A 46897-nucleotide genomic window follows, 5' to 3' on the forward strand; every position below is an offset into this window, starting at 1 on the left:
GCGTATTTCAGATCCGCGCTTGTATTACATTTCCTTTGGTAATTCTACGCAAGCAGCACAGGATCGTTTAGGTGCACAAATTCGAGATGCGCTTAATGCGGCAGTTAACGTACGTACCGTTAGAGCTGTTATCTCTTTTGACCGCGATGTCGTGATGCAGGAAATTCTTGCCAATATTTCAACACGCGCTGCTCCCTTAGGGATCGAGGTGGTGGATGTTCGTTTAAAACGAATCGAGTTCTCTTCGGAGGTTTCAGACTCAGTTTACTCTCGCATGCAAGCTGAGCGTAAGCAAGAGGCGAATAGTCTACGGGCAAGCGGTGCGGCAGAAAGTGAGAGAATTCGCGCGGAAGCAGACCGTCAGGTATCAGAAATTTTAGCGCAAGCGCAAGCTGAGGCAGAAGCCGTGCGCGGTGCGGGTGACGCTGCTGCAACTAAAATCTATGCCGATGTTTATTCAGAAAATCCGGAGTTCTTTAGTTTCTTTAATAGTTTAAATGCCTATCGTTCTTCTTTTGCGGACAAAGAAGACACCATTGTGGTGTCACCGGACTCTAGTTTCTTCAAATACTTTGGTAATCCAGCCGGGGAGCTAGCGGAGTAATTATGAGTGCTAGTACTTGGTTATTGCCAGAGTTTATTTCAGATATATTGCCTGCCGAAGCGCGTGGCTTAGAAGAGTTGCGTCGAAAGTTGTTGGATCTATACCAACAAAGTGGTTTTGAGTTGGTGGCCCCACCGTTAGTGGAGTTTACTGAGTCGTTATTTGCCGGTCAGCGTGCAGATTTGCCTAAAAAAACGGTTAAGGTGATCGATCAATTGAGTGGCCGTACGATGGGCATACGTCCCGATATTACGCCACAAGTGTCGCGCATTGATGCGCATCTCTTAAACCGTGCCGGTGTAACTCGGCTGTGTTATTGTGGTGTGGCTTTCCATTCGGTACCTAATGACTTAATTGGTGATCGAGAGTTAGTCCAGATCGGAGCCGAGATCTTTGGCTATGCCGGTTCAGAGGCAGATTTGCAAATAATCAGCTTAGCCTATCAGACATTGGAAACTGCGGGCGTGCATGGTGCTAAGTTGGACTTGAATCATCCAGGTATTATGCGTGCTTTAGTGGCTGCGCATCCTGTGCTGGAATCAGAAGTGGACAAGCTTAATGCGTTGGTTCGCGAAAAGGCAATTACCAGTTTAAAGGCCTTTTTAGCAGAGTTGGATGGCGTGCCACCAGAAATTCAACAGGCATTGTTGGTTTTACCTAACTTATATGGTGGTGCCGATACACTTGAAGTGGCACGTTCAGTGTTACCGAAGTTGCCTGAAATTCAGAAAGCGTTGGATGAATTAGAAGCTATTGTTAAGCGCTTTCCTTCGGCTAGCGTGGATCTTGCTGATATTAGCGGTTATGACTACCACTCTGGTATCAGTTTTGCGCTTTATGCTGAGGGATGGCATAATGCGCTAGTGCGTGGTGGTCGTTATGATAGGGTAGCCCAAGCCTATGGTCGAGAGCGTCCAGCTACCGGCTTTAGCTTGAATTTACGACGCTTGGTTCAAGGTCTGGAGTCGCCGGCACCTAATGAAGCGATTAAGACTAGCTGGTCTGATGATGAAGAGCATTTAGATAAGATTCAGCAGTTACGCCAACAAGGTCATATTGTAGTTCAAGTGTTCCCTGATACTGAGCAGATTAATGAAGAGTATATTTTCACTCGTGAGCTAGTGATTGAGAATGATCAATGGGTACTAAAAAGTATAGCGCCTTTGGAATAATTAATTTTCTACAAGTGAATTTAATAAGATAGACCAGAACTGTTGAAGTTTTTTTTTTATCTAAAATATGAGCAAAAACGTTGTAGTGATTGGCACCCAGTGGGGTGATGAGGGAAAGGGCAAGATTGTTGATTGGCTAGCTGAGTCAGTTCATGGTGTTGTACGTTTCCAGGGTGGTCATAATGCTGGCCATACATTGTGGATCAATGGCGTAAAAACTGTACTGCGCCTAATCCCATCGGGTATTATGCACCCCCACACCATTTGTTATATAGGTAATGGGGTGGTGCTGTCTCCTGAAGCGTTAATGTCTGAAATTGCTGAGCTTGAAAAAGCCGGTATCGATGTTCGCTCTCGCTTGAAAATCTCTGAAGCTTGTCCTTTGATTTTGCCTTACCATATTGCTGTCGATCAGGCTCGTGAAGCTAAGCAGGGTAATAAGAAAATTGGCACCACTGGTCGTGGTATTGGGCCTGCTTATGAGGATAAAGTAGCACGACGTGCGGTTCGAGTTCAGGATTTATTTATGCCTGAGGTTTTCGAAGAGAAGTTACGCGCTGCAGTAGACTATCATAATGCGATTTTAGTGGATTATTTAGGTGCTGAGCCTGTGTCTTTTGAAGAGATGAAGGCATTAGGGCTGCAGCTAGCTGAGTTGCTGAAGCCGATGGTCGCCGATGTTTCTTATCTTCTTTACGAAGCTAAGAAAGAGGGCAAGAGATTGCTATTTGAAGGTGCACAAGGTGCATTGTTAGATATTGATCATGGTACCTATCCTTTTGTCACTAGTAGTAATTGTATTGCCGGTCAGGCTTCTGCAGGTGCCGGTGTGGGGCCTCAAGAGTTGCATTATGTGCTTGGTATTACTAAAGCGTATTGCACTCGTGTGGGTTCCGGACCATTTCCATCAGAGTTAGATGATGAAATCGGTTTACACCTCGCCAAGCAGGGTAATGAGTTCGGTGCAGTTACCGGTCGACCTCGACGCTGTGGCTGGTTTGATGCTGCAGCGCTTAAGCGTTCTGTTATTATCAATGGCATTAATGGCCTTTGTGTAACTAAGCTTGATGTGTTGGATGGCTTAGAGGAAGTTGGGCTGTGCGTAGGTTATGAGCTTAATGGCAAGCGTGTTGATGTTTTACCGTATGGTGCGTATCAGGTTGCTGAAGCAAAGCCAATTATTGAAATGTTACCTGGCTGGACTGAAACAACAGCGGGCATTAAAAATTATGACGACTTGCCGGAAAATGCTCGTAATTTAGTGGCTCGTATCGGCGAATTGTGCGAAGTGCCGGTCGCTATGATTTCTACTGGCCCTGAGCGCTCAGAAACTATTATGTTGGATAACCCTTTTGAGTTATAATCTAGTGTTATTTCATTAAGAGGTACTATATGAGCGTCCCACCAAGCACTGATACGGATTTATGGGTAAGTTGGAATGAATACCACCGACTTATTGAGAAGTTAGCACTTAAGGTTTATGAGTCTAAATACCAGTTTGATGCCATAGTTTGTTTAGCGCGTGGTGGGGTGAGGGTAGGCGACGTCATGTCTAGAATTTTTGACGTGCCGCTTGGTATCCTAGCTACTAGCAGTTATAGAGAAGCAGCGGGTACAGTACAGGGGCAGCTGGACATTGCGCAGTTCATTACGATTACCCGCGGAAGCCTAGAGGGTCGTATACTTTTGGTCGATGATATGGTCGATACCGGTTTGACTTTCCAAAAGGTTTACGACCATTTACTCAAAGAGTTTCCTGTCATTGAGGAAATGCGTTCGGCCGTATTATGGCTTAAGGGCCACGCGACAGTAGAACCTGATTATTATTGTCAGTTCTTACCGAATAATCCTTGGATTCATCAACCCTTTGAGGATTATGATAGTCTCAGACCTCATCAGTTAGAATCATGGATTCGCAAGGGGCGAGTCGCTGAGTAAGCATCTTTTGTTGTGAATTTGTCTGTTAGGTGTCGTTTAAAAGCTTTCAAAGCTTTTTAAACGACACTTACAGCCTTTTTTTATTAGCCTTTTATATGGTTTCGATCTATAATATAGAGCTGTTATTTTATTTTTGTTAAACCTTTTTAGTTGATTGTCTATGACACAAGTACGTATTAAAGATAATGAGCCGTTTGAAGTTGCATTACGCCGCTTTAAGCGCGGAGTTGAAAAAACCGGTCTTTTAACCGAGTTGCGCGCTCGCGAATTTTACGAGAAGCCTACTGCTGAGCGTAAGCGTAAAAAAGCTGCTGCTGTTAAGCGCCACTATAAGCGCATCCGTAGCCAGCAATTGCCTCCACGCATGTACTAATTCTATAGTATAAATCTATTCTGAGTTGATTCCTGAAGAATTCATCCAGGAACTACTTGCGCGAGTTGATATTGTTGATGTCATCGGCAAGTATGTCCAGCTAAAAAAAAGCGGTCAAAACCTTCAAGGTCTTTGCCCTTTTCATCAAGAAAAAACGCCATCTTTCACCGTGAGTGCCACCAAGCAATTTTATCATTGCTTTGGTTGTGGGGCTCACGGTACGGCTATCAGTTTTCTTATGGAGCATGTAGGACTGGGTTTTCCGGAGTCTGTTAGGACTCTCGCTGATTCGGTCGGTATGCGTGTGCCCGAAAGTAATTACAGTCCTGAAAATAGGGCTCGCATCAAACAACAAAAGACTCGCTACGACTTATTGCATGAAGCGTTAGAACAGGCTCAGGCTTATTATCTATCGCAGCTTAAACAATACACTCGGGCTCAGGAGTATCTCCTTCAGCGAGGGTTGAATCCCGAGATAGTTGAGCGCTTTGGCTTAGGTTGGACCGGCAGTGAAAGGCAGAATTTGCGTCGTGTATATGAAGATTATGATAATGATCTTCTGATCGATGCAGGATTAGTAGTTCAAAATGAGCGAGGCTTACGCTACGATCGTTTTCGTGAGCGAATTACTTTCCCCATATACAACCAACGTGGCCGTTTGATCGGTTTTGGTGGTCGACTTATTACTAAGGGTGAGCCTAAATATTTAAACTCACCGGAAACTGAACTGTTTCACAAGGGTAGTGAGCTATACGGCTTATGGGAAAATCGTACCGGTATCCGTAAGGCAGCTACTGTATTGGTTGTCGAGGGGTATATGGATGTCGTTTCTTTGGCTCGTTATGGTGTCGACTATGCTGTAGCGACCTTAGGGACGGCTACCACAGCAGAGCATATCGCTAAGCTAATCAAGGCCAGTAATCGGATTGTTTTCAGTTTTGATGGAGACAAGGCAGGACAAAGGGCTGCTTGGCGAGCTCTAAATACATCGCTAGCGTTATTACGCGATGATGTTTCTTTGCGATTTTTGTTTTTACCTAAAGAGCATGATCCGGATTCATTCGTCCAAAATTATGGTGTCAAGAAATTCGAAGAAAAAGTGGCTGAAGCACAGGCTTTGTCTGCTTTTATGCTGGAATCATTAGCCTCTGAATTTAACTTAAAAGAGGCAGAAGGGCGTGCCGCTTGTCTTAAAGAGGCGTTGTCTTTAGTGGTGCAGATTCCCGAATCTGCGATTCGTACGCAAATCGAAAATGAACTGGCTCGTTTGGTTCGTTTTACCACCGATGAGTTTAGAGCAGCATTAGCCCGTTATCTCGATAAAAAAGAGGGAGCTTCTCAACGCTTTGGTGAACATGATAAAACGCTTTTGCACACCTCGCCATCAGAGGAATATAGTAGGACTTATAGCCGATCTGGTACTCACTCTCATGGAGGTGGACGGGCTAGTTATCAGTCGACTGGAGCTTTTCGTAAGAAGAAAAAATCTAATGAACCAATTCGTCAGCCCATGCCTTTGGCGCGACAGTTATTGAGTTTATTAGCAAGTCACCCACAGATTTTAGAAAGGATAGGCGAAAGGCAGCTTGAAATATTGCGCCAACATCCCCATATGGATATCGTGGTTGAGTTTATCTCTTTTGCCTTTACCAACGGAGCGCGTCATATAGGTTCTCTTATACAGCAAGCAGAACAAGGAAGTCCACTTCAGCAGCTGCTCATTTCTTTAGGTAAGGATAGCTCAACAATAGAAACACTCCCTCATCCTGAGGCAGAGTGGAGTGATGCAATTAAAAAAATTGAACTAGAAAATTTAGAGTCAGAGATAAGAACGTTAATTGACTCAGGTATTGAAACTGATAATGAGCGCAAGCGTTACTTGGCGGTGCTTGCACGTTATAATTTCTTAAAAACCTAAGTGGTTCATGCTACAATATTCGGTTATATTTACCGCCGTAAATTAAGTTGACAGGGTACTCATTAAATGGTTAAAAATACTGACACCACAAATAAAGTTGTTGCCAAAAAAGCTGCTGCAACAGCATCCAAGTCTATTGATGAGGCTAATACTAATCAAGAAGTAGTTGCGACAGAAGCGTCAACTAAAGAGGCGGCTGGAGCTACTTCTAAATCAGCTGCCAAAAAAGCGGCAGCTAAAAAAAGCACTGCCAAAAAAGCGGCAGCTAAAAAAAGCACTGCCAAAAAAGCGGCAGCTAAAAAAAGCACTGCCAAAAAAGCGGCAGCTAAAAAAAGTACAGCAAAAAAAGCCGCAGCGACTAAAACAGCTGTAAATGCAAAAAGTACAGAATCGACTGCCGATGACTTCGATGACGACTTCGATGGCGAATTGTCAGATGACTTTGATAACGACTTAGACGGTTTTGAAGACGTTGATCTAGTCGATGATGAGGAGGTTGATGGTGCTGAGGATTTAGAGGGCGATACACGCGTCTCTGCGGGTGCAAAAGGTCGTGCTTCTAAGGCCGCCAAAAAAGCAAAATCCACCAAGGCCGGTGGAGGCTCTCGTTCTACGACCCCAGAGATACTAGAAGAGCGTCGTGCTCGCTTAAGACAGTTAATCAAGCTTGGTAAGGATCGGGGTTATTTAACCTTCAGTGATATCAATGACACCATGTCTGATGACTTGGTTGACACTGACGCGATGGATAGTATCATCGGCACGTTCCATGAGATGGGCATTAAGGTGTACGATCAAGCACCAAGTGCAGAAGACCTACTATTGAGTGATTCCAATCCGATTAGCGATGATGACGATGTCGAAGATGAAGCTGAAGTTGCTTTAACAACAGTAGATTCGGATTTTGGTCGTACGACTGACCCGGTCCGTATGTATATGCGTGAGATGGGGCAAATCAATCTTTTAGACCGTGAGGGTGAAATTGAGATTGCTAAGCGCATCGAAGACGGTTTAAAGCATATGGTCATGGCTATTGCTACCTATCCTTCTACGATTGAAGAGATTTTGTCTTGTTTCCAAAAAGTGCGTGATGGTGAGGCTACCATTGATGATTATGTAGATGGTCTAATTAATGATGATGGCGAAGACTACGCAGGTTCAGGTGTTACTGCTGAAGGCGAAGAGGCACAAACCGGTGCAATGAGCAGTAAGCAGATTGAGAATCTTGAGCGAAAGACCTTGGAAAAATTTACTCTCATCGAGCAGTACTTCAACAACATGAAGGAAGAAGTTGAAGCAGGACGTCGCCGTTCAGATGTTTATCTGAAAAACCAAGCAGATATGCTTGAGGAATTAGTCGGTATTCGCTTTAACGCTAAGATGACAGAGTCTTTGTGTGATAAATTGCGCGAGAAGATGCAAAGTGTGCGTGATTTAGAGCGTTCCATCTTGGCGACCGTTGTCGAACGTGTCGAAATGCCTCGTTCGGAGTTTATTTCCACTTTCCATGGTAATGAAACTAATCTAGAGTGGGTACATGAGCAATTAGCTAAGAAACCGCCTTACGCCGAAGCGCTTGAACGAGCAATTCCTGATATTCAGGATGATCAGAAGAAAATTCTCGAAATCGAAGAAGAAATTCAGATGTCTGTTCAAGAGCTTAAGGAAATTAACCGTCGCATGCTTAATGGCGAGAATAAAGCCAAAAAAGCAAAAAGCGAGATGATTCAGGCAAACTTGCGTTTAGTGATTTCAATTGCGAAGAAATATACTAATCGCGGTTTACAGTTCTTGGATCTGATTCAAGAAGGTAATATAGGCTTGATGAAAGCAGTTGATAAGTTTGAATATCGCCGTGGTTATAAGTTTTCAACGTATGCAACTTGGTGGATTCGTCAGGCGATTACTCGTTCGATTGCGGACCAGGCACGTACAATTCGTATCCCTGTGCATATGATCGAAACAATCAATAAGATGAGCCGTATCACACGTCAGATTCTCCAAGAAACAGGTGCCGAGCCGGATCCGGCAACCATCGCTGCGAAAATGGATATTACTGAGGATAGAGTTCGAAAAATTCTCAAAATTGCCAAAGAGCCGATTTCGATGGAAACTCCAATTGGCGATGATGATGATTCTCACTTAGGTGATTTTATTGAAGATACGACAACTATGTCACCTGAAGAGGCGTCTACTTATAAGTCAATGCAGGAGGTGTTTGACGAGGTGTTAAACTCACTCACAGAGCGTGAGGGTAAGGTCCTTCGTATGCGCTTTGGTATTGGCTTAAGCTCCGATCAAACACTAGAAGAAGTAGGTAAGCAGTTTGATGTGACTCGTGAGCGTATTCGCCAGATTGAAGCTAAAGCGTTACGTAAATTGAGACACCCAAGCCGTGCTGATAAGTTAAAGAGTTTCTTAGATAGTGACAGCTCTAATTCGTAAGTACTTATGAGTTAGTATCGTGTTAAGAACTTAACTGGATAAAATATAAGCCGAGTGAAGAGTTTTCTCTCTACTCGGCTTTTTGATGTTTAAAGCAGAGCATTTGTTAATAGAGTAAAATATGACAAAAAATCATGATGTAGTAATGTCCATTGAGGGAATTAGCAAGTCCTATGACAATGGTTTTACTGCTTTAAAAGAAGTGAATTTAGATATTCATCGAGGTGAGATTTTAGCCTTGCTTGGGCCTAACGGTGCCGGAAAAACTACGCTTATCGGTATTATTACCGGTTTGGTTAATGCCAGTAGCGGCCGTGTGATGATGGACGGTTTAGATGTTATTAAGCACCAACGTCAATTACGTCAGAAAATTGGTTTGGTGCCGCAAGAGTTATTGACTGAGTCGTTTGAAACTGTGCTCAATACCGTCAAGTTTAGCCGCGGTTTATTTGGTCTACCGCCTAATCCGCAATTTGTTGAAAAGTTACTTAAAGATTTGTCATTGTGGGATAAGCGAGATAACAAGATTTTAAGCTTGTCCGGTGGTATGAAGCGTCGCGTGTTAATTGCAAAAGCCTTGGTGCACGAACCCAGTATTTTGTTTTTGGATGAGCCGACTGCCGGGGTTGACGTTGAATTACGTCATGACTTGTGGCGTATGGTGGAGCGACTGGCTAAGGAAGAGGGCCTGACTGTTATATTGACGACACATTATATTGAAGAAGCGGAAGATATGGCAGATCGTATCGCCATTATTAATAGCGGAGAAATTGTGTTAGTTGAAGAAAAAGACAATTTAATGCAGCAATTAGGTAAAAAGTCTTTGCGTATTGAATTGCTTGAACCCCTAGAAGAATTACCCAAAGTATTGCAAAATCATCCGGTAGCACTGGTGGATGATGGGTCAGCCTTGCTATATACCTACGATAAAACAGGTGAAGACGATGAGGGTGGTTATAGTTTATCTGAGTTGCTTGGAATTCTGACTGTTAAAGGCATTAAAATTCGGGATTTAGTTTCTCAAAAAAGCAGTTTAGAAGAAATTTTTGTATCGCTCTTGGCGAATCTTGGCTCAACAACAAAAGAATCTCATGCAAAAGAGTTAAGGGAATAGCTTTATGAATTTTTTGGCAATTAAAGCAATTTATCGTTTTGAGATGGCTCGTGCGCTGCGTACGGTTTGGCAAAGCGTCTTATCACCTGTCATCAGTACTTCTTTGTACTTTATTGTATTTGGTGCTGCAATGGGTTCGCGCATTGGTGAAATTTCTAACGTCAGTTATGGTGCATTTATTGTTCCGGGTTTATTAATGATGTCATTGTTAGGGCAGAGTGTTAGCAATGCGTCATTCGGTATCTATATGCCACGTTGGAATGGTTCTATTTATGAGATCTTGTCAGCACCGGTCAATGCCATAGAGATTATTCTTGGCTATGTGGGTGCCGCGGCTAGTAAAAGTATTATTTTGGCGATCTTAATTTTAATTACGGCCAGAGTGTTTGTTGACTATCAGATCCAGCATCCTGTATGGATGGTTGCTTTCTTATTACTCACCAGTATTAGTTTTAGTATGTTTGGTTTTATTATTGGCCTATGGGCTGATAATTTTGAGAAACTGCAAGTGATTCCACTGATGGTTTTGACGCCACTTACTTTTTTAGGCGGTGCTTTTTATTCGATTGATATGCTGCCCGGAATTTGGAAAAGTATTGCTTTATTAAACCCGGTGGTGTATTTGGTGAGTGGTTTCCGTTGGAGTTTTTATGGCGTGTCTGATGTCAATCACCTAGTTAGTATGGGAATCATTTTAGCGGTGTTGGTAGTATGTGTTGTGCTCATTGCGATTATCTTCAAAACAGGCTATAAGCTAAGACCTTAATGGGTTCCCCCATTTCTTTATAACATCAAAAAGGCGGATATAGAAAAGCTCTATGCCGCCTTTGTCGTACATTTGATTTAGATTTTACTTAATTTCTTCTTCTTTACGTAAGTGAGGGAAGAGTAACACATCACGAATACTGGCGCTATCCGTTAGGAGCATGATCAGGCGATCAATGCCAATACCGCAACCACCTGTTGGCGGCATACCGTATTCCAATGCACGAATGTAGTCGGCATCGTAGAACATGGCTTCTTCATCACCGGCGTCTTTTGCTTCAACTTGTGCTAAGAAGCGTTGTGATTGGTCTTCCGGGTCATTTAACTCAGAGAAACCATTTGCTATCTCACGACCTGTGATAAAGAGTTCAAAGCGCTCAGTGATATCGGGATTGTCATCCGAAGCGCGAGAAAGTGGGGAAACTTCTGCCGGATAATCAATGATAAAGGTTGGGTTCCATAGTTTACTTTCTGCCGTTTCTTCAAAGAGTGCTAATTGTAAAGCGCCTAAGCCGGCACGTGCCAATACGGGACTATCAGCCTCAGCACCGAGGAGTCTTCTTAATTGATCGCGAACGAATGCTTCATCGTGAAGTTGCTCTTCGCTGTATTCCGGTGCATATTTGACAATCGCTTCAACAATGGTCAATCGCTCAAAAGGTTTAGATAAATCCAGCTCTTGACCCTGGTAGTCCAGAGTTTGTGTACCGAGCGTGCGCTGGGCTATTTCACGAATGATTTCTTCAGTGAATGTCATTAGCCAAATATAATCACGATAGGCAGCATAGAACTCCATCATGGTGAACTCAGGATTGTGACGTGGGCTGACTCCCTCGTTGCGGAAATTTCTATTGACCTCATAAACACGATCAAAGCCACCGACAATTAAGCGCTTTAGATACAGTTCTGGCGCAATGCGCAAGTACATATCCATATCCAGTGCATTGTGATGAGTAATAAACGGTTTGGCTGCGGCACCCCCAGGAATAGGATGTAGCATCGGCGTTTCGACTTCCATGAAATTGTTTTCAGTCATGATGTCGCGCAAGGCACTCATGGCTTTGCTGCGAGTTTGGAAGGTTTTTCGCGTTTGCTCGTTCATAATCAAATCAACGTAACGCTGGCGATAACGCATTTCCTGATCTGATAAGCCGTGGAATTTATCAGGAAGAGGGCGCAAAGACTTTGCAATGAGGCGTAAGGAATTTGCGTGAATAGAGAGCTCGCCACGATTGGTTTTAAAAATACGACCTTCTACAGCCAAGATATCGCCGATATCCATGTGTTTGAACTCTTCGTAAATTTCCTCGCCGATATTCTTTTTGTCAAGATAGACTTGAATGCGACCGGTACTGTCTTGCAGTGTCGCAAAACTTGCCTTACCCATCACCCGTTTAAGCATCATACGGCCGGCAATCTTAGCGGGATTTTCTTGAGGATCGAGGCTTTCTTTGTCTAATTCGCCATATTTATTATGTAAATCAGCTGCAAAATCTTCCGGCACAAAATTGTTAGGATAAGCCTGCCTCTTTTCGCGGATTTGAGCTAATTTGCTGCGGCGTTCGGCAATTAAGTGGTTCTCGTCAATAGCACTGTCAGTTTGTTCAACGACGCTATTTTCTTTTTCTGACATAATTAAATTCCTTGTTTTAAACTGGCCTCAATAAAGATATCTAAATCCCCATCCAGTACTTTTTGTGTATTTGAAACCTCGACCCCGGTACGTAGGTCTTTAATGCGACTTTGATCTAGCACGTAGGAGCGGATTTGATTGCCCCAGCCGACATCACTTTTGGCGTCTTCCTGTGCTTGCAGTTCACTTTCACGCTTGCGCATCTCGTATTCATAAAGCTTGGATCGTAGCATAGACATCGCTTCAGCTCTGTTGCGGTGCTGTGATCTGTCATTTTGACACTGCACTACAATACCCGTAGGGTTGTGCGTGATACGAATGGCAGAGTCGGTTTTGTTAACGTGTTGTCCGCCGGCGCCACTGGCGCGGAAAGTATCGACGCGGATATCGGCAGGATTGATTTCAACCTCAATGGAATCGTCAATTTCCGGATACACGTAGATACTGGCAAAGGACGTATGGCGACCTTGAGCTGAGTCAAAGGGGCTTTTACGTACTAAGCGATGAACACCGGACTCGGTTCTCAAAAAGCCATAGGCGTATTCACCTTGGATCTTAAGAGTAGCTGATTTAATTCCCGCCACATCACCAGCGGACTCTTCGAGAATTTCAGCTTTGAAGCCCTTGTCTTCACAGTAGCGCAGGTATTGACGCAACAACATAGAAGCCCAATCTTGGGCTTCAGTACCACCCGCACCTGCTTGTATATCTAGGAAGCAATTAAGAGGATCTGCAGGGTTTGAGAACATACGTCTAAACTCGAAGTCTTCTATCACTTTGCTGTATTGTTGAATGCTTTTTTCTAATGCAATAAAAGCATCGTCATCATTTTCATCAATGATTAGTTCAAGCAGTTCCTGACTGTCGTGTAAGTCATTTTTGAGCTTATCTAGCACTAGAACGACATCATCCAGGCTCTTTTTTTCTTTACTAATTGCCTGTGCTTGTTCGGGGTTGTTCCAGAGGTCAGGATTTTCGAGCTCTAAATTGACGACTTGTAAGCGATGCCACTTACTGTCGTAGTCAAAGATACCCCCTTAGGCGATCTTCACGAGCAATAAGATCGTCAATCTCAGCAGCCAAACTATTTTGTTTTTCGGCTTCCATGAATTATTCCTTTAAATTTAAAATTTGAAAAATGCTTCAAACCCTATATTTTACAGGCTTTTGCCTTCTTTTTGGGGAAAATAAAGACCTCAGCCTCAAGGGGTGGGTGCTGTCGAGATATTGCGGTATGCGCCCCCGACCGTACCAACCATTTCATCGAGTGCACCGCGCGGATTGGGGTGGGCACAAGCGGTTAGAAGAGCTGATGCTGCAATCAGAGCAAATAGAAGCGTTTTATTCATTGGTTTATATAGACTTTGATAAGTCGCCTTGTGTAGGGTCAAAAGCCTCGGCATGTCGTACTAAGAATTGTACATTGACTTGACCATTCCATTCATTGACTTTGAGTTCATAAACAATATGGGCCATATCGGCTAGGGGTTCATTATGATTAAACCAAATGGCATCATAAACAAGCTGATCTTTTTCTAATTGCAATTTAAGATGTTTATCCTTAAGAATGCGCTGTGACCGTACCAAAAATACATCACTAAACGTTGGCGGTGGAAAACCCGCGCCCCACACTTGTTCTTCTAATAAGTTGGCGGTACGAGTGGTCGCCTGACTACTCGGTAGGGAACCGTCAGTTTCAATAATGGAATCAAAATTGCTTTTCCCTGTCATGGTGACGATCGCGTCGTGCAGCGCCTGTTGGAATTTATCTAATCCGTCTTTATGCAGACTTAATCCTGCAGCCATGGCATGGCCGCCAAACTTTAAAATTAAGTCCGGGTGACGTTTTGATACCAAATCTAAGGCGTCACGTAGGTGTACATCCGGAACAGAGCGACCTGAGCCACGAATTTCCCCATCTTCGCCAGGAGCAAAAGCAAAGACCGGACGCCAAAACTTTTCTTTGAGACGTGAGGCGACAATTCCGACCACCCCCTGATGCCAATTGTCTTCATAGACACAAATAGCAGCAAATGACTGTGCGTTTTGCTCTTCTTTGATGGCTAGGAACTCTAGGGCTTGCTCGCTCATCTCATGCTCGATGTGACGACGTTGTTGATTAATCTTGTCAAGCTCCTCAGCTAATTGCATAGCCTCATCTTCATCATCGGTAATTAAACAGCGAATGCCAATACTCATATCGGCCAAACGACCTGCAGCGTTTATTCTGGGACCAATTCTAAAGCCCAAATCGCTGGTGCTGGCTGTTTTGTAATCCGTACCCGACACATGAAAGAGTGCACGGATACCGGGGCGCATGGAGCCTTTACGCATCCGTTCGAGTCCACGAGTAACTAGGATGCGATTGTTCGCGTCAAGCTTCACTACATCGGCTACAGTACCTAAAGCGACTAAATCAGCGAGCGTATCTAAACGTGGCTGGTTATGCTCGTTAAAGTGTCCGCGTTGTTTAAACTCCGCCCTTAAAGCCATGAGTAGATAATAGATAACACCCACACCGGCAAGATTTTTAGATGGGAACGCACAGTCTGCTTTATTTGGATTGACAATAGCCAGCGCATCGGGCAACTCATCACCGGGCAGATGATGATCGGTAATGATCACATCAATACCGTGTTGTTTGGCGTAATCAACACCGGGGACACTCGCAATGCCATTATCAACAGTCACAATTAAGTCTGGACGCTCAGCTGAGCACTGTAGAATAATGTCGATGACCTCGGGTGATAGGCCATAACCGGTTTCAAAGCGATTAGGAACCATAAAATCGACATTGGCACCCATACTTCTAAGACCGCAAATAGCGACAGCACAAGCTGTTGCACCGTCACAGTCATAGTCAGCGACGATTAAAATATGTTTGTTTTGCTCGATGGCATCTGCTAATAAAATAGCGGCTTGTTGGTTTTGATCAAGCTGGGTGGGGTGAATAAGAAGGCCCCATCGGTAATCTGTTTGCGTCGTATTTTTTACACCTCTAGCTGCAAATAAGCGCGCTAATAGAGGGTGAATGCCATTTCGCTCGAGCTGTTGAGATACGTCAGAGTTTGATTGTCGTTGTTTGATTATGACTGATGCCACCATGATTTCCAATCAGTAGAATGTTTAAAACTGTTTAAGGTGCGCTCCCAAAAGCTTAGCGCTTCTAGCTTGATTAGCTGATCGTAGCCTGCTAATAAAAAGCTATTGTTTTTAGAAGGCTTTTGCATGTTGCCACGGAAAAGAATGTTGTCTTCAGGTTCGTTTGAGTCCTCACCGGGCCTTAGGCTTGAAAATGGATTGTTAGCTTTTGCGATGGCTTCAGCGCGAGCTTGGTGATAGCCTGCGCTTTGCACCGTTTGTATATCCTCTTCAAGTTGAGGCAGCAACTGTAGCCAACGCGCCCAATCCTCATTGCGATAGGCATTTTCAAGTGTGCTGATAATGGCATAAGGATAGGTAGGTGTAGCTTGTATCTGCTTAGGGTGAACACCACCATAAATCCAAGGACTATTAATTTCTTTGAGGCCTTGCTTTTTACGTTCAAGATTGACCGGATGCTCGTGCCATAGCATTTGAATCTCATTGAGCAACTGTCGTAAGCCTTTGTTGTGATCTTCTTTGGGCCAATGATCGTGCAGCTCACGGTAGGATAAAAGATTGGACGAGGCAATGCTGCCGGCAAATGATTGTGGTAAGCCTAAGACCCAGTGGTCAGACTTTATCGCAATTAATTTAATTCTTTTTTCGGCAAATAAATATTTGACGGCTTCAAATAATGCTAAGCTTTGCTCTTTAGTTATCTGCAGCTGAGTGCTTGGGAACAAGCGAGTGCTTTGAAAGTCTACATGTATGTTGCAAAGAGCTAAAGTAAAAATACCATGATTATCATCCAGTTTTTCTTTATGATGATCAAGGGCAGGCAGAGCATCAACATAGCGTTGGCCAGCGATGGGGCTAAATTCTTGTTGTTGCACTTGGTAGTATTCTGCAGGCGTACAGCCAATCAGCTCACTATCCAACTGGTGCCGGGTAGCTTTGTGCTGTTGAAGTCGCTTAATAAAGGCTGAGTTTTGAGGAATCTCTTTTGCTAGCGCCTCAGCAACGCGTTTAGGTGGCAGTGCACCGGTAATAATAATTTCCATCGTAATATTGTAATAGTTAACGCAGTATAAAGGTTTAAAGTGTTAAAAACACCTTATGAATTTTGGATTGGTATTCGTTACGCCGGTTTAACTCGTTCACGTGGTAGGGGTAAGCGTCGTGATGGCTTCGTTTCCTTCGTGGCAGGCAGCTCAATGGCCGGTATTGCACTGGGTGTGGCTGCACTTATCGTCGTGATGTCGGTTATGAACGGCTTTCAGGTCCAAGTCCGTGATCGCATGTTATCAGTTATCCCTCATATTCAGGTATTCCAAGCAGACGCTGATGCAGTTAGCGGTCTCCAGCGATGGCAGGAAATGGCTGATTTAGCCCTAGAAAATCCTAATGTTGTGGGGGCTTCTGCCTTTGTTTCTTCTAGCGGTATGTTAAGTCGTGCCGATACACTGCGTGGTGTTGAAATTCGAGGTATTGACCCGGCCAATGAGCATCAGGTGTCGGAGTTACCGGAACAAATGCTTTACGGTGATCTTAACAGTTTACAGAAGGGCAGTTTTAATATTGTCTTAGGGCGCTATTTAGCGAATATGCTTGATGCTTATGTTGGTGATACGGTGATTTTAATGGCTCCACAAGGGTCTGTTAATCCATCCGGTTTTTCACCGAGAATGCGCCAATTTACTGTGTCCGGTATTTTTTCGTCAGATCACTATGAATATGATTCATCCATGGCGTTTGTCAGTGTTGAAGATGCCGCCGTGTTGTTTAGGGATAAGGGCTTAGCCGGTGCTCGTCTAAAAATCAAAGATATGCTGGCTGCCCAAGAAGTGGCACAACAGCTCACTATCTCAATGCCTCCCGGGGTATTGGTTAGGGATTGGACGCAGGATAATAGGACGTGGTTTGCAGCGGTTAAGGCAGAGAAACGAATGATGTTTTTGATTTTAAGCCTCATTGTCGCAGTAGCTGCCTTTAATTTGCTTTCATCCTTGGTGATGGCAGTCAAGGATAAGCGCTCCGATATTGCCATTTTACGTACTTTAGGTGTCAGTCCATTTTCAATTGCCAAAATTTTCTTGGTACAAGGCTCATTGATTGGCATCATTGGTACCTTGTTAGGGGTCGGTTTTGGCTGCTTAATTGCCTATAATATTGATGTGATTATTCCTGCTATTGAAGGGTTATTTGGCATACAGTTTTTAGACCCTAGTATTTATTTTATTAGTCAGCTACCCTCTGTGCCTGTGCCTGAGGATATTGTCATTGTTGCGGTGGTTTCTTTGTGTTTGTCCTTGTTAGCCACGCTCTACCCAAGTATTCGTGCATCACGATTACAGCCAGCGGAGGTATTACGTCATGACTAAGATGGCAAGCAATCAACCAGTCGTCGTTGCTCGAGATGTTACTAAAACTTATCATGACGGGACCGATGAACTGCAGATTCTAAGTGGCGTCAATATTTCTGTTGATTTAGGAGAAATGTTGGCGATTGTTGGTGCATCAGGTTCCGGCAAAAGTACTTTATTGCATATTTTAGGTTTGCTTGACGAAGCGACCTCTGGTGAGGTTTTGATTGATGGTCAATCCAGTCTTAACTTTTCAGAAAAAGAACGTAGTGTTATCCGTAATAGGAAGCTTGGCTTTGTTTATCAGTTTCACCATCTGCTGCCTGAGTTTTCTGCGTTGGATAACGTGGCGATGCCCTTGATTGTCCGTCGCGAACCATGTAAAGACGCGCGCGCACAAGCGGCTGAAGTATTAGAGAAAGTTGGTTTAGCGGAGCGTATGATTCACAATCCCAGTCAACTTTCCGGTGGTGAAAGGCAGCGCGTTGCCTTAGCGCGCGCCTTAGTTACTCAACCTTTATGTCTTTTAGCTGATGAGCCTACGGGAAATCTTGATAGTAAAACAGCCGCTAATATGTTTGAATTATTAGTTGGGATACGACAAGATTTTAATACGGCATTTATCATTGTCACTCATGATCAGAAACTGGCCAATTTAGCTGATCGTCAGCTAATGATGGAGCGTGGTGTGTTATCAACCGCCCAAGGGTGATCGTGGAATTAAGAAATTACGAGGTTTAGCGTCATGCTCATTGATAGTCATTGCCACCTAGATGCCTCTGTCTTTAAAAAGCATCGAACTCAGATTATTCAATCGGCTCAGTCTGCGGGTGTCAGGGCCATTGTGATACCGGCGGTAGATATCAACAACTTTGCCGCGGTCCGTGATGTTGCCCATCAATTTGATGGCGGTTTCTATGCTTTGGGTATTCATCCTATGTATGTGCATAGTAGTGATGTCAAGGATTTAGAGTGCTTAGCCGATGCGATTGAAGAGGCGCTAGTTGATCCGCGTTTTGTGGGCATAGGTGAAATTGGCTTGGATTTCTTTGTTAAAGACATTGCAGAGGGTGCGGCGCGAGAAAAGCAAGAGTATTTCTTTAATGAACAACTAAAGTTAGCTCGTCGCTTTGATTTGCCGGTGATTCTTCACGTGCGTCGAGCGCAAGATATTATTCTGAAGTATTTGCGTCGTTATGATGGGCTAAGTGGTATAGCCCATGCTTTTAATGGTAGTGAGCAGCAGGCCGATCAATTTATTAAGCTTGGCTATTTGCTCGGCATGGGGGGCGCCATGACCTTTGATAGAGCCAAACAAATCCGTCGACATGCCGTTAAGTATGAGCTGCAGCATTATGCCTTAGAAACCGACTCGCCCGATATGGCACCTAGTTGGTTAGATACGGATTCCACCTCCAATACGCCTGATCAGATCGCGAGGATTGCTGAGGTGTTTGCCGAGTTGAGAAAGCAGAGCCTAGCAGAAATTCAAAAACAAACTGGGGAAAATGTACTAAACATCTTCCCCAGAATGCGACAATTAATTGATCACAATACGTGATTAGTACATGTGTAAGCCGCCGTTTATAGCGATATTAGCACCTGTGATATAAGCAGCACTTTCAGAGCATAAATAAGCCACTAATTCACCAATTTCTTCGGGTTTACCTAAGCGACCTACCGGTATTTGAGGAATGATTTGCTCTTCAAGAATTTCTTGTGGCATAGCAGCAACCATTTCAGTCTTGATATAGCCTGGAGAAATCGTATTAACGGTAATGCCCTTAGAGGCAAATTCTAATGCCAAGCTTTTACTAAAACCGTACATACCCGACTTAGCAGAGGAGTAGTTGGCTTGACCAAATTGCCCCTTAGAACCGTTAACTGAAGAGATCGTCACAATACGGCCCCAGCCACTTTCAAGCATATCTTCAATCACTTGCTTAGTGACATTAAATACGGAATCTAAGTTGGTGCGCAAAACATCATCCCATTCCTCTTGAGACATCTTGCGGAAAGAACGATCCTTGGTAATCCCAGCGTTGTTAATCAGCATATCGACTTTAAAACCGTCATCATGGATTTGTTTGATCATTTTCTGACAAGATGCGAAGTCGGCGACGTCAACTGGATACGCCTTAAAATCATAGCCTAGCTCTTTTTGTTCGGCTAACCATTCGTCCGGATTGTCAGCCACATAATAAGTGACTAGTACTTGATGCCCACGATTTGCAAGTGAACGAGCGATTGCTGTGCCTAAACCACCGATGCCACCAGTGATCAAAGCAGTTCTTTCGTTGTCTGGAATCAACGCTTTCTCCTATGATAATAAAGGTTCTGTGTATTTATAGTATAGCAGGAATTTATGAAGACACTATTGCGCGGCATTAGTCGTCTTGTTCTAAACAGGGCATGAATTTGCCGGTGGTAGAATCTCTGAAGTATAAAACGCCACTAGCAATACCAAAGTACGCGCCATGCAGGTATAAGTCGCCGCTATCCACGCGCTCTTTGACACTTGGAAAAGTCAGTAGGTTGTTGAGACTGTGCTCAACAACACCCATTTCAATTTGGCGTAACCAAGAGATGTATTCCTCTGTGGATTCCGGTTTAGGGCCGGCTTTAGCGACTACCGGCTCAATTTGTGACATCCACTTTCCGATAAAGTCACTTTTACTGAGTGGGGCGATCTGATCAGTATAGGCACGAACCCCACCACAGCTGGCATGACCCAGTACGACGATATGGCGAACTTTTAATGCATTGTTACCGTATTCAATGGCAGCGGAAGTCCCATGTAGTGAAGTGGTACTTTCTGATTTCTCACTTTCATCGGGAGGTACTAAATTGGCGATATTTCTAACCACAAATATTTCACCCGGGCCGGCATCAAAAATAATTTCTGGAGCGACACGTGAGTCACCACAACTGATGACCATAATTTCGGGGACTTGGCCGCGTTGACCTAATTGCTTATATAAATAGCGCTCTTTTTCCATACGGCCGTTAAGGAAATTGTTGTAGCCATTGAGTAATCGTTGAGGAAACATACTTATTATTTTCTAAAGTTAATACACCCTTATTTTACACGCCTACTTGCCATTACTCTAAAAAATTTCTTCAGGCATGGACAAAAAGCACATCGTACCGATTTTTTGGAGAAATTTCCTATAACTTAGTCTGATGGTTTATCGGTGAGTTGCGTGATGGGATTCTGGTTTTTTATCTGTCTATCAGGAATAGGTGGGCTTGCTTTTTTGCATACACTACCACAACTACCTGATTTAAATAGTTTATTTGTGTCACAGCTGCTATGCCTGTTTGCTGTGATTGTTTGTTTATATAGAAGCCGTTATGTATCGCTTAGAAAGAAGTTGGCATGTGTTTTTATTGGTCTTTTAGTTTTTTTATTAATGATGAGTTATGGAACATGGCGCGCTCAGGAAAGATTGGCTGATAGATTAAGTTTGCAACATGATGATCGTGTGAGCAGACTCGTTGTAGAAGTGAGTGATTTAGTCGATTACGGAGACGATTACTTGCAGTTTGATGCACGAGTAATACGCTCTAAGCCGAGTACAGGTATCCCATCTAATATACGATTGCGTTGGTCTTTTGGGGCCTTTGCAGGTCCTTATACTAAACCCTTACCGTTAAAAGAACCGATGCCTGAGATTAAACCCGGCGAGATATGGGAGCTGTCGGCTTTATTACGACAGCCTTATGGGGCATTCAATCCGGGACAAGGCGATATTTTATCCTATCGTTTTGTAAATAACCACCGTGCGGTGGGCACAGTAAAAGGCAGCCCCAAGCGTTTGACAGAAAGTGGGCGGTTTGATTGGTCTATTAAAATTGCACAATTAAGGCACCATATTCGCGCCAAACTAAGTCACTATGTGGCAGATAAACGCTATGGCTCGGTCATGATTGCATTAGTGATGGGTGATCAGGCGGCTATTTCTCAGGATGATTGGGTTTTATTCAACCGTAGTGGCTTGACACATTTGGTGTCTATAAGCGGCAGTCACATCACGATGCTGAGTTCTTTAGCCAGTTTGCTGTGCTTTCTGTCCTGGCGCCATTTAAGTGTTGCCCAAAAGTCTTTATCAGAACGTATGGCAGCACAACGCTTAGCCGCATTTGTCGGCATATTGGTGGCTTGGTTCTACTGTAGTATTGCCGGTTGGGGGGTGCCGGCGCAGCGTAGCTTTCTGATGTTGCTAATCTTTTTTATTAATTATGCTTTTGCGCTGCAATGGTCGATACACATGGTGTTGGTAGTAGCCGCTTTATTGGTGTTACTCATTGAACCATGGGCTGTTTTAAGCATCGGATTTTGGCTCTCTTTTGGCGCCATGCTGGTGCTGATTTTGCTTGCAAAGGAAGTGCTAAAAGCCCAGGGCTTGAAGCAGAAGCTGTTGATTGCGATCCGTGGTTGGACAAAAATGCAATTGGCTGTCTTTTTAGGCTTGGCTCCATTGCTGGCCTTGTTGTTTAGTCAAGTGTCTTTGATTTCTCCCATTACCAATGCATATGCCATTTTTTTAATTGGCACGATTATTACCCCGGCCAGTCTACTGTTAGCGGTGACCAGTCAATTTGAGCCGTTGGACTTGGTGAGTGAATCTCTAGCAACAATAACTCATTATTTGTTGTTTTTATGCTTGGAACTAACCGCTAAACTGATTACATGGTCTTATGCTTTATTAGATGTGCCGCGTCTATCGATAGGGATAGCCGTTTTAGCCTTGTTTTCGATATTAAGTTTATTTGTTGCTCGATTCTCACGGTGGACTTCATTATCATTGCTGTGGTTATTACCGATTTTTATGGATGCCGGATTTAAACAAACAGTTCATAGTGGCGAATGGCAAGCTTATATGTTGGATGTCGGTCAGGGTAGTGCCATTTTAATCAAGACTCATAAGCATCATCTGTTGTTTGATGTCGGGCCGCGTACGTCTTATGATAATGAAGCCAGCAATAAAGTGATTATTCCTGTACTTAGAGGGTTAGGTGTAAAGCATTTAGATTATGTAGTTGTGTCTCATAGTGACTTGGACCATGTGGGTGGGTTTTCTGAATTGATCAGTCAGGTGTCGGTCGGTCATGTATATGGTTCGTTTAGTCTGGATCAGTGGTTGGCGAAAGAAGAGATGATTTTTGCTAAGGACTATCGTCCGCTTAATGCTGACTTGCATGCTGAAGTGTGTTTAGCCGGTCATCACTTTGAACTGGATGGTGTCAGCTTCAGCTTTATCTGGCCTGTACAACAAGGGGTTCTACCACTTAAGGCAAAAAGTGCCAATGAAGAGAGCTGTGTTTTATTGGTGCAGGGAGAGCACCATAATCTACTGCTGACAGGAGATATTGATCGTTTGGTAGAAGATAAGCTCATCAAAAGTGGTATATTGCCTAAGATTGATGCTGTTGTCGTGCCGCATCATGGTTCTAAAACATCCTCATCAGTCGCTTTTATAGAGCACATTAAGGCGCAAGTGGCGGTTGCACAAGCGGGGCATTACAATCGCTATAAGCATCCGGATCCTACGGTAGTTGCACGTTGGTCTGCTGGCGATAGAAATTTTTATAATACTATCACTGATGGGGCAGTTACTCTTCGCTCAAGTGCTTTGGGTTTGCAGTCGCGAACTGAGCGCTCCGACAGAAAACGCTATTGGCACTAAAATAGTATAATGATTAGTGCGTATCTTTTGCCGGATATATAAAGAAACATAGGATAAGTCGTTGAAAAATAATAATTTTATACCAGTTGATTTGCATTGCCACTCTACGGTCTCTGACGGCGTTTTACGCCCTGAGGAAGTTGCCAAACGTGCCCATCATAATGGTGTGCGTTTATGGAGCCTAACGGATCATGATGAAACAGGCGGACAAGCTATTGCCAAAAAAACAGCTGAAGAGTTGGGTATGGACTATATTACCGGTGTTGAAATTTCGGTGACATGGCAGGATCGGACTTTACATATGGTAGGATTAAATTTTGACCCTGCCAACAAAACGCTTAACGAGGGTTTGGCCGGCATTCGAGCCAACCGTGATAGTCGCTCTTATAAAATTGCCGAAAAATTTGATGCTTTAGGTATTCCCGGTACTTTTGAAGGGGCGTTGCGTTTTGCGGATAATCCTGAATTAGTCAGTCGTTCGCATTTTGCTCGCTATTTGGTTGATGCAGGTTATTGTCAAACTATGCAGGAAGTCTTTGACCGTTACTTAAATGATCAGGGGCCGGCCAATGTCTCGATGCAATGGGCATCGTTGCCGGATGCAGTCGAGTGGATTAGGGACGCGGGCGGAGTCTCAGTTATTGCCCATCCTGGTCGGTATAAATATACCCGTAGCCAATTTGTTGATCTATGGCGGACTTTTAAGTTACTGGGCGGCGCAGGAATTGAGGTAGTTACCAGCTCGCACAAACCCGATCAATATTACCACTATGCAGATGTGTGCCGACAATATGGTTTTTTTGCCAGTGCAGGCTCGGACTTCCATAGTCCTCAGGAGAGTCGTCTGGATTTAGGCCATTTGCCGGCATTGCCTTCAGGTGTTAGGCCCATTTGGCATCATTTAGGCTATACAAACTACTAGTTCAGTGCTAAATCGTATAAAAATAATTTGGAGTGACCTTGATGAGTAAGGCTTTTGTTAAAGAAGACAGTAATTTTGATGATGACTTAGAGACGGAAGGTTTAGCCATTCCTAGCGGCCATAAAAATTATATTACGCGTTATGGTTATGAGCAGATGCGTGCTGAGTTATCAGATTTAGTCAATAAAGAGCGTCCTGAGATTGTTAGTACCGTTTCGTGGGCTGCGTCTAATGGTGACCGCTCTGAAAATGGCGATTATATTTATGGTAAAAAGCGCTTGCGTGAGATTGACCGCCGTATTCGTTTTCTAACTAAGCGATTGGAGAGCATTGAAGTAGTCGATACACATCTGCAAACTAATCGCAATCAGGTTTTTTTTGGTGCGACTGTCGAGTATGTCAATCAAGAGGATGAAGAGTTTAAGGTGACTATCGTCGGTATTGATGAGGCCGAGCCTTTAGAGGGGCTTATCAGTTGGATATCACCTGTGGCCCGAGCGTTGATGAAGGCAAAAGAGGGTGATGTAGTCTATGTCAATACACCAAGTGGTCAACAGGAGCTGGAAATCCTTTCAGTGAGTTATCCTGAACATTAAGTTATAAGACCATAATTTCACTAAGGAGCGTAATGACTAAATTATCCGGGATTTTATCATTTTGTATCACCTTAACTGTGTCCATAGAGGTGATGGCCTTTGAATTAACGCATAGTGAGGGCATTATCAAGCTTGATGATACGCCTCAAACAATCGTCACTTATGATCTGGCGGTGCTTGATAGCTTAGATTACCTAGGTATTCACGTTTCTGCTATACCGGCCATTCAAGACCGCCCGGCCTTTGAAAAGTACACAGATATTAAGCGGGCAGGTTCTTTGTTTGAACCTGATTATCAAGTTCTTAATGAAATAAAACCGGACATTATTTTTGTGGCTCGTCGAACTGCTTCTAAACAAGCGGAGCTGTCTAAAGTTGCGCCGGTTGCTTATTATGCTATTAATAGCACCCGGTTTTTAGAAAGTTTTAAAAGTAATAACTTACAGCTTGCCAAGGCCTTTGGCAAAGAAGCAGAAGCTCAAGCTAAGTTAGCTATGATCGATGCAGATATCAAAAAGCTACACGAAATCAATCATGATAAGACCGGTGCCTTTCTGATGGTGCTGGGTAATGGTCGTGTTGCTCCTCACGCTGTGGGAGATCTCTTTGGCTTTACTTATGAGCTATTGGGTTTGGCACCCGTCTTAGAAGCGCGTGATCCTAATACACTGCGCCAACCTCGCCCTGAGCCCCGTAGTCCGGAAGCTAAAGCTGCTGCTGAAGTACGAGCAAAGCAAGTATCTGAAATTACCAAAGAAAATCCGGACTGGCTAGTGGTGTTCGATCATCGGCAACTGACAAGTAATGAATTAACTGCAGACACGAAGCTTAAAGAGCATCCGGATTTGGGTCAGCTTGATGCAGTCAAAAATAACCGGATTTTTTATGTCGATCCTGCTGAGTGGTATTTAATTACCGGTGGTCTAAATAATCTCCATACTGTCGTGAAGAAAGCGACAGAAATGATGAAGTAATCCTATTAGTTCTTTTATTTAAAGCGATCTCATTTTTGAGAACGCTTTTTTAATAAAGAAGAGCGAGTGGGATTTGAAAAATACGATATTATTTTAAGCGTAGAACTTGATTTTGTTTCATGTGTTAGGTTTTCATCTTAAAATGGTCAGTTAACTATTTTCTCAATTTGTGGATAGAGCTTGAATGTTAGATTTTATTCGTAGGCACCAAAAATGGATGCTGGTAATCGTCATCCTATTTATCGTACCTTCTTTTGTGTTTTTAGGGGTATTTGATTATCAAAGCATGTTATCTAATGATCCTCCTTTGGCCAAAGTTAAGGAGCAAAAAGTTACGCGAGATCAATTTAATATGGAGTGGCGCGATCGCTTGAACCAATTACGGGCTCAAAGCGGCAATCAATTTGATATTAGCCAAGTGGATATACCGGAAAATCGTCGTGCTTTTCTTAATCAGATGATTAATAGCCGTGTTATACACGAAGAAGTTTTATCTGAAAATTATTCAGCGACTGACCAAATGGTGACCTTGGCGATCGCCTCTGATCCCCAATTCCATGATGAAGGTCGTTTCAGTGTTGAGAAATACAGCCAGTTCTTGCAGCGTGTGGGTATTGATGCTGCTATGTATGAAAGCAGTGTGCGTTATAGTTTAGCTTTGGAGCAAGTGGCTGAACCAGCTAAGCGTGCCCTAACATTACCTAAGCAAATCGAAGGTGCGGTTTTATCTGCACTTTTAGAAGAGCGTACTGTGCGTCTAAGATTGTTTGAGGCGTCAAGTTATTTTGCTGAAAATGAGCCTAGTGAAGAGGAAGCTAAAGCTTGGTATGACGCTAATAAAGAGAGTTTGGAAGTGCCCAGTCATGTTAAGGCGGAGTATGTGATTCTTAATGAAGAGGCTGCGGTTCGAGCAGTACCTATACCGACAGATACTGAGCTACAGCAATATTATGAGTCTAATAAGTCTCGCTACACAAAGATCGAACGACGTTCGATTAATCATATTCAATTAAATCTTCCTGCAAATGCATCTGCGGAAGAATTGGCAGAGCTTGAACAAAAAGCAGAGGACATAAAGCAACAAGCGGCAGCTAATCCCGCACAGTTTGCTGAATTAGCCAGTCAATATTCTGATGACATTGGCTCTAAGCAATTAGGTGGCTCATTAGGCGTTATTAGCAAGGGTGATATTCCTGAATTTGACGATGTGGCATTTACACCGGCTGAACTCGGTGTTTATGGTCCGGTACAAATCGGTAATGCATTGCATATTGTTCAGGTTGACCATATTGATGCCGGTGAGGTTAAGGCGTTTGATGAAGTGCGAGAAGAACTAATTAATGAGGTACGACTGCAGGTTGCGTCTGATCGTTTCGCTGATTTATCGAGTGAGTTAGTACGTTTAGCAAATGATGCAGGCCAACGTCTTGAAGATATTTCTTCGGCGCTAGATTTACCCATTCAAACGGTAGAGGGTGTTACTCAGTCAGGCGTGTTGCATAGCTCTCAGTCCGCCAATGGTGCTGCTGTTTTTACAGCTCATCCACAATTAAGAGAGGCTTTATTTACTAAAGAAGCGATTGAAGAAGGCAGCACATCAGGTGTAATCGAGCTTTCACCGACTGAATTAGTTGTGGTTAAAGTGGCAGAGCATACGCCGGCCTATATTCCTGAATTCAGCGAGGTAGAAGCGGATGCCGTGGCTGCTGTTCGTACAGAAAAAAGTTTAGCTCAAGCCAAAACAACGGCAGAAGAAGTTGAAGCTGGTTTAGTATCAGGTGAAATTACAGGATTAACCGATTTTGAAGAAGCGATAACGGTTAGTCGTTTAATGGGCAATTTGCCACAAAGCCTATTAGATGCCATTATGGCTGCGCCAGTTGATACGTTGCCGAGTTACACTTCTTTCTGGATGCCACAAGGCTATGTGGTTGCCCGCATTGAGTCAGTGAGTGAGCCGGAAGATGGGGTTAAACAAGGCCTAAAGGCACAAATTGAAGAGTTGCTTCTCACTGGTCCTAAGGTGGAAATAGAAAGAGAGCTTCTTAATTCTTTAAGAGCTAATACTGATGTTACGATTTATGATGAAAGTGAGCGAGTCATCAACGATACCGGCATGTAGGACCAGTTAACTTCAGCTATTTCAAAGGGATTGAGCACGATTAAAAGCTCAATCCCTTTTTTGTTAGAGGATTATGATGGCTTAGAGTTAGGAGCGTTAGATGTTAGTGTTGTCAGGCGCTCACAAAGCCTACGTCGCTATTATTGATTTTTAATTCGAGTAATACGGCGTATTGCGCGGATAGTACGGATACTACGGAATACTTTTGCCAGGTGGTCACGGTCTTCAACCTGAATGGTTGCTTGAACCTTGGAGATATTCATGCCACCATCTTTGGTTGTGATATTGATAATATTAGAATCAGCTTCAGCAATTTTAATCATCAGAGCACCGAGTGCGCCTTTTTCATTGTCTAAAGTGATTTCAATACGTGTTGAGAGATGCTTAGAAGGATCCTCATCCCATGCCACTTTGACCCAACGCTCAGGTTCTTTGTCTTTTAGTCTGAGTGCCGTAGGGCAATCGTTGGTGTGTACTACGATACCATAGCCGGGCCGTAGGACAGCAACAATTTGATCGCCCGGGATAGGTGTACAGCAAGTCGCTAATTGAACTGATTGACCTTCTTTTCCTTGAATTAAAATCGTCGAACGGTAGGCTGTTGACATCTCATCTAAAACAGCGGCAGTAGTGGCCAATAGGGGATTGTCAATTAGGAAACGACGAGCAACGACTTGAGCCAAACGAGTTCCCAGTCCAATATCTAAAAATACCTCATCAATATTTTTTGCACCGGCACTGATTGCTAATTTGTACCAGATAGGATTTTCATCGTCGGGGACTTGAATGCCGAGCGCAGCCATTGCTTGATGCAGTAGCTTCTCACCAAACTTAATGGAGTCATTGGAGTTTGATCTGCGCAAGTAGTTGCGAATCTCAGAACGTGCTCGGCCGGTACGAACGAATTCCATCCATGATGTTTTTGGTGAGGCATTTTCATCGGTAATGACTTTAACCGTTTGCCCACTGTGTAGTGGAGTATTAATTGCCACTTCTTCGCCGTTAACTTCGGCGGAAACGATATGGTTACCAATATCCGTATGGATGGCGTAGGCGAAGTCTACTGGCGTGGCACCGCGTGGTAATGACACAATTTTGCCCCGAGGGGTTAGAACAAAAACGGCATCAGGGAAGAGGTCAACTTTGACGTAGTCCAAGAACTCTGCGGAGTCATGCGTCTGGCTTTGTATATCCAATAAGGACTGTAGCCAACGATGAGTTTGCTGCTGAACCTCATTGAGATCAGCGCCTTTAGACTTGTAAATCCAATGCGATACAAGACCTTTTTCTGCCATGTTGTGCATATCGCGTGTGCGTATTTGGAACTCAACCGCACTGCCATGAGGGCCAACGAGTGTGGTGTGTAAAGACTGATAGCCATTAATTTTGGGGATGGCCACATAGTCTTTGAATTTGCCGGGTACCGGACGATAGAGCTGATGCAATACGCCAAGTGTCAAATAGCACTCGGGCAATGTATTGACAATCACCCTAAAACCATGGAGGTCTAACACCTCCGCAAAGGTCTTTTTTTGCTCAACCATTTTGCGGTGGATGCTGTAAAGCGACTTCTCACGGCCACTAATCTCTGCTTCGATTCCTTGAGCTGTCAGAGTAGAAATAACATTGTCGAGAATCTTGGTAAGCACCTCACGACGATTGCCTTTGGCTGCTTTAGTGGCTTTTTGTAAAACGCGGTAGCGGAAAGGGTGGGCCGCAGATAGGCATAGATCATGAAATTCACGAACCAGTGTATTTAATCCCAATCGATCGGCAATGGGAGCATAAATTTCTAAGGTTTCACGCGCTACGCGTCTACCCTTGTCAGGGGTTACGCCCCCTAAAGTGCGCATATTATGAAGCCGATCAGCGAGTTTCACCAAAATAACGCGAACATCTTTAGACATTGCTAGAAGCATTTTGCGAAAGCTCTCAGCTTGCTGCTCGGCTTTGGATGTAAACTGGAGCTTATCTAGCTTGGTTAAACCATCGACTAGCTCAGCCACATCCGTATTAAATAGATCCTCAATTTCTTGCTTACTGACATCCTGATCCTCAATCGTATCGTGGAGGAGTGCCGCAAGTAAGGCATTAACATCAAGCTTCCATTCGGCACAGATTTCACAGACTGCTACCGGATGAGTAATATATGGCAGGCCACTATCGCGCATCTGGCCCGCATGCGCTTCATCAGCAAATTGATAACCACGTATGACAGCATCAATATCTTCGTCTGAAAGATATAGGCTGATTTTTTGCAGTAAATTATCAAGAATGCCGACTTTATGAGGATCTTCTTCGTTTTTTTTGTTTTGCTCAGAGGGGTGCAGCAGTAGATAGTTTTGTGCAGCTACCGGAAGACTCTTGTTTCTAGGCGAGTTTTTATCACGACGTGATAAGGAACCTCGTTTAAAGCGATTTAAAAAGTCTGATGCACCTTTTTTACTCATAAGCAAAATATCCTTTTAAGGGGTGAAAAGCTTGTCTTTAATTAGACAGGTACTTTGCGAAGCATCTCTAAACCGGTTTTTTCTTCAGCGATTTCACGTAAGGCGATAACTGTGGGTTTATCGCGATTAATGTCAACACGAGGCTCATGGCCCTGAGCAATTTCACGTGCGCGATAAGTAGCGGCTAGGGTTAAGTCAAAACGATTTTCGATGTGTTCTAAACAATCTTCAACGGTAATACGAGCCATATAATTATAATTCTCACTAAAATAAGGTTAAAAAGCTATGGGTATTTGAGCTAATAGATTAAGCCTTTAAAATACCGTAGTTATGGAATAGTTTTTCATGTCTTTTTGCTTGACATGCGAAGCGTAGTCGCGAAACGGCAACGATTTGCTGTAACTGCTGCAAGGCGACACTAAAGTCATCATTTATAATAACATATTCGCACTCATCGGCATGCTGGATTTCTTCCCCAGCCGCACGTATGCGACGTTCAATAACTTCTGCGCTATCTTGACCGCGTTTTTGTAAGCGATCTTTGAGGATTTCGATGGAGGGAGGCAAAATAAAAATATCCACCACCTCTGGAAACTGTTCACGTACTTGAGTAGCTCCTTGCCAGTCAATTTCCAACAGAATATCCTGACCGTTATTTACACGCTCTTGGACATAGGCCTTTGGGGTGCCATAGTAATTGTCGTGTACTTTCGCCCATTCAAGCAATTCATTGTTGTTTTTAAGCTTTTCAAACTCTTTGGTTGTCAAAAAGCTGTAATGAACATTATTAGTTTCTCCGGGACGAGGGGCTCTAGTGGTGCAAGAAATAGATAGGCCGATATTGCTATCTTCGCTGAGCAGGGCATTAACTAAACTCGACTTGCCGGCGCCACTGGGAGCCACAACCATAAATACATTGCCTGGATAATTTTTCATGAGATGGGTCTTACAATCAATTAAAATATTTCAAAGTGTACATATTTTAAACTAGATGGATGGGAGCTGCAGGTGCAAACTTGGCAACAGTTAATTGAAACTGAACAAAGCAAAGCATATTTTAAAGACTTATTGAGTCGAGTGGACACTAAAAGAGCAGAAGATGCCGTTATTTATCCATCGGCAGACAATGTTTTTAAAGCATTTGATCTTACTCCGCTAGATAAGGTGAAGGTGGTTATTTTAGGCCAAGATCCTTACCACGGCCCTCATCAAGCTCACGGTTTAGCCTTTTCAGTTAATGAAGGCATCGCTTTTCCTCCATCGTTACAAAATATCTTTAAAGAGCTTGAGACTGATATCGAAGATTTTCAGATTCCAATGCATGGTGACTTAACGTCTTGGGCTGAGCAGGGTGTGTTTTTATTAAATACCGTTTTGACCGTACAAAAAGGCCTGGCTAACTCACATGCAGATTGGGGTTGGGAGCAGTTTACTGATGAAGTGATTGCGACGCTTAACAATCAACGTGAGCATATCGTTTTTATGCTGTGGGGTGCTCATGCGCAAAAAAAAGGTCGTATGATTAATAAAGATAAACAGTTGATTTTGACGGCACCGCACCCATCACCATTGTCTGCTTATCGAGGTTTCTTTGGTTGTGCACATTTCTCTAAAGCCAATCATTACCTTATAGGAAAGGGTTATGCGCCCATTAATTGGCGCCTCTAAAATCCTCTGAAAAATACGCTGTCAAGCGCCTTGCAGCTAGATATCCATAGTTAGTTCTGTTGATTGTTGTTTATGCTGCTCTATTGCAAACTGGAATACCTAATTTCAATTGCAGGAGCAGACAATGTCTCTACACACCGATTCCCCGGTAGTCAATTCAACTACTTCACGCGCCAGTGCGGTAAAAATTAACGATAGCACTCCTAAAAAAAGTCTTTGGCGTCAGAGCGGACAGGCAATGACTGAGTACATTATTATCGTCGCTTTAGTTTCCGTTGCAGCCATTGCTGTCTACCAACTTTTTGGCCAAGTCGTTCGATCTCAAACGGCGGCGATGGCTAAGGAGCTCTCTGGTGAAGACGGTACTGCCCAATCACAAATGGCACAAAGTGCCGCACAATCAGCGGAAGCTCAAACGGCTTCTAAATCATTAAAATCCTATACCGGCAATGCGGATGCAGCTGGTGGTTAATCTGTGCATTGAGCGGACTGTAATGATGATTAATGTGAGCTTCCGGTCTTTGCGTTTTTGTCAGTTAAAGCAGCGAAAGTTGAAGAATCAAAGTGGTCAGGTGCTGATTCTTGGTCTTGCGATGATGATGGCTTTAGTCGTGATTTTACTTAGTTTATTTAATCAAGGGCGTCTTTTAAATGCTAAGGCTAAGCAAAATCATACGGTTGATGCAGCTGCCTATTCAGGTGCTTTAATACAGGCACGTGCGCTGAATATGCAGTCATACATTAATTTGGCCCAAGTAGGCCATCAGGTGGCGATGGCTCATTTAGTGACGTTAGCGTCTTGGGCTAAGTTTTCAGCGACTGAATCGCGTCAGTTCTCTCGCGCTAATCCACCGGCTTATTTAATCGGTATGATGTTTGGTGCCGATCATCAGCGTGCTTATGCTGCATCACGCCGTGCCGCCTCACTTTTATCCATTGCAGAGCGGGGTAATGAGCTTGAACAGCGCTATGCTCGTCATGATGAAATCGTTAATGATGTGCTTTTAGAGGTTGCTTATGCAATTCAGGATAGCTTTGAAGAAACACGAGATGCAGCAATTCATGAGGTCATTAAAGCAAATTATCCGCATCATCAGATAGTTCATTCAGCTGATGCGGATGCTAATTTGTTTACGCAGGCTGAAGGTCAAGTGCAATGGCGCCTACGGGAGTCAAATGCTGAAGGCATGATGACGGCATATAAGCCGGAGGGTAATTATCGTTCACTCTTAAGCTCTGTAACCGGCGTCTATGATTTTTTAAGTCCTCGTCAGCAAATCACTCGAAACTCATGGTCGGTCAGTGCTCGCTGCCCTCATCTTCGACATGAGTTAAGACGTCAGGGCACGACCATTCTCAATCAGCAGGGCAATTGGCAGTCAATTGATACGCAGTCCTTTCATGCCTTACGCTCTAATCGATGGATAGGCTGTTATTACCGCGAATATGCCATGGGCTGGGGGTGGGTTTCGGGGCGTTTCAATAGCATTCCGGATGGTATGCAGTATAGCGATAATCCGCCGGATGATTTTTCTAATCAAGATTTTTGGCGTTGGGTGCAATCAGCTACTCAATGGGATTTGTTAGGCGGTTTGCAAAACCCCCTGGCCAATTCACGAGCCATTATGCAGCGAGTGCAGTGGAGCGGCGGTGGGCTTGTGCCTTATATCGATATTAATCAAGAAGGTCGTGAGTCATTGTCTTTTCAGTTGTTCTTGAGGGGGCCTGAAGTAGAGGGCGAGTTGATGACGGTTAGTGCCAAGGCCGAGAGCTTTTTTGAGCGTTATAAGGCCCGAAGCGATACACGTCATGAAAAAGCGAATTTATGGCATCCCTATTGGTTAGCACGTCTAGTTCAGTCTACGCATAATACAAGTGACGTTGCTGCGGATAGTGCCTTGTCGGTTTTTGAGGATTAAGTCATGAAGCGTAAAGGTTATGGATTAAAAGAGCAGAGTGGGCAATCGGTAGTAGAAGCGTTGGTACTCTTCTTGGTGCTAATCATGATGTTTATGGCGATTCCATGGTTAGGCAGACTGTCAGACATTGGCTTGCAACAAGCTAATGCCAGTCGCTATGCGGCTTTTCAGTTAACCCGTCATCACGAAGGTATTGATGAAAATGACCTTAAGCATCGCTACTTTTTAGATGAAGACCATCAGTGGAAAGACAGGGCAAATAATGATCTGATCACCAGCGATTCAATTTACCTATCACTGAACCGCGAGCAAAAGCTCGGATCACATATGCAAGCTGGCGGTGAGGGCAGTCATCAGCAAACGCTCAGACGTGAGTGGGAAATTGAAGATAAAGGCATAGCGACTATAGCTGTTCATACAAGGCCTCAATACACCCAAGTAGACGATAAAACCGATAGTGCGATGAGCGTGGGCTTATCGTATCTTGAACAACAAGTACTTAATATTCATCGACACACTTCAATTTTAACCGATGCGGCACATAGTGCTTCGGATTTGAGCGCGCATCAACGCAGTGGCTCAAGTGATTTGGCTTGGCGTGAGGCGACTGAAGGCTCTTATGAGAGTGGCAAAAAAGTAGCCGAGATTGCCGTCTCTGTTGATGCGGCATGGGAGCGACCTAATCCAGTCTTTGACTGGTTAAGTCCATGGGAAGGGCAGTTACCAGGACATCACTTGGAAGTAAAGAAGGGGGATTCTCAATGAAGCGGATTCTTTCTACGCTAGTGGTGTTTTTGTTGGGCTCTATGAGCTCACTGAGTACTGGCGTTATGGCCTCAAGTCTCCACTCTTCTGATAATCCTTATGCTGGGGCAGATCAAATTGCAGTGGTAGTAGCGAAGGATTTGGCATTGGACCTGAGTGAAAAGATTTTTCAAGGTGAGATATTTTCTCAGCCAATGAGTGCATGGCAATTTGACTCGGCATATGGCTTTGATAATTTTGTAAAGGATTTATCCAGGCAGAATATTGTGCAGCAATATCATGGGCTTGGCAATTTAATCATGCTGAGCGGCGATTACGAACAGTACAGTGTATTGATGCATGTGGAGCGTGTTGGAACTGATGCCTATCGTGGTTTTTTAAGCGTGATGCATAGTCAAGTGCTAAGTTTTGCGTCGAGTGAAGTAGAGCAACTTCAACAGTATTTACTTAAGCAGCCAGCGACTTTGGAAAAGAGCAGGGTCTCATGGCTACCTTTATCTGCCGTTTTACTACTGGATATAAAAAGTGCGCCCGCTCAATCTCAGCAAATTTATTTAGACCCAATGCCGCTAGAGCTGTTGCAACAGGAAGTATTGAGCAATTTAAAGGATTTGGGTTGGCAAAAAAATATCTTCGAGGATCTGGGCTTGAGTTTATGGACCAAGGGCTCCCAACAATTACGACTTTACTTTAGCCAACAAACAGAGGGCACGGCCTTGTATGTGTTGGCACAGGATTTAACCAAGGAAGTTTATGAAAATACGCATGAATAAAAAAGCGACGATTGTTATTAGTCTGGCGATAGTAGCCGGTTTAATCGCAGCATGGTCAGCTCAGCAATACATTAGCGAGAAAGTCGAAATGCTGGAAGAGCAGGCTAGAGTAGAAACGGTACCACGCGTAGTCGCAGCCTATGATCTGCCGGAGGGGACCAAGATTGATGCCATTCACGTGGCAGTGCGAGAAGTGCCTAAAGAATGGGTAGCCAGCGGTAGTATTCTGCCTGATGAATTTATTCATGTAGAGGGGCAAGTTGTAACGGCCGCTTTAAAAAGAGGTGATCAGCTGTTGTGGGCTAATACGGCACAGCTAAAAAACAAGCCCTTTTCGGACAAAATTAATCCAGGTCGTCGTGCAGTGACTATCCCTGTCGATACTATTAACTCGGTATCGGGGATGCTGGTGCCGGGGGATTTAATTGATCTTTATGTGTCCTTTGAATATCGACGCAAGCAAATTACAGCACCGTTATTACAAGGTGTTTTAGTGATGGCCACTGGCCAGCAAAGTCGAGTCGGTCAAGATCCTAAGGATAGCGCTTCACGTTATTCCACCGTGACTTTAGATACTGCACCAGAGGAAGCTGCGAAATTAGTAGCGGCTCGTCAAGCAGGTACGATTACCGCTTTATTGCGTAATCCCGAGGATGATAAGGTTACTCAAAAAGGTGTTAGAGGTGATCTGGCTAATATGTTGGGTATTGCCACACCTCCTCCGCCAATCAAACGCAAACCTCAAGTAGTCTATGGCAATCAAAATAACAAGAAACTACCTAATTTAGCGGTTAATCCAGCAACAGAAAATACTAATAGAGATGAACGTGGCGTGTTTGAACTGCCCGATCAAGAAGATCTGGTCAGTGCTTGGATAAATACATTGCCTAGCGTGGATATCAATGATGTTCAAACGCTAAGTAATCAGTATTCGGATGAAGAGATTTTATTAATTGAATAAAGGCAGGGATAAGATGACTAAGAGACTACATTTGATGTTTATATATTTTGGGGCCTTGCTCCTACTATTGTTACCGTTTTGTGCAATGGCTCAGCAGAGTATTAATTTAACCGTAGGGCAAATTCATGTACTGCCGGTTGAGCAAATAGCGCGTGTAGCCGTGGGCGATGGTGATGTGATTAATGCGGTCACAGACGATGATAAAGAAGTCGTTATTTTTGCTAGAGCCGCAGGTGATACCAGTATGCAGATATGGGATGTTGAAGGCAATTCCAAAAGCTATCAAATCCGTGTTTCTTCAGCTGTGCAGCATCGCATACAGCATGATATTCGTAATATGCTTAATCGCATTGATAACGTCAAAGCAACAGTCGTTGGTGAGAAGGTCATTGTCGAGGGTGAAAAACTCAGTGATGCTGATAGGGAGCGTGTGCAGCTATTGGCCAAGCACTATCCACAGATTGTCGATATGACAAGCCAGGTGGGGTGGGATCAGATGGTGCTGCTTGATGTGCAAATTCTTGAAATTCCTAGAAACTTTTTACAAGAAATTGGGGTTAGTTGGAATAGTAGCTCTGTGGGCGGTTTCAATGCCGGCGTCGTTTGGGATAGTACTGCTGGCGGTCTATTAACGCGACCGGGCGAACAAGCTTTGGAAGCTGCCTTTGCTCAGCATAATCCGCTTGGTTATTTTGGAATTAACGCACTCTTAAGTTCTAATCTTAAAGCGATGACGAATGAGGGTAAAGCTGTGATGTTGGCCCAACCTCAATTAATGGCGCGTAGTGGCGCGACTGCCGAGTTTTTAGCCGGTGGTGAGGTGCCTTATGCGATTTCCGATGGTAATGGTAATACCCAAACGGTCTTTAAGCCTTATGGGGTCAGTCTTCAAATCACGCCACGCATTGAGAAAAACGGCATTGTGCGTTCGAGTATCAATGTGGAGGTAAGTTCAATTGATGGTTCGATGGTATTGCAAGGTGGTCCTGCATTAAAAATCCGCCGTACTAACACGGAGTTTAATGTCAAATCCGGTCAAACCCTGGTTTTGTCAGGTTTTATCTCGCGTGACCAGATGCAAAATATGGATAAAGTTCCCGGGATGGGGGACGTGCCTATTTTGAGTGCTTTATTTCGCTCAAAAAAATTCCAGAACAATGAAACCGAGTTAGCGATTTTTGTGCGGCCAGTCGTAGTCTCTTCAGACAACGAGGATATGCAAAAACGGGTGATGCGTTCACAGGCCATCGTTGATAGTACCTTTGAGCAGGGTCCTTTACTCAATGTGCCAATCAATGATGGCGCTACCGGGCTTAGTTTTGGGGTTTTTGATGTTCAAAACATCCCGCCGTTTCATGTCCCCAAGTCCGGTTCCAAGCCCAAGAAATTAATTCTTCGCTCTATTAACGTGGGAACAGGGGATGCGTCATGAGTCGTTTATTATTAAATTTGCAGTATGAGGATGGCGCTAATGAGCAAAAATGGTTCGAATTACCTATCACGATTGGCAAGCAGGCTGAAAACAGTCTTGAGCTTAAAAGCTGGCGAGTATCCAAGCATCACGCAAAAATATTTCACAAAGAAGGTAATCTTTACCTTCATGACCTAGGTTCATTGGGTGGTTCAGTTCTTAATTCACAACGTATCTATCATGTACATCCGCTGGATATTAACGATCAGATTGTCATTGGTCCTTGCTTGATACGGGTAGTCGATATCAATAGCATTAGTGATGCTGATGAAGAGAATGATGCGCTAGTAGAGGAATTAGATCAGCCCACAGTTAATTATTCGAGCCTAACAGAGGCTGTAGATGCTATAGACGAGCCTGACAAGAAAGTTGAAAGCTCTGAAAGCGATGATTTGAGTCTTAGTCTCATTAATAAAAAGATTGATGCCACGACACTCATTGCCAAACGCAATCAATTGCATAAATTGTTGCTTGAAGCGCTCGATCTCAAAAGAAATAATATCACCATGATGGATGATTCCTTGCTGCGAGAGGAAGCGAGTCGCTTGCTTAAGAAGATTGTTGAGTCAGATAGCGAGTTTAGTGAGCTTAGCTATGCTGATGAGCTATGCGCGATGGTACTTGATGAGGCAGTTGGTTTAGGGCCTTTGGAAGAACTGTTAAAAGACCCCAGTATCACAGAGATTATGGTGAATCGCTTTGATGAGATTTATATTGAGCGAGCGGGTAAGCTAGAAGCCTATCCAATGAGCTTTAGTAGCAATCAATCGGTGGTGTCAATCATCGATCGCATTGTGGCACCAATTGGTCGACGCATTGATGAAAGTTCACCGATGGTTGATGCACGCCTAAAAGATGGCTCTCGGGTTAATGCCGTTCTGCCACCCATTGCCATTAAGGGGGCGAATATCACGATTCGAAAGTTTCCACTTAAGCGCCCCGATATGAAGGACCTCATAGGGCTCGGTTCCCTAGATAAATACATGGGTGAGTTCTTGGATATATGTGTCAAAAACCGCATGAACATGATTATCTCGGGCGGGACCGGTTCAGGCAAAACGACACTATTAAATATTCTTTCCAATCATATCCCTGAGGGTGAGCGTATTGTCACCATTGAGGATGCGGCTGAACTACGGCTTAATCATCAGCATTTAATTAGTCTTGAATCGCGTCCAGCTAATACGGAGGGACGCGGGCAAATCAGTATCCGTGACTTAGTAAAAAATGCCCTACGTATGCGACCTGACCGTATTGTCGTTGGGGAATGTCGGGGTGGTGAGGCCTTTGACATGATCAGTGCCATGAATACCGGCCACGAGGGAAGTCTCACCACACTTCACGCTAACTCGCCACGTGATGCTATTTCACGGCTTGAAGTGATGATTTTAATGGCGGGTATGGATATGCCATTAGCTGCAATTCGTGAGCATATTGCTTCCAGTATTGATTTTATTGTGCAACAAACCCGATTAAGCGATGGTAGGCGAGTGATTTCATCCATTGTAGAGATTGGTGGTATGGAGAGTGGCATTATCAAGAGTCAAGAAATCTTTAAGTTTCAACGCGGTCCGCAGAGTGGCTTTTACGGTCTAGGCATTATGCCGGAGAAATTCGAGCGGCTTAAAGAGGAGGGCGTGCAAATTGATATCGACCATTTCAATCAACACACGAAGGCCGTTTCTGGTACCGCACAAGTTTTGCATTAGAGCATCTGGAGGAGTGAGTTGTGATTTTTATCAGTTTATTGTGTGCAGCTGTCTCAATCGCTTTAATTTGTTGGTTGCTGTTGCAGGGCTTTAATCAAGCGGTTAAGCGTTATGAGCTTGATTTTAAAGAGCAGATGCGGGTGCAGTTGAGTGATGCCTTTATTTTCTTTGATCCGGTGCAGCTGTGGAGTTTTGCGCTGGCTTTAACTGTGTCGGTATTCTTTGCTTCATGGGTTTTCTTAAAACTATGGTGGTTGTCTTTGATGCTCGGGGGCGTGATGTTTTTTGCACCTAAACTCTTACTGCTTTTATTAAGAAAAAGGCGGCTCCATGCCTTTGATAAACAATTGCCTGACTTTCTCTTGTCTTTGTCGGGGGCGTTGCAAGCGGGTTCTGGTGTGCAAACGGCGATTAAATCTTTAACCGAAGATGCAGAAGCACCCTTAGCTCAAGAGCTTTCTTTGCTGTTACGAGAGCAGAGATTGGGTGTGCCTTTTGATCAGTGTTTGCAGAATTTGTCATTAAGGATGCCGTCCGAGGCGTGTGATTTGTTTGTTTCATCATTGCGTATCAGTGCGCAAACAGGGGGCAACTTATCGGAGGCTATCGAACGCATTGCCTCAACCCTAAGATCGCGCCTACAAATCCAGGGACGAATTAAAGCTTTAACCTCGCAGGGCAAAATGCAGGCGGTGGTGATGTGTTTATTGCCGGTGGCGTTGATGCTGGTCTTGAATAAACTCGATCCGGAAGCGATGCATCATCTATGGCACAGCTACATGGGCTGGGCAGTGTTGGCGCTGATTTTTTTCTTGGAAGGATTAGGGGTTTGGATGATCAGTAAAATCGTGGCAATTGATGTTTGAGGGGGCGCGTTTAGATGTCTTCATACTTTATCTATATCAGTCTCGCAGGCAGTAGCATTTCACTTGCACTGTTAATTTATTTCTTGTTTATGCCCAGTCTTAAATCAGATGTGCAGAGACCTGTGGGTTTGCAAATTCACCGTGCTTGGGGATTGCTATGGCCGTGGATTAATTTATTTGCAGCGTTAGGACGACCATTGATGTCGTGGCGCTACCGCATGGCGGTGGAAAAAGAGATTGTTAAAGCAGGGCGCCTTGACCAGTTAGAGCCGGAGCATGTCTTTGGTTTACAAATAGCCGCGGCAGTGTTGGGGTTTGTTTTTACCGTGGTGATGTTTTGGTGGTTAAAGATTAACCTCAACTGGCTGCTTATGTGTGCCTTATTTAGTGCTGTTTTGAGTTTTTATTTACCACGTCACAAACTGCGACAACAAGCTAAGGAGCGACAGCGTTTGATGCTTAGGCAATTTCCTTTTTTCCTGGACATGATTACTTTGTCTGTTGAGGGAGGGTTAAATTTCCACGGAGCCCTAAGCCAAACCCATCACCTTTTGCCTAAAGGGCCTTTAAATACTGAGATTAGCCATGCCTTGAGTGATATGCGTGCCGGTCTATCCAGACAGGATGCCTTAAAAGAAATGGCTAAGCGTGCGGATTTAGAAGAAATTACCCATTTAATTTCATCCATTGCTCAAAGCCAAAAGCTGGGCGTTAGTCTGGGACCTATTTTACGAGCCCAGTCAGAGCAACGGCGTAGTGAGCGCTTTATGAAGGCGGAGAAACTAGCATTAGAAGCACCGGTAAAGATGCTATTTCCGCTAGTGACATGTATTTTTCCGTGTACCTTTATTGTCATAGCCTTTCCAATTGTCTTGAAACTAATGAATGCGGCTTGGTAGCTGAGGGCACATTAATGAAAATTACCTACTGCTTAAGTCTGCTCGCCAAGTTAAAGGGCTTATTAGGAAAACGCAATCTAGCTGAGCATCATTGCTATGTTTTTGCGCCATGTAAAGCGATACATACCTTTGGGATGCGCTTTGCCATTGATGTGATCTTTTGCGATAAAACAGGTCATCTCTTAAAGTACTATCGACAATTACCACCCAATCGTATAGTCTTTGTATCTAGGGCTTTTTTTACAATTGAGTTGGCATCAAAGGAACTGTTAGACGCAGAGCAGCTTCAGCAGACCATTGCTGCTTGTTTAGCCTTTGATAGTGATAATAAAAACCATATTAACTGGATTTAGAAAGGCCTCAAGATTTCATATTAAACAGAGGAGATGTTATGAGTTATAAGGTGCCCGTTGGAGATATTAACTTTAATCTTAAAGTTATGGGTCTATTAAAAGAAATACAAGAGCTATCGGCTTTTGAAGAAATAACGGATGATTTAGTTGATGCAGTAATTGAAGAAAACTCGCGCTTGGTTGAAGATGTCATTGCCCCATTAAATGTCGTTGGTGATCAAAACCATCCAGTATCTCAGGATGGTACAGTGACCCTTAGTAAAGGTTTTAAAGAGGCTCTTCAGCTTCATTCGGAAGGTGGTTGGCAAGCTCTGCAGCATGATCCGGGATACGGGGGTCAGGGCTTTCCTAAACTCTTGGCAACGGTCTTATCAGAAAATCTTAACGCCGCTAATATGGCCTTTGCCTTATGTCCGGTACTGACAGATGGTTGTATTGAGGCGATTACACAAGCAGGTAGCGAAGAACAAAAGCAACGCTTCATTCCACCCATGGTCGAAGGTCGCTGGACCGGTACAATGAACTTGACTGAGCCACAGGCAGGTTCTGATTTAGCTCTTTTAAAATCCAAAGCGGTGCGCCAAGACGATGGTACTTATCGTATTAGTGGTCAAAAAATCTTCATCACCTGGGGTGAGCATGATGGTGCAGAAAATATCATTCATCTGGTTCTAGCGCGTACTCCTGATGCGCCTGCCGGGGTGAAGGGCATTTCTTTATTTGTGGTGCCAAAGTTCCTGGTCAATGAAGACGGTAGCTTGGGTAAACGCAACGATGTTATTTGTACGTCTCTTGAGCATAAACTCGGCATTCACGGCAGCCCAACCGCAGTGATGGTCTTTGGTGACAATCAGGGTGAGGTAGGTGAAGGCGCCATCGGTTATCTTATCGGTGAGGAAAATGACGGTCTCCGTCATATGTTCGTGATGATGAATGAAGCTCGTTTTGCGATTGGTCTACAAGGTACCTCAATTGCTGAACGTGCCACGCAACAAGCATGGGCTTATGCGCAAGAACGTATTCAGGGGACTGCGGTTGAAGGTGGTAGCCGCGAGTCAGTCAGTATTAATAAGCATCCTGACGTGCGCCGCATGCTGATGACGATGCGAAGTCTCACGGAGGGAAGTCGCGCCATTGCACTCTATGCCGCAAGTCGTGCCGATTTAGCCAATCATCTTGAGGATCCAGAAGAGCGTGCTCGTTACCAGGCCATCTATGAATACCTCGTACCGATTGTTAAGGGCTATAGCACCGAGATGGCTCAGGAAGTCGCTAGCTTGGCTGTGCAAGTCCATGGCGGCATGGGCTATATAGAAGAAACTGGAGTTGCTCAACTGTTCCGCGATGCGCGCATTCTGCCTATTTATGAGGGTACGACGGGTATTCAGGCCAATGATATTATCGGCCGCAAGACGATGCGTGATGAGGGTGCAGTAGCTAAGTATTTTGTAAAAGAAATGCAAGATACGGCTAGTCGTCTACTGGATAGCAAGGACAATGATCTACGTTTTATAGCTCAGAAGTTGGATGTAGCAGTTGAAAGCTATGCGAGGGTAGTGGATTATCTGATTGATTTAGGCGCTAAAAAATCCATGAGTCAAGCCTTTTCGGGTAGCGTGCCATATCTAATGCTTGCCGGCTATACCCATTCAGCTTGGCAATTAGCACGTCAGGCTTTAACTGCTGCTGAGTTAGGTGAAGCAGGGGGTGAAAAACTTGCCACAGCCTTATTTTATGCTGCGCACATTACGCCGCGCGTACTTAGCCTGGCGGATGCGGTGATGGCTAGTGAGCAGTGCGTGAGGAGCTTTGAAGGGATAAGCTTTGATGCGTAGTTGATTGAAGATTTAATAAGGGGCTTTGATAAGCCCCTTTAATGTTTTTGGACGATGTAAAAATTGTGGCATTAATGCAGCAACAATTAATTACATGAAAAATAAGCTTGATAAAAGTACTGTATAACTGTACAGTACTAGATATCGATACAGTAGTTGGTGTCGATTATCAGGTTTAGGGTCCTGATAGGTTTGCTCAGTGATTTAATGTGCAAAGTTTACACTGGGCAAACCCCATAACTAACCCCTACAAGTCAACTAGGTTTAGGAGTGTGTTATGTCAATCCATCGTGCAAATAGTGTAAATCAAAAATCCGCAAAATCACAATCAGAAGATGCTTTTGCCGTTCATCCGAGTTTTACATACCAAGACAATCATAGTTACGTCACGCTTTATAAGCGTCGTCCAAGCTCTTTTTTATCAAAGCTTAAATCAGTCGATATGTCTAAAGTTGGCGATGTTGTGAGCGTGTTGCTCTGGGCTGTGTCTATTCCAGTCGTCTTTAGTTTGGGATCGATCGTTGTTGTGTGATGTCTGCAGAGAGTAAAAAAGTGCTGTATAAAAATTAACCCACCAGAAAACAGTTTTTTGGTGGGTTTCATTTTGCTTATTTCGTCACTGTATCAGTAGAGAAGGCGCCGATAACATCGGGGATGCTGGTATGGTCTTCTAGTTTTTCGAACTGCGCTGATAGTTTTTTAACAAAATTACCAATCGCCACAGCATTCGACTCCGTTAGCAACTTCACCGTTGAGTTTGGGTTAGCGCTGGTTTTAATAATGTCCCTAGCAAAAATAAGTGCAAGGGTATCTGCTTGAGATTTTTTCATAAGTGTTCCTTATGTTGGTTGCTGATTTCTTGTAGATGGGGCTTGTTGGGAGCCTTTCAATGCATGAGCGCATAAGCAAGCGCTGTTTATGGTTTATTGTAGGGCAGGACGTTAGCGGTGAGGGGAGTAACGGTGTTGGGGACGTGGGCAATAGTTGAGATGTATGATGGAGCAATAAGCTACTTAGAGCTTCCTATGAATTAAAAGCGAATAACTCAGATCGTGAGATGTTAATGAGTTTGCTTGAGAATTCCCGTCTAGCTAATAATAAAATGAAAGATCTTATGAAACGGCTATTGAAATACGAGGAAAATCATGACTATTAAACTAACAAAATGGGATATACAGGATCATCTTAAAACGGATGAAGACCGCCAAGCCTATTTTGAGGCAGCAATAGAGGAAGCCGGTGATGACCCTGTATATATTGCCCATGTATTAGGCGATATTGCTAAATCTTATGGAATGACAAAGCTTGCCCAAGAAACAGGTTTGACTCGTGAAGAACTGTATAAATCTTTTGGAGAAAATGGCAATCCTAGTTTCATCACTGTGTATAAAGTTGCTCATGCGCTTGGTTTAAAAATTACATTTCAATATGCGCAATAAACTTAAATTTCATTGCATAAAGTAATGCTCGAATGAATTAGAGATTAGTTTTCATTTTATTTTATTGTGTCTGACGTACGATAATTACGCTAGACAACCTTAATAAACGGCATCTGGTTAAAATTAGGAAGTGACAACTATCCTGCCAGACAGGGATATTATTGGTGTAAATCAAAGGGAAAAACTTGGGGAAAGTCTCTATGCATTACATGTCGTGCGAAAGGGAATAAAGGGCGTTATTTCATTGTATTTTGCATAGCCCACGATAATATTATTGAGGTACTGGACCTGTTACATGACAGTATAGGCTTGGAGAGCCACAAAATTATGATTTGATATTACGAGTTTATTTATTGAGTCATAATTTGATCTGAGAAATAAGTAAAAAATTTAAAAACTTCTCTGAGAGTTTTCTCACTGACGATATTTATATTTTCACCGAAGATTTTAGCAAGGTCACTTTATAAAACACCAGTTTCAAATAAGGTCGCATTACTAAGGGGCATAACTAGGAAACCTATATCACTATTAGGTGTGTCTTCTCCACGAGCTACAGTAGCAGCTCCACTTGGGGTTGACGTTTTATAAATATCTTAACGATTTTTAGTAAAAAATTCTGATGGATATATATAACCACCTCCTTCTCGATTATTTAAATTGACTGATATTATTGTATTCAATCTTGTTTAAATGCTAAGAGGGTAAAGTGCCTGTCTTTGGTGCGTAAGCTCGACATATCTTGTTTAACCTTAAAGCACTTAAATAGTAAGAATCAAAAAGAGTGTGAACTTGGAAAGGAATTAGAAAGATGATAGAAATAAAACATTTGTATCTTGTATCGATACGCGATACAATTATATTATGATAGTGGGATTTCGACACAAAGGTCTCGAAGCTTTCTACCTTACAGGAAGCACTAAGGGCATTCAATCATCCCATGCTGCTAAGTTGGAGCGTATTTTAGGTGCACTGGAAGTTGCTATAAGACCAGAAGATTTAAGTTTTCCGTCCTTCAGACTGCATCCTCTAAGAGGCGAACTTAAAGGTTTTTGGTCAATCACTGTGAATGGCAATTGGCGGGTGATATTTCGCTTTGTTGGTGCTGATGTAGAATTGGTCAATTATTTGGACTACCATTAAGAAAGAGTGAAAAGTATGATGAAAAACCCACCCCATCCAGGCGAATTATTGCGCGAAGATGTAATAGCCGAATTAGGTTTAACCGTAACTGAGGCAGCAGAACGCTTGAGCATGTCTCGAGTTGCACTTTCGCGTGTTCTAAATTGCAAGGCAGGTATTAGTCCCGATCTAGCCATACGCCTTGAGCGTGCTGGCGTTAGTACTGCCCGAGCATGGCTCGCTATGCAGACCAATTACGATTTAGCCCAAGCTATGAAACGTCCTCAGCCATCGGTACAGACTTTATTTGCCGAAGAATCACCTGTTTGATAGCCGCAAGAGGATATTAAATGTTCGTGTGCGCCAATTAACTTAAGCAAACAGCGTTTAGTTAAAAATTAGAAAGAGAGACACTAAGCTGTCAGATAGATAGCACTATACATCTCATAAGATTCATGAAGATTTTACAGGACGGAAGAGGGTTGGAAGCTGTGAATAGCTCTGTACTTCACAGCACATTTTTGTGCTAAGCTACTTTAGTTTAGCTAAGGGTAAGAGGTAGTTGACGACGGTTTCCCAATCTAAAAATGGGTCTTGTCCAACATGTATATGTTCGCCACGGAAAAGTCCGGCGCCATTTTTGGTTCTATCATCGACTAAAAAATTGAACCGCCCCGAGTATATCGGAGAGTGGATTGCTTGAGTCAGGCAACTTTGTCTGACTCAGTAAGACTATCATAGTATCGTCTCTCAAACTCAAAAGGCGACACATAACCAATCGTACTATGAATGCGAGTTTTGTTAAACCAATCGACCCATTCAAGGGTTGCTAATTCAACATCACACGCATCCCGCCACTGCTGTTTTAAATATTCAATCACCTCTGTTTTATAAAGCCCGTTAACCGTTTCAGCCAATGCATTATCGTATGAATCACCGGTTGTACCAACAGATGCA

The 46897-nt window shown here is 43.6% G+C and carries 45 protein-coding genes (1 of these 45 running past the window's edge); 33 read left to right on the forward strand and 12 right to left on the reverse strand.

From position 1 onward, the window contains the following. The 9 genes from hflC to B092_RS0107065 all read left to right on the forward strand — a co-directional run. A protein-coding gene (hflC, locus tag B092_RS0107025) for a protease modulator HflC (RefSeq protein ID WP_018574550.1) crosses the window boundary here: on the forward strand, positions 1–604 show its 3' portion. 278 nt of this gene lie to the left of the window's left edge; only the last 604 of its 882 coding nucleotides appear in the window; its start codon lies beyond the left edge, outside the window; its stop codon occupies positions 602–604. A 2-nt stretch (positions 605–606) separates the two neighbouring features. Beyond that, positions 607–1776 carry an ATP phosphoribosyltransferase regulatory subunit gene (locus tag B092_RS0107030; protein WP_018574551.1) on the forward strand — a complete coding sequence of 390 codons (1170 nt, stop codon included), beginning with the start codon at positions 607–609 and terminating at the stop codon, positions 1774–1776. Positions 1777–1843: 67 nt separating this feature from the next. Next, a complete protein-coding gene (locus tag B092_RS0107035) occupies positions 1844–3139 on the forward strand; it encodes an adenylosuccinate synthase (protein WP_018574552.1) in 1296 nt (431 codons plus the stop codon). 29 nt (positions 3140–3168) lie between these two features. Beyond that, entirely contained in the window at positions 3169–3714 is a 546-nt protein-coding gene (locus B092_RS0107040; protein ID WP_018574553.1) for a phosphoribosyltransferase, read from the forward strand. Positions 3715–3874: 160 nt separating this feature from the next. Further along, entirely contained in the window at positions 3875–4087 is a 213-nt protein-coding gene (gene rpsU, locus B092_RS0107045; RefSeq protein WP_018574554.1) for a 30S ribosomal protein S21, read from the forward strand. A gap of 25 nt (positions 4088–4112) precedes the next feature. Then, the gene (gene dnaG / locus B092_RS0107050; RefSeq protein WP_018574555.1) at positions 4113–6005 is read left to right on the forward strand and encodes a DNA primase; all 1893 of its coding nucleotides are present in this window, start codon (positions 4113–4115) and stop codon (positions 6003–6005) included. Positions 6006–6071: 66 nt separating this feature from the next. Then, the gene (rpoD, locus tag B092_RS0107055; RefSeq protein WP_018574556.1) at positions 6072–8450 is read left to right on the forward strand and encodes an RNA polymerase sigma factor RpoD; all 2379 of its coding nucleotides are present in this window, start codon (positions 6072–6074) and stop codon (positions 8448–8450) included. A 121-nt stretch (positions 8451–8571) separates the two neighbouring features. Beyond that, positions 8572–9564: an ABC transporter ATP-binding protein gene (locus B092_RS0107060; protein WP_018574557.1), complete on the forward strand. Its 993-nt coding sequence runs from the start codon at positions 8572–8574 to the stop codon at positions 9562–9564. Positions 9565–9568: 4 nt separating this feature from the next. Beyond that, positions 9569–10330: an ABC transporter permease gene (locus tag B092_RS0107065; protein ID WP_018574558.1), complete on the forward strand. Its 762-nt coding sequence runs from the start codon at positions 9569–9571 to the stop codon at positions 10328–10330. Between the two features lie 84 nt (positions 10331–10414). On the opposite strand, the gene lysS is transcribed toward B092_RS0107065, so the two are convergent. The 5 genes from lysS to B092_RS0107095 all read right to left on the reverse strand — a co-directional run bounded on the left by lysS (position 10415) and on the right by B092_RS0107095 (position 16107). Further along, a complete protein-coding gene (gene lysS, locus B092_RS0107070) occupies positions 10415–11962 on the reverse strand; it encodes a lysine--tRNA ligase (protein ID WP_018574559.1) in 1548 nt (515 codons plus the stop codon). A gap of 2 nt (positions 11963–11964) precedes the next feature. Beyond that, positions 11965–13069 (reverse strand): peptide chain release factor 2 gene (gene prfB, locus B092_RS0107075; RefSeq protein ID WP_115148497.1). Its coding sequence is split into 2 segments (ribosomal slippage): positions 11965–12987 and positions 12989–13069, totalling 1104 coding nucleotides; the frame shifts between segments, so codons are not numbered across the junction. Between the two features lie 95 nt (positions 13070–13164). Next, positions 13165–13311, reverse strand: a complete 147-nt coding sequence (locus B092_RS15375; RefSeq protein ID WP_018574561.1) for a hypothetical protein — start codon at positions 13309–13311, stop codon at positions 13165–13167. 4 nt (positions 13312–13315) lie between these two features. Then, positions 13316–15067 carry a single-stranded-DNA-specific exonuclease RecJ gene (recJ, locus tag B092_RS0107090; RefSeq protein WP_018574562.1) on the reverse strand — a complete coding sequence of 584 codons (1752 nt, stop codon included), beginning with the start codon at positions 15065–15067 and terminating at the stop codon, positions 13316–13318. Then, positions 15049–16107: a hypothetical protein gene (locus B092_RS0107095; RefSeq protein ID WP_018574563.1), complete on the reverse strand. Its 1059-nt coding sequence runs from the start codon at positions 16105–16107 to the stop codon at positions 15049–15051. The genes recJ and B092_RS0107095 overlap by 19 nt, the downstream gene beginning before the upstream one ends. 39 nt (positions 16108–16146) lie before the next feature. On the opposite strand from B092_RS0107095, the gene B092_RS0107100 reads away from it, so the two are divergent. Genes B092_RS0107100 through B092_RS0107110 form a run of 3 tightly spaced genes read left to right on the forward strand, consistent with a single transcriptional unit; the run spans position 16147 to position 18970 of the window. Further along, complete coding sequence (locus tag B092_RS0107100) at positions 16147–17427, forward strand: lipoprotein-releasing ABC transporter permease subunit (protein ID WP_018574564.1); 1281 nt, start codon at positions 16147–16149, stop codon at positions 17425–17427. After that, positions 17420–18121: an ABC transporter ATP-binding protein gene (locus B092_RS0107105; RefSeq protein WP_018574565.1), complete on the forward strand. Its 702-nt coding sequence runs from the start codon at positions 17420–17422 to the stop codon at positions 18119–18121. Before B092_RS0107100 ends, B092_RS0107105 begins: the two co-directional genes overlap by 8 nt. Positions 18122–18154: 33 nt before the next feature. After that, a complete protein-coding gene (locus tag B092_RS0107110; RefSeq protein WP_018574566.1) occupies positions 18155–18970 on the forward strand; it encodes a TatD family hydrolase in 816 nt (271 codons plus the stop codon). Here B092_RS0107110 and phbB read toward each other — a convergent pair whose 3' ends face one another. Together phbB and B092_RS0107120 are read right to left on the reverse strand one after the other, a co-directional pair. Then, positions 18971–19720 (reverse strand): acetoacetyl-CoA reductase, encoded by a 750-nt coding sequence (gene phbB / locus B092_RS0107115; protein ID WP_018574567.1) that lies wholly within the window; start codon positions 19718–19720, stop codon positions 18971–18973. It lies immediately after the preceding gene. Between the two features lie 76 nt (positions 19721–19796). After that, positions 19797–20459 carry a carbonic anhydrase gene (locus B092_RS0107120; RefSeq protein ID WP_018574568.1) on the reverse strand — a complete coding sequence of 221 codons (663 nt, stop codon included), beginning with the start codon at positions 20457–20459 and terminating at the stop codon, positions 19797–19799. A gap of 156 nt (positions 20460–20615) precedes the next feature. Here B092_RS0107120 and B092_RS0107125 point away from each other — a divergent pair, with 156 nt between their 5' ends. From B092_RS0107125 to B092_RS0107145, 5 genes are all read left to right on the forward strand, one after another. Beyond that, complete coding sequence (locus tag B092_RS0107125; protein WP_026253656.1) at positions 20616–23099, forward strand: DNA internalization-related competence protein ComEC/Rec2; 2484 nt, start codon at positions 20616–20618, stop codon at positions 23097–23099. A gap of 61 nt (positions 23100–23160) precedes the next feature. Then, on the forward strand, positions 23161–24021 hold the full coding sequence (locus tag B092_RS0107130) for a PHP domain-containing protein (protein WP_018574570.1): 861 nt from the start codon (positions 23161–23163) through the stop codon (positions 24019–24021). Between the two features lie 41 nt (positions 24022–24062). After that, a complete protein-coding gene (gene greB, locus B092_RS0107135) occupies positions 24063–24617 on the forward strand; it encodes a transcription elongation factor GreB (RefSeq protein ID WP_018574571.1) in 555 nt (184 codons plus the stop codon). Between the two features lie 32 nt (positions 24618–24649). After that, positions 24650–25591: an ABC transporter substrate-binding protein gene (locus B092_RS13915; protein ID WP_018574572.1), complete on the forward strand. Its 942-nt coding sequence runs from the start codon at positions 24650–24652 to the stop codon at positions 25589–25591. A 184-nt stretch (positions 25592–25775) separates the two neighbouring features. Then, positions 25776–27713 (forward strand): SurA N-terminal domain-containing protein, encoded by a 1938-nt coding sequence (locus B092_RS0107145; protein WP_018574573.1) that lies wholly within the window; start codon positions 25776–25778, stop codon positions 27711–27713. Between the two features lie 140 nt (positions 27714–27853). Here B092_RS0107145 and B092_RS0107155 read toward each other — a convergent pair whose 3' ends face one another. Genes B092_RS0107155 through gmk form a run of 3 tightly spaced genes read right to left on the reverse strand, consistent with a single transcriptional unit; the run spans position 27854 to position 31099 of the window. Continuing rightward, positions 27854–30163, reverse strand: coding sequence for a RelA/SpoT family protein (locus B092_RS0107155; protein WP_018574574.1), 2310 nt, complete (start codon positions 30161–30163; stop codon positions 27854–27856). A gap of 41 nt (positions 30164–30204) precedes the next feature. Further along, on the reverse strand, positions 30205–30411 hold the full coding sequence (rpoZ, locus tag B092_RS0107160) for a DNA-directed RNA polymerase subunit omega (protein ID WP_018574575.1): 207 nt from the start codon (positions 30409–30411) through the stop codon (positions 30205–30207). A gap of 58 nt (positions 30412–30469) precedes the next feature. Then, on the reverse strand, positions 30470–31099 hold the full coding sequence (gene gmk, locus B092_RS0107165; protein WP_018574576.1) for a guanylate kinase: 630 nt from the start codon (positions 31097–31099) through the stop codon (positions 30470–30472). A gap of 72 nt (positions 31100–31171) precedes the next feature. On the opposite strand from gmk, the gene ung reads away from it, so the two are divergent. From ung to B092_RS0107230, 13 genes are all read left to right on the forward strand, one after another. Next, positions 31172–31831 carry a uracil-DNA glycosylase gene (ung, locus tag B092_RS0107170; protein WP_018574577.1) on the forward strand — a complete coding sequence of 220 codons (660 nt, stop codon included), beginning with the start codon at positions 31172–31174 and terminating at the stop codon, positions 31829–31831. Between the two features lie 238 nt (positions 31832–32069). Next, entirely contained in the window at positions 32070–32303 is a 234-nt protein-coding gene (locus tag B092_RS0107175) for a hypothetical protein (RefSeq protein ID WP_115064315.1), read from the forward strand. A 79-nt stretch (positions 32304–32382) separates the two neighbouring features. Then, positions 32383–33750 carry a Tad domain-containing protein gene (locus B092_RS0107180; protein ID WP_232244183.1) on the forward strand — a complete coding sequence of 456 codons (1368 nt, stop codon included), beginning with the start codon at positions 32383–32385 and terminating at the stop codon, positions 33748–33750. Between the two features lie 3 nt (positions 33751–33753). After that, positions 33754–34515: a TadE family protein gene (locus B092_RS0107185; RefSeq protein ID WP_018574580.1), complete on the forward strand. Its 762-nt coding sequence runs from the start codon at positions 33754–33756 to the stop codon at positions 34513–34515. Beyond that, positions 34512–35288: a hypothetical protein gene (locus B092_RS0107190; RefSeq protein ID WP_018574581.1), complete on the forward strand. Its 777-nt coding sequence runs from the start codon at positions 34512–34514 to the stop codon at positions 35286–35288. The genes B092_RS0107185 and B092_RS0107190 overlap by 4 nt, the downstream gene beginning before the upstream one ends. Further along, positions 35269–36249: a Flp pilus assembly protein CpaB gene (gene cpaB / locus B092_RS13920; protein ID WP_040608260.1), complete on the forward strand. Its 981-nt coding sequence runs from the start codon at positions 35269–35271 to the stop codon at positions 36247–36249. The genes B092_RS0107190 and cpaB overlap by 20 nt, the downstream gene beginning before the upstream one ends. Before the next feature lie 34 nt (positions 36250–36283). Then, positions 36284–37681, forward strand: coding sequence for a type II and III secretion system protein family protein (locus B092_RS13925; protein ID WP_018574583.1), 1398 nt, complete (start codon positions 36284–36286; stop codon positions 37679–37681). Continuing rightward, positions 37678–39429 (forward strand): TadA family conjugal transfer-associated ATPase, encoded by a 1752-nt coding sequence (locus B092_RS0107205; protein WP_018574584.1) that lies wholly within the window; start codon positions 37678–37680, stop codon positions 39427–39429. The genes B092_RS13925 and B092_RS0107205 overlap by 4 nt, the downstream gene beginning before the upstream one ends. 20 nt (positions 39430–39449) lie before the next feature. Then, positions 39450–40295, forward strand: coding sequence for a type II secretion system F family protein (locus B092_RS0107210; RefSeq protein ID WP_018574585.1), 846 nt, complete (start codon positions 39450–39452; stop codon positions 40293–40295). A gap of 14 nt (positions 40296–40309) precedes the next feature. Then, the gene (locus B092_RS0107215; RefSeq protein ID WP_018574586.1) at positions 40310–41194 is read left to right on the forward strand and encodes a type II secretion system F family protein; all 885 of its coding nucleotides are present in this window, start codon (positions 40310–40312) and stop codon (positions 41192–41194) included. Between the two features lie 14 nt (positions 41195–41208). Next, entirely contained in the window at positions 41209–41547 is a 339-nt protein-coding gene (locus B092_RS0107220) for a DUF192 domain-containing protein (protein ID WP_018574587.1), read from the forward strand. A gap of 38 nt (positions 41548–41585) precedes the next feature. Beyond that, positions 41586–43382 carry an acyl-CoA dehydrogenase family protein gene (locus B092_RS0107225; protein ID WP_018574588.1) on the forward strand — a complete coding sequence of 599 codons (1797 nt, stop codon included), beginning with the start codon at positions 41586–41588 and terminating at the stop codon, positions 43380–43382. A 277-nt stretch (positions 43383–43659) separates the two neighbouring features. Beyond that, positions 43660–43914: a hypothetical protein gene (locus B092_RS0107230; RefSeq protein WP_018574589.1), complete on the forward strand. Its 255-nt coding sequence runs from the start codon at positions 43660–43662 to the stop codon at positions 43912–43914. Between the two features lie 76 nt (positions 43915–43990). On the opposite strand, the gene B092_RS0107235 is transcribed toward B092_RS0107230, so the two are convergent. Further along, on the reverse strand, positions 43991–44212 hold the full coding sequence (locus B092_RS0107235) for a hypothetical protein (protein WP_018574590.1): 222 nt from the start codon (positions 44210–44212) through the stop codon (positions 43991–43993). Positions 44213–44527: 315 nt separating this feature from the next. Between B092_RS0107235 and B092_RS0107240 the strand changes: the two genes are divergently transcribed. The 3 genes from B092_RS0107240 to B092_RS0107250 all read left to right on the forward strand — a co-directional run bounded on the left by B092_RS0107240 (position 44528) and on the right by B092_RS0107250 (position 46270). Continuing rightward, positions 44528–44821: an addiction module antidote protein gene (locus tag B092_RS0107240; RefSeq protein ID WP_018574591.1), complete on the forward strand. Its 294-nt coding sequence runs from the start codon at positions 44528–44530 to the stop codon at positions 44819–44821. 861 nt (positions 44822–45682) lie between these two features. Next, positions 45683–45961 carry a type II toxin-antitoxin system RelE/ParE family toxin gene (locus B092_RS0107245; protein WP_018574592.1) on the forward strand — a complete coding sequence of 93 codons (279 nt, stop codon included), beginning with the start codon at positions 45683–45685 and terminating at the stop codon, positions 45959–45961. A 15-nt stretch (positions 45962–45976) separates the two neighbouring features. Beyond that, on the forward strand, positions 45977–46270 hold the full coding sequence (locus B092_RS0107250; RefSeq protein WP_018574593.1) for a HigA family addiction module antitoxin: 294 nt from the start codon (positions 45977–45979) through the stop codon (positions 46268–46270). A 374-nt stretch (positions 46271–46644) separates the two neighbouring features. On the opposite strand, the gene B092_RS0107255 is transcribed toward B092_RS0107250, so the two are convergent. Further along, the coding region (locus B092_RS0107255; RefSeq protein ID WP_018574594.1) for an integrase core domain-containing protein at positions 46645–46897 on the reverse strand (253 nt) is incomplete at its 5' end.

Source organism: Oligella ureolytica DSM 18253 (assembly GCF_000373745.1).
Classification (GTDB): domain Bacteria; phylum Pseudomonadota; class Gammaproteobacteria; order Burkholderiales; family Burkholderiaceae_B; genus Oligella; species Oligella ureolytica.

Bases quoted from the DNA above. Each gene is read 5' to 3' on its own strand.
- greB (WP_018574571.1), top strand. From the start codon at position 24,063: ATGAGTAAGGCTTTTGTTAAAGAAGACAGTAATTTTGATGATGACTTA.
- B092_RS0107235 (WP_018574590.1), bottom strand. From the start codon at position 44,212: ATGAAAAAATCTCAAGCAGATACCCTTGCACTTATTTTTGCTAGGGAC.
- B092_RS0107065 (WP_018574558.1), top strand. From the start codon at position 9,569: ATGAATTTTTTGGCAATTAAAGCAATTTATCGTTTTGAGATGGCTCGT.
- rpoZ (WP_018574575.1), bottom strand. From the start codon at position 30,411: ATGGCTCGTATTACCGTTGAAGATTGTTTAGAACACATCGAAAATCGT.
- B092_RS0107240 (WP_018574591.1), top strand. From the start codon at position 44,528: ATGACTATTAAACTAACAAAATGGGATATACAGGATCATCTTAAAACG.
- B092_RS0107060 (WP_018574557.1), top strand. From the start codon at position 8,572: ATGACAAAAAATCATGATGTAGTAATGTCCATTGAGGGAATTAGCAAG.
- B092_RS13915 (WP_018574572.1), top strand. From the start codon at position 24,650: ATGACTAAATTATCCGGGATTTTATCATTTTGTATCACCTTAACTGTG.
- B092_RS0107220 (WP_018574587.1), top strand. From the start codon at position 41,209: ATGAAAATTACCTACTGCTTAAGTCTGCTCGCCAAGTTAAAGGGCTTA.
- B092_RS0107040 (WP_018574553.1), top strand. From the start codon at position 3,169: ATGAGCGTCCCACCAAGCACTGATACGGATTTATGGGTAAGTTGGAAT.
- B092_RS0107030 (WP_018574551.1), top strand. From the start codon at position 607: ATGAGTGCTAGTACTTGGTTATTGCCAGAGTTTATTTCAGATATATTG.
- B092_RS0107245 (WP_018574592.1), top strand. From the start codon at position 45,683: ATGATAGTGGGATTTCGACACAAAGGTCTCGAAGCTTTCTACCTTACA.
- B092_RS0107120 (WP_018574568.1), bottom strand. From the start codon at position 20,459: ATGTTTCCTCAACGATTACTCAATGGCTACAACAATTTCCTTAACGGC.
- B092_RS0107225 (WP_018574588.1), top strand. From the start codon at position 41,586: ATGAGTTATAAGGTGCCCGTTGGAGATATTAACTTTAATCTTAAAGTT.
- rpoD (WP_018574556.1), top strand. From the start codon at position 6,072: ATGGTTAAAAATACTGACACCACAAATAAAGTTGTTGCCAAAAAAGCT.
- cpaB (WP_040608260.1), top strand. From the start codon at position 35,269: ATGAAAATACGCATGAATAAAAAAGCGACGATTGTTATTAGTCTGGCG.
- rpsU (WP_018574554.1), top strand. From the start codon at position 3,875: ATGACACAAGTACGTATTAAAGATAATGAGCCGTTTGAAGTTGCATTA.
- B092_RS0107145 (WP_018574573.1), top strand. From the start codon at position 25,776: ATGTTAGATTTTATTCGTAGGCACCAAAAATGGATGCTGGTAATCGTC.
- gmk (WP_018574576.1), bottom strand. From the start codon at position 31,099: ATGAAAAATTATCCAGGCAATGTATTTATGGTTGTGGCTCCCAGTGGC.
- B092_RS0107095 (WP_018574563.1), bottom strand. From the start codon at position 16,107: ATGGAAATTATTATTACCGGTGCACTGCCACCTAAACGCGTTGCTGAG.
- B092_RS0107105 (WP_018574565.1), top strand. From the start codon at position 17,420: ATGACTAAGATGGCAAGCAATCAACCAGTCGTCGTTGCTCGAGATGTT.
- B092_RS13925 (WP_018574583.1), top strand. From the start codon at position 36,284: ATGTTTATATATTTTGGGGCCTTGCTCCTACTATTGTTACCGTTTTGT.
- B092_RS15375 (WP_018574561.1), bottom strand. From the start codon at position 13,311: ATGAATAAAACGCTTCTATTTGCTCTGATTGCAGCATCAGCTCTTCTA.
- B092_RS0107230 (WP_018574589.1), top strand. From the start codon at position 43,660: ATGTCAATCCATCGTGCAAATAGTGTAAATCAAAAATCCGCAAAATCA.
- B092_RS0107175 (WP_115064315.1), top strand. From the start codon at position 32,070: ATGACTGAGTACATTATTATCGTCGCTTTAGTTTCCGTTGCAGCCATT.
- B092_RS0107215 (WP_018574586.1), top strand. From the start codon at position 40,310: ATGTCTTCATACTTTATCTATATCAGTCTCGCAGGCAGTAGCATTTCA.
- recJ (WP_018574562.1), bottom strand. From the start codon at position 15,067: ATGGTGGCATCAGTCATAATCAAACAACGACAATCAAACTCTGACGTA.
- B092_RS0107205 (WP_018574584.1), top strand. From the start codon at position 37,678: ATGAGTCGTTTATTATTAAATTTGCAGTATGAGGATGGCGCTAATGAG.
- lysS (WP_018574559.1), bottom strand. From the start codon at position 11,962: ATGTCAGAAAAAGAAAATAGCGTCGTTGAACAAACTGACAGTGCTATT.
- B092_RS0107125 (WP_026253656.1), top strand. From the start codon at position 20,616: ATGGGATTCTGGTTTTTTATCTGTCTATCAGGAATAGGTGGGCTTGCT.
- B092_RS0107155 (WP_018574574.1), bottom strand. From the start codon at position 30,163: ATGAGTAAAAAAGGTGCATCAGACTTTTTAAATCGCTTTAAACGAGGT.
- B092_RS0107185 (WP_018574580.1), top strand. From the start codon at position 33,754: ATGAAGCGTAAAGGTTATGGATTAAAAGAGCAGAGTGGGCAATCGGTA.
- B092_RS0107035 (WP_018574552.1), top strand. From the start codon at position 1,844: ATGAGCAAAAACGTTGTAGTGATTGGCACCCAGTGGGGTGATGAGGGA.
- B092_RS0107190 (WP_018574581.1), top strand. From the start codon at position 34,512: ATGAAGCGGATTCTTTCTACGCTAGTGGTGTTTTTGTTGGGCTCTATG.
- B092_RS0107110 (WP_018574566.1), top strand. From the start codon at position 18,155: ATGCTCATTGATAGTCATTGCCACCTAGATGCCTCTGTCTTTAAAAAG.
- B092_RS0107250 (WP_018574593.1), top strand. From the start codon at position 45,977: ATGATGAAAAACCCACCCCATCCAGGCGAATTATTGCGCGAAGATGTA.